Source organism: Flavobacterium croceum DSM 17960 (genome assembly GCF_002917885.1).
Lineage (GTDB): Bacteria > Bacteroidota > Bacteroidia > Flavobacteriales > Flavobacteriaceae > Flavobacterium > Flavobacterium croceum.
Map to the genome: position 1 here is coordinate 1 of NZ_PQNY01000016.1, position 57,671 is coordinate 57,671.

General features: G+C 32.0%; 42 protein-coding genes, 1 tRNA gene and 1 CRISPR repeat array (1 of these 44 running past the window's edge). Of the genes, 23 read left to right on the forward strand and 20 right to left on the reverse strand.

Going from position 1 to position 57,671, the window contains the following annotated elements; translation table 11 throughout:
* Positions 1-186 precede the first annotated feature (186 nt).
* Positions 187-4,608: a type II CRISPR RNA-guided endonuclease Cas9 gene (gene cas9, locus Q361_RS11130; protein WP_103726812.1), complete on the forward strand. Its 4,422-nt coding sequence runs from the start codon at positions 187-189 to the stop codon at positions 4,606-4,608.
* A 222-nt stretch (positions 4,609-4,830) separates the two neighbouring features.
* Positions 4,831-6,313: a CRISPR direct-repeat array (repeat unit 36 nt; unit sequence GTTGTGGTTTGATTAAAGATTTGAAAACACGATATT).
* A gap of 105 nt (positions 6,314-6,418) precedes the next feature.
* On the opposite strand, the gene cas2 is transcribed toward cas9, so the two are convergent.
* On the reverse strand, positions 6,419-6,748 hold the full coding sequence (cas2, locus tag Q361_RS11135; RefSeq protein WP_103726813.1) for a CRISPR-associated endonuclease Cas2: 330 nt from the start codon (positions 6,746-6,748) through the stop codon (positions 6,419-6,421).
* A complete protein-coding gene (gene cas1 / locus Q361_RS11140; protein WP_103726814.1) occupies positions 6,739-7,623 on the reverse strand; it encodes a type II CRISPR-associated endonuclease Cas1 in 885 nt (294 codons plus the stop codon). Before cas1 ends, cas2 begins: the two co-directional genes overlap by 10 nt.
* Positions 7,624-7,702: 79 nt before the next feature.
* Between cas1 and uvrC the strand changes: the two genes are divergently transcribed.
* The 12 genes from uvrC (at position 7,703) to Q361_RS11200 (ending at position 24,763) form a co-directional block, all read left to right on the forward strand.
* On the forward strand, positions 7,703-9,502 hold the full coding sequence (uvrC, locus tag Q361_RS11145; RefSeq protein WP_103726815.1) for an excinuclease ABC subunit UvrC: 1,800 nt from the start codon (positions 7,703-7,705) through the stop codon (positions 9,500-9,502).
* Positions 9,499-11,748, forward strand: a complete 2,250-nt coding sequence (locus tag Q361_RS11150) for a patatin-like phospholipase family protein (protein ID WP_103726816.1) — start codon at positions 9,499-9,501, stop codon at positions 11,746-11,748. The genes uvrC and Q361_RS11150 overlap by 4 nt, the downstream gene beginning before the upstream one ends.
* Before the next feature lie 80 nt (positions 11,749-11,828).
* Complete coding sequence (locus Q361_RS11155) at positions 11,829-13,307, forward strand: amino acid permease (RefSeq protein WP_103726817.1); 1,479 nt, start codon at positions 11,829-11,831, stop codon at positions 13,305-13,307.
* Positions 13,308-13,591: 284 nt separating this feature from the next.
* The gene (locus Q361_RS11160; RefSeq protein ID WP_103726818.1) at positions 13,592-14,746 is read left to right on the forward strand and encodes a homogentisate 1,2-dioxygenase; all 1,155 of its coding nucleotides are present in this window, start codon (positions 13,592-13,594) and stop codon (positions 14,744-14,746) included.
* A gap of 94 nt (positions 14,747-14,840) precedes the next feature.
* Positions 14,841-16,001, forward strand: a complete 1,161-nt coding sequence (gene hppD / locus Q361_RS11165; RefSeq protein ID WP_103726819.1) for a 4-hydroxyphenylpyruvate dioxygenase — start codon at positions 14,841-14,843, stop codon at positions 15,999-16,001.
* 305 nt (positions 16,002-16,306) lie between these two features.
* Positions 16,307-17,077 carry a DUF3108 domain-containing protein gene (locus Q361_RS11170; protein ID WP_103726820.1) on the forward strand — a complete coding sequence of 257 codons (771 nt, stop codon included), beginning with the start codon at positions 16,307-16,309 and terminating at the stop codon, positions 17,075-17,077.
* A gap of 1 nt (position 17,078) precedes the next feature.
* Entirely contained in the window at positions 17,079-18,002 is a 924-nt protein-coding gene (locus tag Q361_RS11175; protein ID WP_103726821.1) for a tryptophan 2,3-dioxygenase family protein, read from the forward strand.
* 15 nt (positions 18,003-18,017) lie between these two features.
* The gene (locus Q361_RS11180) at positions 18,018-19,247 is read left to right on the forward strand and encodes a M23 family metallopeptidase (RefSeq protein WP_103726822.1); all 1,230 of its coding nucleotides are present in this window, start codon (positions 18,018-18,020) and stop codon (positions 19,245-19,247) included.
* A 6-nt stretch (positions 19,248-19,253) separates the two neighbouring features.
* Positions 19,254-20,897, forward strand: coding sequence for a glucose-6-phosphate isomerase (pgi, locus tag Q361_RS11185; RefSeq protein WP_103726823.1), 1,644 nt, complete (start codon positions 19,254-19,256; stop codon positions 20,895-20,897).
* A gap of 82 nt (positions 20,898-20,979) precedes the next feature.
* Positions 20,980-23,730: a TonB-dependent receptor gene (locus Q361_RS11190; protein ID WP_103726824.1), complete on the forward strand. Its 2,751-nt coding sequence runs from the start codon at positions 20,980-20,982 to the stop codon at positions 23,728-23,730.
* A gap of 97 nt (positions 23,731-23,827) precedes the next feature.
* Entirely contained in the window at positions 23,828-24,250 is a 423-nt protein-coding gene (locus Q361_RS11195) for a hypothetical protein (RefSeq protein ID WP_103726825.1), read from the forward strand.
* A gap of 36 nt (positions 24,251-24,286) precedes the next feature.
* Positions 24,287-24,763 (forward strand): septal ring lytic transglycosylase RlpA family protein, encoded by a 477-nt coding sequence (locus Q361_RS11200; protein ID WP_103726826.1) that lies wholly within the window; start codon positions 24,287-24,289, stop codon positions 24,761-24,763.
* Position 24,764: 1 nt separating this feature from the next.
* Here Q361_RS11200 and Q361_RS11205 read toward each other — a convergent pair whose 3' ends face one another.
* Complete coding sequence (locus Q361_RS11205; RefSeq protein WP_103726854.1) at positions 24,765-25,220, reverse strand: CYTH domain-containing protein; 456 nt, start codon at positions 25,218-25,220, stop codon at positions 24,765-24,767.
* Between the two features lie 79 nt (positions 25,221-25,299).
* Between Q361_RS11205 and dinB the strand changes: the two genes are divergently transcribed.
* The 3 genes from dinB (at position 25,300) to Q361_RS11220 (ending at position 29,495) form a co-directional block, all read left to right on the forward strand.
* Positions 25,300-26,382 (forward strand): DNA polymerase IV, encoded by a 1,083-nt coding sequence (gene dinB / locus Q361_RS11210; RefSeq protein ID WP_103726827.1) that lies wholly within the window; start codon positions 25,300-25,302, stop codon positions 26,380-26,382.
* Positions 26,383-26,619: 237 nt separating this feature from the next.
* On the forward strand, positions 26,620-28,020 hold the full coding sequence (locus tag Q361_RS11215; protein WP_103726828.1) for an SGNH/GDSL hydrolase family protein: 1,401 nt from the start codon (positions 26,620-26,622) through the stop codon (positions 28,018-28,020).
* Entirely contained in the window at positions 28,017-29,495 is a 1,479-nt protein-coding gene (locus Q361_RS11220) for an MBOAT family O-acyltransferase (protein ID WP_103726829.1), read from the forward strand. Before Q361_RS11215 ends, Q361_RS11220 begins: the two co-directional genes overlap by 4 nt.
* Here Q361_RS11220 and Q361_RS11225 read toward each other — a convergent pair.
* From Q361_RS11225 to Q361_RS11250, 6 genes are all read right to left on the reverse strand, one after another.
* Positions 29,492-30,697: a GDSL-type esterase/lipase family protein gene (locus tag Q361_RS11225; RefSeq protein WP_103726830.1), complete on the reverse strand. Its 1,206-nt coding sequence runs from the start codon at positions 30,695-30,697 to the stop codon at positions 29,492-29,494. The two genes, Q361_RS11220 and Q361_RS11225, sit on opposite strands and share 4 nt — an antisense overlap.
* A gap of 166 nt (positions 30,698-30,863) precedes the next feature.
* Positions 30,864-32,294, reverse strand: a complete 1,431-nt coding sequence (gene pyk / locus Q361_RS11230) for a pyruvate kinase (RefSeq protein WP_103726831.1) — start codon at positions 32,292-32,294, stop codon at positions 30,864-30,866.
* 5 nt (positions 32,295-32,299) lie between these two features.
* Complete coding sequence (locus Q361_RS11235; RefSeq protein ID WP_103726832.1) at positions 32,300-32,794, reverse strand: IPExxxVDY family protein; 495 nt, start codon at positions 32,792-32,794, stop codon at positions 32,300-32,302.
* Between the two features lie 94 nt (positions 32,795-32,888).
* The gene (gene rnc / locus Q361_RS11240) at positions 32,889-33,641 is read right to left on the reverse strand and encodes a ribonuclease III (RefSeq protein WP_103726833.1); all 753 of its coding nucleotides are present in this window, start codon (positions 33,639-33,641) and stop codon (positions 32,889-32,891) included.
* 7 nt (positions 33,642-33,648) lie between these two features.
* Positions 33,649-34,902, reverse strand: coding sequence for a beta-ketoacyl-ACP synthase II (gene fabF, locus Q361_RS11245; protein ID WP_103726834.1), 1,254 nt, complete (start codon positions 34,900-34,902; stop codon positions 33,649-33,651).
* 171 nt (positions 34,903-35,073) lie between these two features.
* Positions 35,074-35,310 (reverse strand): acyl carrier protein, encoded by a 237-nt coding sequence (locus tag Q361_RS11250; protein WP_007137004.1) that lies wholly within the window; start codon positions 35,308-35,310, stop codon positions 35,074-35,076.
* 195 nt (positions 35,311-35,505) lie between these two features.
* On the opposite strand from Q361_RS11250, the gene purN reads away from it, so the two are divergent.
* The 6 genes from purN (at position 35,506) to Q361_RS11280 (ending at position 39,735) form a co-directional block, all read left to right on the forward strand.
* A complete protein-coding gene (gene purN / locus Q361_RS11255) occupies positions 35,506-36,075 on the forward strand; it encodes a phosphoribosylglycinamide formyltransferase (protein ID WP_103726835.1) in 570 nt (189 codons plus the stop codon).
* Between the two features lie 15 nt (positions 36,076-36,090).
* Complete coding sequence (rnhA, locus tag Q361_RS11260; RefSeq protein WP_103726836.1) at positions 36,091-36,570, forward strand: ribonuclease HI; 480 nt, start codon at positions 36,091-36,093, stop codon at positions 36,568-36,570.
* A gap of 92 nt (positions 36,571-36,662) precedes the next feature.
* A complete protein-coding gene (locus tag Q361_RS11265) occupies positions 36,663-37,790 on the forward strand; it encodes a 1-acyl-sn-glycerol-3-phosphate acyltransferase (RefSeq protein ID WP_103726837.1) in 1,128 nt (375 codons plus the stop codon).
* Entirely contained in the window at positions 37,783-38,814 is a 1,032-nt protein-coding gene (locus tag Q361_RS11270; RefSeq protein ID WP_103726838.1) for an asparaginase, read from the forward strand. The genes Q361_RS11265 and Q361_RS11270 overlap by 8 nt, the downstream gene beginning before the upstream one ends.
* Positions 38,813-38,899, forward strand: a tRNA-Ser gene (locus tag Q361_RS11275). Before Q361_RS11270 ends, Q361_RS11275 begins: the two co-directional genes overlap by 2 nt.
* Before the next feature lie 47 nt (positions 38,900-38,946).
* Positions 38,947-39,735, forward strand: coding sequence for an alpha/beta fold hydrolase (locus Q361_RS11280; protein WP_103726839.1), 789 nt, complete (start codon positions 38,947-38,949; stop codon positions 39,733-39,735).
* A 3-nt stretch (positions 39,736-39,738) separates the two neighbouring features.
* Here Q361_RS11280 and Q361_RS11285 read toward each other — a convergent pair whose 3' ends face one another.
* The 4 genes from Q361_RS11285 to Q361_RS11300 all read right to left on the reverse strand — a co-directional run bounded on the left by Q361_RS11285 (position 39,739) and on the right by Q361_RS11300 (position 48,463).
* Entirely contained in the window at positions 39,739-42,489 is a 2,751-nt protein-coding gene (locus Q361_RS11285; protein WP_103726840.1) for a PD-(D/E)XK nuclease family protein, read from the reverse strand.
* 64 nt (positions 42,490-42,553) lie between these two features.
* On the reverse strand, positions 42,554-43,972 hold the full coding sequence (locus Q361_RS11290; RefSeq protein ID WP_103726841.1) for an OmpA family protein: 1,419 nt from the start codon (positions 43,970-43,972) through the stop codon (positions 42,554-42,556).
* 88 nt (positions 43,973-44,060) lie between these two features.
* Positions 44,061-45,251 carry a glycine C-acetyltransferase gene (gene kbl / locus Q361_RS11295; RefSeq protein WP_103726842.1) on the reverse strand — a complete coding sequence of 397 codons (1,191 nt, stop codon included), beginning with the start codon at positions 45,249-45,251 and terminating at the stop codon, positions 44,061-44,063.
* 62 nt (positions 45,252-45,313) lie between these two features.
* Positions 45,314-48,463 carry a UvrD-helicase domain-containing protein gene (locus tag Q361_RS11300; RefSeq protein WP_317047145.1) on the reverse strand — a complete coding sequence of 1,050 codons (3,150 nt, stop codon included), beginning with the start codon at positions 48,461-48,463 and terminating at the stop codon, positions 45,314-45,316.
* Between the two features lie 95 nt (positions 48,464-48,558).
* On the opposite strand from Q361_RS11300, the gene Q361_RS11305 reads away from it, so the two are divergent.
* On the forward strand, positions 48,559-49,167 hold the full coding sequence (locus Q361_RS11305; protein ID WP_103726855.1) for a superoxide dismutase: 609 nt from the start codon (positions 48,559-48,561) through the stop codon (positions 49,165-49,167).
* 235 nt (positions 49,168-49,402) lie between these two features.
* Here Q361_RS11305 and Q361_RS11310 read toward each other — a convergent pair whose 3' ends face one another.
* The 7 genes from Q361_RS11310 to Q361_RS11335 all read right to left on the reverse strand — a co-directional run.
* Positions 49,403-51,301, reverse strand: coding sequence for an amidophosphoribosyltransferase (locus Q361_RS11310; RefSeq protein ID WP_103726844.1), 1,899 nt, complete (start codon positions 51,299-51,301; stop codon positions 49,403-49,405).
* A gap of 62 nt (positions 51,302-51,363) precedes the next feature.
* Positions 51,364-52,287, reverse strand: a complete 924-nt coding sequence (locus Q361_RS11315; protein ID WP_103726845.1) for a PfkB family carbohydrate kinase — start codon at positions 52,285-52,287, stop codon at positions 51,364-51,366.
* A gap of 57 nt (positions 52,288-52,344) precedes the next feature.
* Positions 52,345-53,013, reverse strand: coding sequence for a response regulator (locus Q361_RS11320; protein WP_103726846.1), 669 nt, complete (start codon positions 53,011-53,013; stop codon positions 52,345-52,347).
* Complete coding sequence (locus Q361_RS11325) at positions 53,000-54,973, reverse strand: ATP-binding protein (protein ID WP_103726847.1); 1,974 nt, start codon at positions 54,971-54,973, stop codon at positions 53,000-53,002. Before Q361_RS11325 ends, Q361_RS11320 begins: the two co-directional genes overlap by 14 nt.
* A gap of 157 nt (positions 54,974-55,130) precedes the next feature.
* Positions 55,131-55,301 (reverse strand): hypothetical protein, encoded by a 171-nt coding sequence (locus tag Q361_RS13745; protein WP_169929297.1) that lies wholly within the window; start codon positions 55,299-55,301, stop codon positions 55,131-55,133.
* A 244-nt stretch (positions 55,302-55,545) separates the two neighbouring features.
* Positions 55,546-56,325, reverse strand: a complete 780-nt coding sequence (locus tag Q361_RS11330; protein WP_103726848.1) for a LytR/AlgR family response regulator transcription factor — start codon at positions 56,323-56,325, stop codon at positions 55,546-55,548.
* A gap of 127 nt (positions 56,326-56,452) precedes the next feature.
* Positions 56,453-57,671, reverse strand: partial view of a glycine--tRNA ligase gene (locus Q361_RS11335; protein WP_103726849.1) — the 3' portion only. It continues 326 nt past the right edge of the window; the window shows 1,219 of its 1,545 coding nt (coding positions 327-1,545); its start codon lies off the right edge, out of view; it ends in the stop codon at positions 56,453-56,455.

Genomic DNA, 57,671 nt, shown 5'->3' on the forward strand with positions numbered 1-57,671 from the left:
CTTCAAGGTTGCTCATTATTGTAATTGTTTGAAAGTCAATACAATTTAATCATTATTAATGATTTGAGCAACTTTTTTTATAATGCACAACGGGTACAAAATATATTTTAGTTGGTTTACGGTTTTCCGTAATGTTATTTATTTTCTTTTTCTTATTTTTAGTAATTGATTTTAAAGCGATACAAAATGGCAAAAATATTAGGTTTAGATTTAGGAACAAACTCGATTGGCTGGGCGATTCGTGATACTGAAAACGAAGGGGTTAAACAAATTATTGATAAAGGAGTAAGAATTTTTTCGGAGGGAGTAAAATCCGAAAAAGGAATAGAAAGTTCTCGTGCTGCTGAGCGAACAGGATACAGGAGTGCTAGAAAAATAAAATACAGAAGAAAGTTAAGAAAATATGAGACTCTAAAAATACTTTCGTTAAATGGAATGTGTCCATTGTCAATTGAAGAAGTTAAAGAATGGAAAAAATCTAGATTCAAGAATTATCCTTTAAATCCTGAATTTTTAAAATGGTTAAGAACTGACGAAGAAGAAAATATCAACCCCTATTATTTTAGAGATAAAGCGAGTAAACAAAAAGTTACGTTGTATGAATTAGGTCGTGCATTCTATCATATTGCTCAAAGAAGAGGTTTCTTGAGTAATCGTTTAGATCAATCAGCCGAAGGAATTTTCGAAGAACACAATCCTCAAATACAAAGTCTTGTTGAAGATTTAGAAGACACAAAATTAATTCTAAATGAGCTAAAAGATTATTATGTCAATCATGGTTTAATTGAAGATATTGAAAAAGGTGTTTTTAAAAAAGATTTAGATGAAGGCGAAAAAAAGCTAAAATCTCTTTATAATTCTTTGGTTGCTATTACTAAAAAATACGAAGATGATCTTGTTAAATGTAAAGAAGAGCTTATTGCAAGATTAAATAAGAAAGAAGATTTAGGAAAAGTAAAAGGTAAAATAAAAGATATTTCACAAGCTATGCTTGATGGAAATTTTAAAACTTTAGGGCAATATTTTTTCAGTTTATACAATAATGCAAAAATTAGAAATCAATATACTTCAAGAGAGGAACATTATCTCGAAGAATTTATAACTATTTGTAAAGTTCAAGGAATTGATTCAATAAATGAAGATGAGAAACTACCCGAAAAAAAGTTTGTTGGTTTAGCTAAAGAATTATACAAAGCCATTTTCTTTCAAAGACCATTAAAATCTCAAAAGGGATTAATTGGAAAATGTTCTTTTGAAACCAGTAAATCTCGTTGTGCCATTTCGCATCCAGATTTTGAAGAATACAGAATGTGGACCTATTTGAACACTATTAAAATTGGTAAACAAAGCGAAAAAACATTGCGGTTTCTTACTCAAGAAGAGAAGTTAAAATTAGTCCCAAAATTCTATAGAAAAAACGATTTCAATTTCGAAGTTTTAGCCAAAGAATTAATTGAAAAAGGAGCAAGTTTTGGTTACTACAAATCATCTAAAAAAAATGACTTTTTTTATTGGTTTAATTATAAACCGACTGATTCAGTAGCTGCTTGCCAAGTTTCTGCATCATTAAAAAATGTTATTGGTGAAGATTGGAAAACTAAAATTTTCACTTATAGAACATTAAATTCTAAAAAAGTAGAAGTAACAAAATCAGTTGATTATAAAGATTTATGGCATTTACTTTCTGTTGCAACATCTGATGTTTATTTGAATGAGTATGCTAAAGAGAAATTAGGTTTTGATGATAAAAATGCAAAAGCATTCGGTAAAATCAAATTAAAAAAGGATTTTGGAAATCTGAGTTTGTCTGCAATCAATAAAATTCTTCCTTATATTAAAGAGGGTTTGTTGTATTCTCATGCGGTTTTTATGGCAAATATTGAAAATATTGTTGATGAAAACATTTGGAAAGATATTGAACAACGAAAATACATTCAAACAAAAATTGCTGAAATAGTTGAGAATTATACGTTTGAGAAAAATCAATTAGAGGTAATTAACGGATTACTTAAAGAATATAAAACTGAAGATAAAGACGGAAATAAAGTTTATTATTCTTTGGAAGCTGAGGCAAATTTTAAAACTGATTTAAAGAAAAAACTCAATACTTTATATAAATCTTTCCAAATAGAAAACGAACAGGAACAAACAAATATTTTTGAAAATTTATTTCCAATTTTTATTGAACAATTAAAAAAGTATGAATACATCAAAATAAAGCGTTTAGATGAAAAAGTTATAGAATTTCTGAAAGGAGAAAACGAAACTGGACAAGTTTTTTGTACAGAAGAAAAAGGAACTGATGAAGAAAAGGAGAAGAAAATAGCAAACAGATTAAAAAAACTATACCACCCATCCGATATTGAAAAATTCAAAAAGAAAATTATAAAAGATGAATTTGGAAATGAAAAAGTAGTTTTAGGTAGTCCTTTAACACCATCAATAAAAAATCCAATGGCAATGCGTGCTTTGCATCAATTACGCAAAGTTTTAAATACTTTAATTTTAGAGGGTCAAGTGGATGAAAATACTAGAATTCATATTGAAATGGCTCGCCAATTAAACGATGCTAATAAAAGAAAAGGAATTCAAGATTATCAGAATGAAAATAAGAAGTTTAGAGAAGAAGCTATCAAAGAAATTAAGAAACTCTATTTTGAAGATTGTAAAAAAGAGGTAGAACCTACAGAAGACGATATTTTAAGGTACCAACTATGGATTGAACAAGGTAAATGTGAAATATACGAACAAGGTAAAAACATAAGTATTTGTGATATTATAGGTAGTAATCCAGCCTATGATATTGAACATACAATTCCAAGAAGTATTTCTCAGGATAATTCTCAAATGAATAAAACGCTGTGTTCTCCGCGTTTTAATAGAGAAATCAAAGGTAATAAAATGCCTTTTGAATTGATTAACCATGAAGATATTAAACAACGTGTTTCACATTGGAAAAAAGAAGCTGAAGAATTAGATAACATGATTCAGGGATTGTCAAAATCAATAAAGTCAGCTTCAACAAAAGAAGATAAAGATAAAAAAATTAGAAAAAGACATTACCTTACTTTAAAAAGAGATTATCTACAAGGCAAATACGATCGATTTATTTGGAAAGAACCCAAAGTTGGTTTTAAAAATAGCCAAATTCCAGATACAGGAATCATTACCAAATATGCTCAAGCGTATTTAAAGTCGTATTTTAAAAGAGTAGAGAGTGTAAAAGGCGGCATGGTTGCCGAGTTCAGAAAACAATGGGGAATTCAAGAAAGTTACATGGATGAAAATGGATTCAAGCAGTACAAAGAAAAAGACCGAAGTAAACACACTCATCATACCATTGACGCTATTACGATTGCTTGCATGACCAAAGATAAATATGATGTTTTGGCAAAAGCATGGACTTCGGAAGATGAGCAAGATAAGCCAAAAGCAAGAGATCTCATGTCGGATGCCAAACCTTGGAAAACTTTTAAAGAAGATTTAGAAAAAATTGAAGAAGAAATTTTGGTTTCGCATTTTACACCTGACAATGTCAAAAAACAATCTAAAAAAATTGTAAGAGTTCGAGGTAAAAAACAATTTATTGCAGAAATTGAAAGAGATGGAAAAGGAAAAGCAATACCCAAAAAAGATGTAAATGGGAAAATTATTTACAAGCTAGATAAAAACGGAAAAAAACTTCCAAGATTTCATCAAGGTGACACCATAAGAGGTTCATTACATCAAGACAGTATTTATGGAGCGATTAAAAACCCATTAAATACAGAAGAGATTAGATATGTTATTCGTAAAGATTTAGAAAGTCTGAAAGCCAATGATATTGAAAATATTGTCGATGAAACTGTAAAAGAAAAAGTAAAACAAGCAATTTCAAATAAAGTCCTATTGCTTTCATCAAACGCACAACAAAAAAATAAAATGGATGGTATTGTTTGGATGAATGAAGAAAAACAAGTGCCAATAAACAAAGTAAGAATTTATGCTAATTCTGTAAAAAATCCATTAGAAATAAAAGAACATAGTTTATTGTCAAAATCAAGACATGAACATAAACAAAAGGTTTATGGGCAGAATGATGAAAACTATGCCATGGCAATTTATGAACTCGATGGCAAAAGAGAATTTGAACTAATAAATAATTTTAACTTAGCTAAACTTATCAAACAAGGACAAGGATTTTACCCTTTATACAAAGAAAAAGAAGTAAAAGGGGAAAAAGTTTTAGTACCAATTGAAAAAAGAAACAATAGAGATGTAGTTTTAAAGCGAGGTCAACAAGTTATTTTTTATGACAAGGAAGTTGAAAGTCCGAAAGATATTTCTGAAATAGTTGATTTTAAAGGAAGAATATACATAATTGAAGGCTTGTCAATTCAAAGGCAAGTTGTATCAGGAAAATTGTATGAGTTTGGAATTATAATGTTAAGATATTTTAAAGAAGCAAGAAAATCAGATGATATTAAAAAAGATAATTTTAAGCCCGATGGGATTTTTAAATTAGGTGAAAATAAACCAACAAGAAAAATGAATCATAATCAATTTACTGCCTTTGTTGAAGGAATTGATTTTAAAGTTTTGCCAACAGGTAAATTTGAAAAAATATAATTATGGATGACTCAAAATTAACAAAAGAACAAATAGAAAAAATCCAAGCTAAAATTGATAGATCTTCAAAAAAGTGGATTTAGTACAAAAACAAAAGAGGAGCTTTTAAGTGAAATTAAAAAGAAGTTAGGATTGCATTAGATTTTTAAAGGTTCTTTGACATAAAGTTTTCAAACTCTTAAACAGCCAAACCACAACGGAGTTTCGGCGACAGTTCACTCAGTTGTGGTTTGATTAAAGATTTGAAAACACGATATTATGTACAACAACAACAATTAGGACTTATAAGTTGTGGTTTGATTAAAGATTTGAAAACACGATATTCAGTTTCCAAAATCATAAAAAGAAACGTTGTTGTGGTTTGATTAAAGATTTGAAAACACGATATTCCAATAAGAAATCAACTGCAACAAAATACGTTGTGGTTTGATTAAAGATTTGAAAACACGATATTTTTTCTGTCTGTCTTTATCTAATCGAGCCAGTTGTGGTTTGATTAAAGATTTGAAAACACGATATTTGAATGCTACATCAGTGTTTGTGCTTATGCGTTGTGGTTTGATTAAAGATTTGAAAACACGATATTTAACTAATTAATTATTTCAATATGCACATTGTTGTGGTTTGATTAAAGATTTGAAAACACGATATTAAAAAGATTGTGATTTAACACTTGAACAAGTTGTGGTTTGATTAAAGATTTGAAAACACGATATTTGAGGTTGATGCCGACAATGCTTATGCTGGTTGTGGTTTGATTAAAGATTTGAAAACACGATATTTTCTGTGGTGTATAATGAGGATTGTGTAGAGTTGTGGTTTGATTAAAGATTTGAAAACACGATATTAATTATTCAGCTATTGTAAGCAACTCTCAAGTTGTGGTTTGATTAAAGATTTGAAAACACGATATTTGCCTTGTCAATATTAAACCCAATTCATAAGTTGTGGTTTGATTAAAGATTTGAAAACACGATATTTATTGGTTTGTCTATTTCTGGTAATACAGAGTTGTGGTTTGATTAAAGATTTGAAAACACGATATTATTTACAAAATTTATTAAAAGCTTAAATGAGTTGTGGTTTGATTAAAGATTTGAAAACACGATATTCATGAACGTATTACTAAAGATGGCTATATAGTTGTGGTTTGATTAAAGATTTGAAAACACGATATTCCATTCTTTTGTTGATGACTGCATTTGCGGGTTGTGGTTTGATTAAAGATTTGAAAACACGATATTTTGTTAACCGCTGTTTATCTTTTTTACATAGTTGTGGTTTGATTAAAGATTTGAAAACACGATATTGAAACCTTTTTTATAAAATAATCTTTGTTCGTTGTGGTTTGATTAAAGATTTGAAAACACGATATTATAACCCTACCCGATTTTTATTTAATCTAGTTGTGGTTTGATTAAAGATTTGAAAACACGATATTCAGTAACAGCATGATACTAGCAAACAATACGTTGTGGTTTGATTAAAGATTTGAAAACACGATATTGCGCTTTCAACAAATGAGGCGTAATTTAAGGTTGTGGTTTGATTAAAGATTTGAAAACACGATATTTAACTATTTGTAATTTTAGAAATATCATCAGTTGTGGTTTGATTAAAGATTTGAAAACACGATATTCGGCGGTGCGTTAGTAATGGGAGCTAACGAGTTGTGGTTTGATTAAAGATTTGAAAACACGATATTAGTTAGCTTTCTATATTTTGATAATCAATTAATTGTGTTGAAATATCGTAATAAAAAATGCTTCTTTTTTGTAGTGATAAGGCAAAATTGAGGCATTTTTTTATTTTAAAATAATTCCAATTGGGTAGGTTGGGGCGTTTTGGGTACTTCGGCTTTGCCCCAAAAATTCAAAATATTACCAAACTGTTTATCTGTAATTCGCAACACACTTACTTTGCCCAATGGTGGTAATAAGGTATGTATTCGTTTTTCGTGTACATCGGCACTTTCACTACTAGCGCAATGGCGTATATACACCGAATATTGCATCATACTAAATCCATCTTTTAGTAAGCTGGTTCTAAAACCCGAAGCATTTTTTCGGTCTTTTTTAGTATCTGTAGGTAAATCAAAAAACACAAATAACCACATAATTCGGTATCCATTTAGTTCCATAATTTTGGATAGTTTATTTTTTTACGTTCACCCAAATAACATTGTTGTAAAGAGCTGGCCGTTTTTTGTAAACCAACCATCAACGGACTTTTTTCTTCTTTAAAATATACCGTTTTAGTAAGAACTTGCAATAATTCGCTTTTTATTTTGGTATTTAATTCTTGTTCAGAATAGTTCTGCATTATTTCAAAAACTTTTTCATCTACCATTGGGCGAAATGGTTCCATAATATCATCGGCTAAAGCAAAAGCATTGTATTTACTTTTATGATGAATACCTAGCGTATTTAATAGCCCGCTTCCAGACAAAGCCCTTGCTGTAGCTGCTCTTAAAATAGCATATCCATAATTTAAAAAATTATTTGGGTAATCACCAAAGCGTTCACGTTTAAAATTTTGTTCAAAAAATGTTTTCCAATAAAAATTTGCAGCAACACCTTCCATATTACTTGTATCGCCACTTAAAACTTTTCGAGATAAAAAATCAAAATTATTTTTCTTTCCAGTTATTTTTTCCAACAAAATACCTTGATTGGTAATTTTTTCAACAATGGTTTGTTGCCAAAGTTGTTTTTTGAGTGGTTCGGAAGCATTTATTTGGTGCTTAAAAATTTCTTGTTGAATATGATGACTGTTTAAATTCATAAACAAACCATTGGGTAAGTGATGGGCATTGCAAATTATCACAGCAGCATTATGCTCTATAAGTAAATTTAAAGCAGGAATACTTATGTAAATTTCGGCATTATCGAGTACTAAATAGCCAATATCTTCTACAGGTATAGTACTTTCTTTTACTTCGGTTTTTATTACAAGCTGTTGATTTTTGGTGGTTACCGAAGCTTTGTTTTCTAGTAGTAAAGTTCTTTTTAACATATTTATTTGATTTTAAGGCGATTATAAATATATTAATTTTCAAGAATAATCGCAAATCAATTATTTTTATCTTTGTTTTATGCACGCTTCATTAGAACTTCAAATACAAACATTACCCGATAACCCTGGTGTATATCAATATTACGACAAAGAGGGTAAAATTTTATATGTAGGTAAAGCAAAAAATCTTAAAAAAAGAGTTTCTTCGTATTTCAATAAACATCACGATAATGCCAAAACCAATGTGCTGGTTCGCAAAATTGTTGAGATAAAACACATTGTAGTGGCTACCGAAGCCGATGCGCTTTTGCTTGAGAACAATCTTATAAAAAAACTACAACCACGCTACAATGTATTACTCAAAGACGATAAGAGTTATCCGTGGATATGTATAAAAAAAGAACCTTTTCCGAGAGTGTTTTCTACCCGCCGTATGGTAAAAGACGGCTCGGAATATTTTGGGCCTTATACCAATTTTAAAGTAGTACATACGATACTCGATTTAATAAAAGAGTTGTACCCTTTGCGAACGTGTAATCTCGATTTAAAGCCATCCAACATTAATTCAGGTAAGTTTAAAGTATGTTTGGAATACCATATTGGTAATTGTAAAGGCCCATGTGAAGGTTATGAAACACAAGAAAACTACGAAAAACATGTAAGAGCTATTCGAGAAATTTTAAAAGGAAATTTTAAAGACAGTTTGCGCGATTTTAAAAAAACGATGCAAGACTATGCCCTAGAAATGCAATTTGAAGAAGCTCAAAAAATTAAAGAAAAAATAGAAGTTCTTGAAAATTATCAAGCTCGTTCTACGGTTTTTAATCCTAAAATAAACAACATAGATGTTTTTTCTATTGTTTCAGATGAGGCTATGGCTTACGTGAATTTTCTACAAATAGCACACGGAGCTATTATTCGTTCGCATACATTAGAATTAAAGAAAAAACTAGACGAAACCGATGAAGAATTATTAGAATTGGCTGTGGTAGAATTGCGAGAGCGGTTTCATTTAACAGCCAAAGAAATCGTTGTGCCTTTTGCTATAAATTTGGGTGAAAATTTAAAAATTACAGTACCACAACTCGGCGACAAAAAGCAAATACTCGATTTATCTACTCGAAACGCAAAATACCATCGATTGGAACAACTCAAACAAATACAAATTGTAGATCCAGAACGGCACACCAACCGTATTATGGCACAAATGATGAAAGACTTGCGTCTTACTGTAGAACCTCGCCATATTGAATGCTTTGACAATTCGAATATACAAGGAACAAACCCTGTTTCGGCATGTGTGGTTTTTAAAGACGGAAAGCCAAGCAAAAAAGATTACCGTCATTTTAACATAAAAACGGTTGAAGGGCCAAACGATTTTGCCAGTATGGAAGAAGTGGTTTACCGTAGATATAAACGTCTACTCGATGAAAACGAACCCTTGCCTCAGCTTATAGTTATCGATGGAGGTAAAGGGCAACTATCATCGGCTTTAAAAAGTTTGGAAGCACTTAATCTTCGTGGTAAAATAGCAATTATAGGTATTGCAAAACGGCTAGAAGAATTGTTTTATCCAGGTGATTCAGTACCCTTGTATCTTGATAAAAAGTCAGAAACATTAAAGGTTATTCAGCATTTGCGTAATGAAGCCCACCGATTTGGTATCACATTTCATAGAGATAAACGCAGTAAGTCTGCCATTCAAACTAGTTTGGAAACCATACCTGGCATTGGCGAAAAAACAATGCAAATCTTAATAAAACACTTTAAAAGTGTTAAAAGAATTAAAGAAGCCTCCGAAAGTGAAATTTCTGAAGTAGTAGGTGTTTCAAAAGCCAAAAAAATTTCCGAATTTTACAAAACAAATTCTCAACTATGAAAGCCTTTATACAAGCCATAAGCCATAAAACAAATATCTCATATTTTTTTAAGTACAGGCTTTGGTTTGTGTTCTTTTTTTTAATTCCTTTTCAATTGGTTTCTCAAAATACAATACAGAAACCCAAAATAGGCGTTGTGCTTTCGGGCGGAGGAGCCAAAGGTTTTGCACATATTGGAGTGCTTAAAGTAATAGACTCATTAGGAATAAAAGTAGATTATATTGGCGGAACAAGTATGGGTAGTGTTGTGGGCGGACTTTACGCTTCTGGCTACACAGCCAAGCAAATAGATTCGCTATTTCATGAAATAAATTTCACAGAACTTCTTCAAGATTATATCCCTAGAAAATCTAAAAGTTTTTATGAAAAAAGAAACGATGAGGTGTATGCCATTACTTTACCGTTTAAAAAATTCAACCTTGGATTACCTTTAGCCTTATCCAAAGGAATGTACAATTACAATTTGCTTACAAGATTGTTGCATCCCGTACATCATACAACCAATTTTAAAGAACTACCCATTCCGTTTGTTTGTGTGGCTACTGATATTGAGAAAGGAAAAGAAATAGTACTCGATAAAGGGTGTTTGCCACAAGCAATATTGGCAAGCTCGGCTTTTCCTAGTTTGTTTTCACCTGTAGAAATAGACGGTAAAATGCTTATTGATGGCGGTGTACTTAATAATTATCCTGTAGAGCTGGTAAAACAAATGGGTGCAGACATTATTATTGGTGTAGATGTGCAAGACAATCTAAAAGACAGAAACGAACTTAAAGACGCTACGAGAATATTGGTTCAAATATCCAATTTACAAATGATAGAGTCGATGAAGAACAAGATTAAACAAACCGACATCTACATCAAACCTGATATTTCTGCCTACAATGTTGTTTCTTTTGATGATGGTGCAAAAATTATTCAAGCAGGAGAATTGGCTGCCTTACAACATATTCAACAACTTAATATTTATTCGAATATAAATTATAAAAAAACGCCTCTTAAAAAAGAGTCTGATAGTATTTGGATAAACAAAGTGTCTATAAATGAACTCCGAAATTATACACGAGCTTATGTTATGGGTAAACTTGGATTTAAAACAAAAAACAAGATATCCTACACTCAATTGGTAGACGGTATAAATAAACTTAATGCAACGCAAAATTTTCGATCTATATATTATCAATTAAATGATAACAACAACAATGATGAACTAAGCATAACACTTCAAGAAAGTAAAATAAGAACTTTTCTTAAGTTTGGATTGCATTATGATGGGCTGTACAAAAGTGGAATACTTACCAATATCACCCAAAAACGATCATTATTTAGAAACGATGTAATAAGTTTAGATGTTATATTGGGAGATAATTTTAGGTACAATCTAGATTATTATATAGACAATGGTTTCTATTTTAGTTTTGGAGTAAAATCTAGATTTAATCAATTCAACCGCAATGTTGCAACCGATTTTAATAACGGCTCTACTTTTTCTCAATTAGGAATAAACACCTTAAATATTGATTTTCAAGATTTTACAAATCAAACCTATGTACAAACCATTTTTGCACAAAAGTTTCTTATTGGAGCAGGTTTAGAGTGGAAACACATTAAATTGAAATCCAATACATTACAAAGTTCAGCACTATTTGAAAATAGCGATTACGGAAGTGTTTTTGGGTATTTAAAATACGACTCGTTCGACAATAAATACTTTCCTAAAAAAGGATGGTACTTAAATGGCGATTTACAATCATACCTTTATTCTACAAATTATACCGAAAAATTCAACCGATTTTCTATCGCGAAAGCAGAAACAGGTATTACAAGAACTTTTTTTAAAAAAATCAATTTAAAATTTCAAACAGAAGCAGGATTGGCTTTTGGAGAATCAAGTGTTCATTTTATGGACTTTATATTAGGAGGTTACGGTTATATGCCAATTAATAATTTTAAACATTTCTATGGTTATGATTTTGTGTCAATTGCATCAGATAGTTATATCAAAACAGCCCTGACTTTTGATTTTGAATTTTACAAAAAAAACCACATAAATTTTAGTGCAAACTTCGCCAATGCCGAAAATGGTTTGTTTCAAACAGGCAACTGGCTATCAATACCAAAATATTCGGGATATGCTTTTGGATATGGCTTAGAAACCTTTATTGGTCCTTTAGAAATTAAGTATAGCTGGTCTCCAGAATTACCCAAAGGATATACTTGGTTTGGAGTAGGTTTTTGGTTTTAATAGTTGTTTTTTTGTAAATAGTTTAAAAAATTAAACAAAAAAGTTATATTTGAACAATTAATCAACTAAAAACATTGTATATGTCTATTTGGAAAAGGAAATCTATAACGCAATTATTAGCAGAAGCCTCAGATTCTGAAAAAGGACTAAAAAGAACATTGACAGCATGGTCATTGGTGGCTTTAGGTATAGGTGCAATTATAGGAGCAGGATTATTTGTTCGAACTGCTACAGCTGCTGCTCAAAATGCAGGCCCATCAGTTACTATAGGATTTATAGTTGCTGCCATAGGGTGTGCACTAGCAGGACTTTGTTATGCAGAACTCTCCTCATCAATTCCAATTTCGGGAAGTGCATACACTTATACCTATGCTACTATGGGAGAATTATTAGCATGGATTATAGGTTGGGATTTAATATTAGAATATGCCGTAGGTGCAGCTACAGTAGGAATTGCTTGGAGTGAATATTTGAATAATCTACTGGTCAATGTTCTCCATGTAAGCCCCATTCCTTATGAATGGTGCCACTCTCCTTTTCAGCATTCGTCAGATGGTGTATCAGGAATTATAAATCTTCCAGCATTATTTATAGTTGCTATTATAAGTTTACTATTAATAAAAGGGACTCAAGAATCTGCCTTTGTAAATGGGCTTATTGTTGTTACAAAAGTAGCTATTGTAATTATGATTATAATTTTTGGATGGCATTTTGTTAATCCAGTAAACCATACTCCTTACATACCAAAACCATCTGTCTACACAGATTCACATGGGGTAGGACATAGTTATGGTGGTATTATGGGGATTTTAGGTGCAGCGGGTACCGTTTTCTTTGCCTTTATAGGTTTTGATGCTGTTTCTACTGCCGCACAAGAAACTAAAAATCCTAAAAAAGATATGCCTATAGGAATATTAGGATCGTTAGTTGTTTGTACTATTCTTTATATACTTTTTGCCCATGTACTGACAGGTGTAGCAACAGTTGAAGATTTTAGAGGAGAAGGTGGCGAAGCATCTGTAGCCTATGCAATTCAGAAATATATGGTGGGTTACAAATGGTTAGCTGATTTTGTAACCGTTGCTATTTTAGCAGGATTTTCTTCTGTGATATTGGTAATGCTTTTAGGACAATCTCGAGTTTTTTATTCTATGGGTAATGATGGTTTGCTGCCAAAAGTATTTAGCGAAGTGCACCCAAAATTTAAAACACCGTACAAAGCTAATTTAATTATTTTAATAATAGTAGGGCTCTTTGCAGCTTTTGTTCCAGGAGACATAGTGGGAGATATGACAAGTATAGGTACTCTATTTGCTTTTATCTTGGTTTGTATTTCAGTTATTGTTCTTAGAAAAAAAGAACCAGATATGCCACGTGAGTTTAGAGCACCATTATCTAATCCTTCCTTTCCTCTCGTTCCTATATTGGGAGTAGGCGTTTGTCTAGCCATGATTTATGGTTTAGGATGGACCAATTGGGCAAGACTTTTAATTTGGCTTGCTATAGGATTAATAATTTATTTCACATATGGCATTAAAAATAGTAAACTAAACAAATAATTTAACAAAAAAATCCCAAATGTATGTTTGGGATTTTTTTGTTTAACAAGCAAACTTTTCCGATATTTGTTTATTAAATATCAGAATTTTTCTAAAAAGTAATGAAAAACTGGATTAATTTACCCATTCTACTAAAATACCTCATAAAACGAAATCCTGAATGAGAATGTTTTATGTGTCTAATTGTTTATGCAAAAATTAGTCAATTTTTTCAATACAATTTCTCAACGACACTTTTCCAATTGGCACATTGACTAATTATTTAATTATTTAATTTTAAAATTATGCCTATTTATCATAAACTTGGTACTATTCCACACAAACGTCATATACAATTTCGTAAACCAAACGGAGATTTGTATTATGAGCAATTGTTTGGTACGGTTGGTTTTGATGGTATGTCTACCAATATGTACCACGAACAAAGACCAACACAAGTAAAAGAAATAAGAAATCAATACTCAGTTGCTCCAAAAATTGCAAAATCCAATAATATTCAATCGTATAGATTAAGAGGGTTTGAAGTTCCTGCGGCAGATGATTTTTTAGAAAGCAGGAAAATTGTTTTAACCAACGCCGATTGTCATATTGTTTTGGCGGCACCTAGACAATCTACAACAGAATATTTCTATAAAAATACAGATTCAGACGAGGTTATTTTTATTCATAAAGGAACAGGTAAACTACGAACCATGCTTGGAAATTTAGATTTCAAATATGGTGATTATCTCGTTATTCCTCGCGGAATGATTTATAAAATAGATTTTGACACCACAGACAACCGTTTGTTTATAGTAGAATCGCACAGGCCTGTATACACTCCTAAACAATACAGAAATTGGTTCGGACAATTATTAGAACATTCACCATTTTGTGAAAGAGATATACGTCGTCCCGAAGAATTAGAAACCTATAATGAAAAGGGAGATTTTTTAATCAAAATTAAAAAGAAAGACGAAATATTTGACATGATTTATGCTACACATCCATTTGATGTTATAGGATATGACGGATACAACTACCCATATGCTTTTTCTATTCACGATTTTGAACCCATTACAGGACGAATTCATTTGCCACCACCCATTCATCAAACATTTGAAACCGATGCTTTTGTAATATGCTCTTTTGTGCCTCGTTTATACGATTATCATCCACAAGCAATACCTGCACCTTATAATCATAGTAATATAGATGCAGATGAGGTTTTGTATTACGTAGACGGTGATTTTATGAGTAGAAACGATATCGAAGCAGGGCATATCTCATTGCATCCTGCAGGTATACCACATGGGCCACACCCAGGAGCAGCCGAGCGCAGTATAGGAAAAAAAGAAACGCTAGAACTTGCTGTAATGGTCGATACTTTTAAACCTCTTATGGTTACAGAAGAGGCTATGAAAATTGCCGATGAAAAGTATTACCAATCGTGGTTATAAAAAACGCAATGTTAGAGATAAATAAAACACACAATAATTAACATAAAATCCTATTGCCCCTAGTAGGATTTCCTCTCAAAGAGGATAGGGGAAGATTATGAAAGAAATAAAATCGGTAGAGTACGGACTCGAAAAAATATTTGAAGGAGCGCAAGATTTTTTGCCTCTTTTAGGAACAGACTATGTAGAATTTTATGTAGGAAATGCTAAACAAGCTGCACATTATTATAAAACAGCATTTGGTTTCCAATCATTTGCTTACAAAGGACTTGAAACAGGCTCACGCAATGAGGTAAGTTATGTAGTAAAACAAGATAAAATAAAACTCGTTTTAACAACCCCCTTAAATAGTAATTCTCCTATAAACGAACATTTAAAAAAGCACGGAGATGGCGTAAAAGTAGTAGCGCTTTGGGTTGAAGATGCTCGTTCGGCTTGGGAAGAAACCACAAAAAGAGGTGCAAAATCGTATATGGAGCCTACCGTAGAAAAAGATGAGCATGGCGAAGTAGTGCGTTCGGGTATTTATACGTATGGAGAAACGGTACATATTTTTGTAGAAAGAAAAAATTACAACGGAGCTTTTCTTCCAGGATATATGGAGTGGAAATCAGATTATAACCCAGAACCATTAGGGCTCAAATATATTGATCACATGGTGGGCAATGTAGGTTGGGGCGAAATGAACCAATGGGTAAAATGGTACGAAGATGTTATGGGATTTGAGAATTTCCTTTCTTTTGATGACACTCAAATACATACAGAATATTCAGCCCTAATGAGTAAAGTAATGAGTAACGGAAATGGCAGAATAAAATTTCCAATAAACGAGCCTGCAGAAGGAAAGAAAAAATCGCAAATTGAAGAATATTTAGATTTTTATGAAGGTTCTGGAGTGCAACATATAGCAGTTGCTACAGACGATATTATAAAAACAGTAGCGGGATTAAAAGCGCGTGGCGTAGAATTTTTACCACCACCACCACAAGCCTATTACGATGATATACCAAGACGGTTAGGTACACACATGAGTATGATGAAAGAAGATATTAAAGAGCTTCAAAAACTATCTATTTTGGTAGATGCAGACGAAGAAGGTTATTTATTACAAATTTTCACAAAACCCGTAGAAGATCGCCCGACTTTATTTTACGAAATCATTCAAAGAATGGGAGCAAAAGGATTTGGCGCAGGTAATTTTAAAGCTCTGTTTGAATCAATAGAAAGAGAACAAGCATTGCGAGGAACATTATAAAAACGCTTTAATTTTTCATTTTATTAAAAAATAGACTTTTTTTAAGCTGTTTTTTGTGTTAAAAATGTTAAAGTTTGATTTTTATTGAATAAAATTTAAAAAACCAACTTAAATTTGCACACTCAAAACAAAAAGGGATACCTTTTTATTTTATATAAGTTTTTCATAATTTATAGTTTTTTGGTTGGTTAATAGCATAAAAACTCCGTCAATATTTGATGGAGTTTTTTTGTTTTAATACATTTGGAACAAAAATTGCAATACAGTTATAGAATATTTAAAAATTAATAACAAAGAGAGTAATTATGAAAAAGATATTATTATTAGCCTTGGTTTTTATAACTGTTAGCTTTGACCAGCAAAGAGAATTACCGTATCAATCAGGAGAATGGTTTAAATTTCGAATTCATTATGGTTTGGTTACAGCGGGTTATGCAACATTAGAACTTAAAGAAGAAAACAAATTTGGAAAAAAAGTATTCCATGCTATAGGTAATGGCTATACTACAGGTATGACAAAATTATTTTTCAAAGTAAAAGACAATTACGAAAGTTATTTTGACAAAGTAACAGGAAAACCATATCAATTTGTTAGAGAAATAGACGAAGGAGGTTATACAAAAAATCAAGAAGGCTTTTTTAATCAAGATAAAAACACTATCTTAGTAAAAGATTATAAAAACAATACCAGCAAAACTTTTTCTACGCCCGAAAACATTCAAGATATAGTTTCTACATTTTACTACTTAAGAAATCATCCAAATGTTGATAAACTTAAAGTAGGAGAATCGATAGCTGTAGATATGTTTTTTGACGATGAAACCTATAAGTTTAAATTAAAATTTATGGGTAGAGAATCAATAGATACTAAGTTTGGAGAAGCAAAAGCTTTAATATTTAGACCTTTGGTACAGTCTGGTAGAGTTTTTAAAGAAGAAGAAAGTTTAACCGTTTGGATTTCTGACGATGATAACAAAATACCTTTGCGTATTAAAGCTAGCTTGGCTGTAGGTTCCTTAAAGGCCGATTTAGAATCGTTTAAAGGATTATCCAATCCGTTTTATGTGAAAAATTAACATGACAGAAACACAAAATTTACTAGAACAATTAAAACAAAAATTTGATGCAATAAATCAAAATACAGATACTCATTTAGAAGGCTTGCTATGGTCTAAACCCATTACTTATTGGGACTATATACAAACCGATGCCTTGTTGAATTTGCAAACACAAAGAACCATTTTGCCCGACGAAATGGTTTTTATTATGTATCATCAAGTCAATGAACTTTTGTTTAAAATGATATTGTGGGAAATAAAGCAAGTGTGCCATACAGCACAGCCTTCTCCAGAATTTTTTACAGAAAAATTACGAAGAATAAGCCGTTATTTTGATATGCTTACCACTTCATTTGATATTATGGGAGATGGAATGGAAGTAGCTCAATACATGAAATTTCGAAATACATTAACGCCTGCCAGCGGTTTTCAAAGTGCACAATATAGATTGATAGAATTTGCATCTACCGATTTAATTAATCTTATCGATTACCGTTTTAGAGCAACTATAGATAGGAATACGCCCTACACCCATGCTTTTGAACACTTGTATTGGCAAGCAGCAGGTAAAGACCATGCTACGGGTAAAAAAAGCTATTTAATTTTAGAATTTGAACGCAAGTATAAAGACCATTTTCTAAATTTTATGGAAGAGTATAACACCATAAATTTATGGAGAAAATTTAAAGAATTACCTCTTGAAAGCCAACAAAATGCTAATTTAGTAGCCGCAATGCGCCATTACGATAAAACAGTAAATATTACTTGGGTAATGGGGCATTACAATGCCGCTGTAAAATATATAGAAAGCGGGCAAGGAAATGGCGAGGCAACTGGAGGTAGTGATTGGAAAAAATATATGCTACCTAAATACCAAAGAAGAATATTTTTCCCAGAATTGTGGAGTGAAGAAGAGTTGAAAACATGGGGAGAGAACGTGTAATTTGATTTTATTTTTTTGAAGAAAACACTATATATATTTTTAATAATACTAACTTTTTTTTCTTGTAAAGAAGAAAAGGAAGACTTTATTATTGAAGATTATGAACCTAAAAAACCAATCGTAGATTTTGGATTGAAATTTGACGATTTCAATGTGCATTATGATACGATAGGACACCAAGATACTTTTGAAAGAATATTAAGAAAACAAAACTTAGCAGGTAAAAAAGCATCAGAAATTATAAAAATAGTAAAAGATTCTTTTCCTACACAAGTTCGTTTTATGCGTCCGTATATCTGCTTTAGATCAAAAGATAAATACAACAAACTACAAGTTCTTATATATCAGCCTGATCGGCTTAACTATTATATGATTGATTTGAGAGACTCTATTGTAGGCTTTAAAAAATCGAGACCTCTTACGTTTAAGGTGAAAACCATAGCAGGTGAGGTTACAGGATCTCTCGGAACCACATTAAAAAGAAATAATATAGATCCATCTTTAACCAAAAAACTATCAGGAGTTTATGCTTGGACTATTGACTTTTTCAAAATGAGAAAAGGCGATAAATTTGCTATAAGTTTTACCGAGCGTTATATAAACGATACTATATACGACGGGATTGATAGTTTAAGAGCAGCTTTTTTTGAATATAAAGGTGAAAAAATTTATGCTTTTCCTTTTCAGCAAGACAGAAATGGGAAGGTAGATTACTACAATCAAGACGGGAAAGCTTTGAAAAATTATTTTCTTAAAGCACCATTAAAATTTGTGAATATTACCTCTAGATTTTCAAAAAATAGATTTCACCCTGTGCAATTGCGCTGGAAAGCTCACAATGGTACCGATTATGCCGCACCTACAGGTACACCAATTATGACTACAGCAAGCGGAGTTGTAGAACAAGCAGGTTATACCGCCGGAAATGGAAATTTTGTAAAGGTAAAACACGATAAAACCTACTCTACACAATATCTACATATGTCAAAAATATTGGTAAGAAGAGGGCAAAAAGTAAAACAAGGGCAAGTTATAGGAAAAGTAGGGAGTACAGGTTTGGCATCGGGGCCACACGTATGTTATCGTTTCTGGAAAAATGGTGTTCAAGTAGATGCACTCAGACTTAAGCTCCCAAATTCTCAACCTATGGAGTCTCGAAATTTACCGAGATTTAAGCGTGAAATAGCGCCTTTAAAAAGGGAATTAGACAGTATAGCACAAGCAAAATTTAAATACTATAAATAATTTATCATGTCATTACAAGCTGTAAATCCAACACAAACACAAGCATGGAAAAAACTTCAAGAGCATTTTAAAAACGGAAAACATTATGCCGTAAAACAATTGTTTGAAGAAGATGCTCTGCGAGCTCAAAAATTTCATATAAATTGGCAAGATTTTATAGTAGACTATTCTAAAAATAGAATTACTTCAGAAACATTAGAATTACTTTTACAATTAGCAGAAGAAGTTCACTTAAAAGATGCAATACAAAAGTATTTTTCTGGAGAAGCTATTAACAAAACAGAAAACAGAGCGGTTTTGCATACTGCATTACGCGCTCCAGAAAACAGTAGTGTTTTTGTAAATGATACAAATGTTATACCTGAAATTTTTAACGTAAAAAATAAAATAAAAACATTTTCAGAAGCTGTTATTTCTGAAAAACTTATAGGTTATACAGGAAAACCTTTTACCGATGTAGTAAATATAGGAATAGGCGGATCTGATTTAGGGCCAGCAATGGTTGTAGAAGCACTGTCATATTATAAAAATCGATTAACAACACATTTTGTTTCCAATGTAGATGGTGATCATGTACAAGAGGTAATTAAAAAATTGAATCCAGAAACGACTCTATTTGTTATTGTTTCCAAAACATTTACCACGCAAGAAACACTATCCAATGCAGAAACAATCCGAACATGGTTTTTACAAAATGCACAGCCACAAGATATTGCTAAACATTTTGTAGCCGTATCAACCAATATTGATAAAGTAACCGAGTTTGGTATAGCAGAGCAAAATATCTTCCCTATGTGGGACTGGGTTGGAGGTAGGTTTTCTCTATGGAGTGCAGTAGGTTTAACCATAGCTTTAGCGGTTGGTTATACTAATTTTGAAGCCCTTTTAGAAGGAGCTTATCAAATGGATGAACATTTTAAAAATACGCCATTCAAAAATAATATTCCTGTAGTTTTAGCATTACTAACTATTTGGTACAATAATTTTTATAATGCCGAAAGTGAAGCCATCATTACATACACTCAATATTTACAAAAACTAGCACCTTATTTGCAACAAGGTATTATGGAAAGTAATGGGAAAAGTGTTGATAGAGCAGGTAATAAAGTAGAGTACCAAACAGGAACTATAATATGGGGAGAACCAGGTACCAACTCGCAACACGCTTTTTTCCAACTTATACATCAAGGAACTAAACTAATTCCTGCAGATTTTATTGGTTTTGCACAACCATTGTACAATAGCAAAGACCATCATAACAAGTTGATGTCTAATTTTTTTGCCCAAACAGAAGCATTATTGCAAGGAAAAACAGAGCAACAGGTACATGACGAATTTAGCAAGCAAGGATTAAATACAGAAACAGCACAATACTTAGCACCTTTTAAAGTATTTGAAGGAAACAAACCAACAACTACTTTTTTAATAGATAAATTAACACCTTCAAGTTTAGGTAAACTCATTGCTATGTATGAACATAAAATATTTGTACAAGGTGTTGTTTGGAATATTTTTAGTTACGATCAATGGGGTGTAGAGTTAGGAAAACAGTTAGCAAACAGTATTTTAGAAGAAATTCAAACAAAAAACATCAAACCTCATGATGGTTCAACGCAATTTTTACTAGAGTCCTTTTTTGCTAAAATGTAAACTAAAAAAACCTTAACTATTTCTTAACATACCAATCGGTTTTTTGAGTCAATTTTGCACAAAATTCTCAAATAACACAAACATGAAAAAAATTACAAATTGGGTTTTCTCTGTTGTTATGCTTTTTGTTGTAAACACAGTATTTGCACAAAGTAAAGTATCTGGAACAGTAGTAGATTCAGAATTAAACACACCATTATCTGGTGTAAATGTTAAAGTAAAAGGGACTTCTACAGGAGTAGCTACAGATGCAAACGGTAAGTTTTCTCTTACAACTACAGCAACATCAGGTCAATTGGTAATCAGTTTTATCGGTTACGAAAACAAAACAGTAAGTTTTAATGGTAAAGATTTAGGTACTATTAAATTATCTTCTGCTTCAAATCAGTTGGAAGATGTAGTTATTATTGGTAAAGGAGTTATAGATTTAGCTAAAGATCGTAAAACTCCAGTAGCAGCTACAACAATTAAATCTGCCGAGATTCAAGCTAAAGTTGGTTCAGCAGATATTACTCAAGCATTTGTAAACACACCTTCAGTTTATGTAGCAGGTCAAGCAGGGGGATTTGGAGATTCACGTATTACAGTTAGAGGATTCCAACAAGATAATACAGCATTTTTATTGAACGGGCAACCTATAAACGGTATGGAAGACGGTAAAATGTATTGGTCAAACTGGTCTGGTATGTCAGACATAGCTAATGCTGTACAAATACAAAGAGGTTTAGGTTCGTCAAAGTTGGCTATATCATCTGTAGGAGGAACAGTAAACTTTGTAACAAAAGCGACAGAAATGAAACAAGGAGGTTTTGCCTCACTTGGCGTTGCAAACGATAACTATTTTAAATCTACAGTAGCTTATAATACAGGTCTTAGTAATAAAGGATGGGGAGCTAGCTTTATGATGTCTCATTGGCAAGGTGATGGATATAATGATGGAACAAGAGGAGAAGGACAAAACTATTTTTTATCTGTAGGATATAAACCAAATAATAAACACAATTTTAATGTTTTAATTACAGGTGCACCACAATACCATGACCAAAATTTTTCAAAAAGAATTTCAGATTATTTAGGTTTTGGAAGAAGATATAATAATAACTATGGGTTTTTAGGAGGAAAATATATATCTGAAAGAACTAATTTTTATCACAAACCAGTAGCAAATATAAACTGGGATTTTAAAATAAATGATAAAACAGATTTATCTACTGTATTATATGCTTCTTGGGGTAGAGGTGGAGGAACTGGAAACTACGGAAGTGGTAAGAAAAACATTAGCCAAGTTAATCCTTATACAGGGCTAGCTCAGTCAACATATATTGATTTTGATCAAATTTATGCAAACAATGTTGCAGATTCAAATGGAATTGGAAGTAATGAATCATCTGATCCTTATAGAACAAAAAACTATGCAATTCGTTCTTCTATGAACAATCATCAATGGTACGGTATAGTAAGTAATTTAAAAAATAAATTATCAGAAAATCTATCTTTTAATGCAGGTATAGATTTAAGAACTTACTACGGTACACATTACCGTCAAGTTGCTAATTATTTAGGATTAAATGGTTGGTACGAAACTAGAAAATTATTTAACCAAAACCATGTTAATAATTTATCTACATCAACAGTAGCTTCAAACACTGTAAATGAATACTACCCGGCAGAGCCTTGGACAGCTATGTTCAACACAATAGGTCAGAGTCAAAGAATTGATTACGATTATAGTGAAAGAATTTCTTATGGTGGAATATTTGGTCAGTTAGAATATGCTAAAGATAATTTCACTGCTTTTTTCCAAGGAGCATTATCACAACAAAAGCATCAAAGATTTGACAGATATGATTACGAACTAGCACACCAAGATTCTGAAAAAGTATCAAATTTAGGTTATAATGTAAAAGCTGGGGCTAGTTACTCTATTGATAAAACACATTCATTATATGCTAATGCAGGTTTCTATTCTCGTCAGCCTTATCACGATAATGTATATTTAAATTATACAAATAGAGTTAATCCGTTGGCATCAAATGAGGATGTATTGGGTTTTGAAGCAGGGTATAATTTTAAATCTAAAATTTTTAATGCTAGCTTAAATGCTTATAGAACGTCATGGAAAAATAGAGTTATAGGTACATCTTTCAATGTAACCGCAGTTGCAGGTCAAACAATTGGGGGCGTTCTATTACCTCAAGGGGCTTTAGTATATACTACAAGTCAAAATGATGAGCAACTACATACAGGTCTTGAACTAGATTTTACATTAAAACCAGTAAGAAAGCTCGATTTAAAAGGCTTTGCTTCTGTAGGAAATTGGGAGTATAAAGGAAATTCTGTACAAAGAAGATATGATGAAAACCAAAATATTTTAGATGAAACTAAAGTTGATGTAGATGGAGGTAAAGTAGGAGATGCTGCACAAACAACTTTTGGACTAGGTGCTAAATATGAACTTTTCGAAAGATTTTCTATAGATGCAGATTGGAGAAATTATGATAAATTATATGCTACTGTTGCCGCTACAAAAGATAATTTAATGTTGCCAACATACGATTTAGTAGATGCTGGAATTAGCTATAAAATGTTATTGGGCATGGACAAAAAAGATTCTTTATTATTTAGAATTAATATTAGTAATGTTTTTGATGAAGTTTATCTTTCTGAATTAACAAGTAATGTGAAAAATACAGACAGAATCAACCCAACAAGCATGACAGATTTTTCCACTTACCAATCAACAGGTAAAGAATATAAAGGAATTGCAGATGCTAACCAAGGTTATTTCGGTTTAGGTAGAACTTGGTCTGTAACTTTGAAATATAATTTCTAAAAAATATTTTTCATATTTTAAAGCCTCATTCTTTAATTAGAATGAGGTTTTTTTATGCAATATTCTTATATTTGTTTCAACTAAACTAATATCTCATATGTATTCATTGGTACAAAAATTTCATTCAGGCTGGGCCTATCTAGTATTATTATTATTGTTTGTTGCAGCTATAAATGCTTTTATAGGGTACACTTCAAAAAAAGAATTTACCCAAAAAGATAGAAAAATAGCATTGTTTGCTCTTATTGCTACACATTTACAATTGGTGATTGGATTGATTTTATATTTTGTTTCTCCAGTTGGGTCATCTTCATTAGGTCAAATGAAAGACGCTTCATTGCGATTAACTTCTTTAGAACATCCGTTGGTAAATATTATTGCAATAGTTCTTATTACAATAGGTTGGTCGAAACATAAGAAAGCAGCTACTAGTGAAGCAAAATTCAAATCTATTTCGTGGTTTTATGCTATAGGGCTTGTGTTGGTTCTAAGCAGGATACCTTGGAATTTATGGTTATAATCTAAAAGCCCGAAAGGGCTTTTTAAAACTTTACTTATGAAAAAGTTTTCAGTAACAGTATTTATTTTAATCGCTTTAGTTTCTTTATTTGGTTTGCAAATGTTTGCCAAGCAAGACCCTAAAGTACAAAAAAAAGATACCCTTAAAAAAGAAGTCAAAGTAATAGAAACATTACAAGAAGACTCTTTAATAATACCTAAAGGTAAATACAAAATATTCAAAAAAACGGCTCACGCATCTTACTATGCCGATAAGTTTCATGGGCGTCGTACTGCAAGCGGTAAAAAGTATGATAAAAACGGCTTAACAGCAGCCCACAAAACATTACCTTTTGGAACAAAAGTAAAAGTTACCAACCTAACAAATGGTAAAGTAGTAGTTGTAGAAATTACAGACAGAGGCCCTTTTGTAAAAGGTAGAGAAATAGACTTGTCTAGAAAAGCATTTATGTCGATTACACATAATAGAGCTACCGGACAAATGAATGTTTCTTTAGAAATATTGCAAAAATAAATTACGCTTTTTTACTTAAATAAGAGTTGTAGTATTCTATATTGCCTGTAACTTCTTGCCCCAACCACGATGGTTTTTCAAAAACTTCATCTTCATCAGCAAGTTCAATCTCAGCAATGGTTAAGCCTTTGTGAGCACCTTCAAACACATCAACTTCAAAAACATGAGAGCCAATGGGCACTTCATACCTTGTTTTTTCAATAACAGTAGGTTCGCATAGTACTAGTAACTTTTTAGCATCGTCAATACTAATTTCTTTTTCCCACTCAAACCTGCGTACCCCGCTATCATTACCCAAACCTTTTACGGTTAAAAAACCTTTATCTCCTTTTATTCTTACTCGTACATTTCTTTCGGGAGCAGTATTTAGGTAGCCTTGAGCAATTGCATAACAATGACTCGATTGTTTTACAAAATCGGTGTTTTTAACTAAAAATTTTCTTTCAATTTCTTCCATTAATTTCACAAAATTTAATGTGGGATTTACCATTACATTATGGGTAGATAATCTACCAAATATACATTATTTTTGTAGTATGAACAATCCAAAGCCACTACGAAAGATTATTCATGTAGATATGGATGCTTTTTATGCCTCTGTAGAACAGCTCGATAATCCAGAGCTCCGAGGTAAACCTATAGCTGTAGGTGGTAGCGAAGCTCGCGGTGTAGTTTCGGCGGCAAGCTATGAGGCTCGAAAATTTGGAGTACGTAGTGCTATGAGTGGAGTTCAGGCGAAACGAAATTGCCCTGAGTTAATTTTTGTAAAACCACGATTTGATCGATACAAACAAATTTCAAAAAAAATTAGAGCTATTTTTCATGAGTATACCGATTTGGTAGAACCACTTTCGCTAGACGAGGCATATCTTGATGTTACTCAAAATAAAAAAGGAAATCCAAGCGCTACTCTCATTGCACAAGAAATACGGCAACGCATTTTTACAGAATTAGGTCTTACTGCTTCTGCGGGTATTTCTGTAAATAAATTTGTTGCAAAAGTAGCGAGTGATTACAATAAACCAAACGGACAAAAAACGGTAAATCCAGAAGAAGTCGAATCGTTTTTGGAACAACTTGATATTCGAAAATTTTATGGTGTAGGAAAAGTTACCGCCGAGCGTATGTTTCATTTGGGAATTTTTACGGGTAAAGATTTAAAAAGTAAATCGTTAGATTTTTTGGAAACACATTTCAATAAAAGCGGAAATTATTATTACCATATTGCTAGAGGTATTCATTATAGTGAAGTAAAACCATATCGAGCAGCAAAATCGGTTGCAGCAGAACATACATTTAGAGAAAATCTTACTTCCGAAATTTTTATGGAACAAAAACTTTCTCGTATTGCCGAAGAGCTTGAACAACGGATGAAAAAACCAAATGTTTCTGGAAAAACAGTTACTTTGAAAATAAAATACAGCGATTTCTCTACCCAAACTCGCAGTAAAACGTTGCCCTATTTTGTTGCAGACAAAGGAATTATTTTTGAAACAGCCAAAGAACTATTGTATCAAGAAAGGCTTAAAGAATCTGTACGACTATTAGGTATTTCGATGAATAACTTAAATACAGAATCTAAAAAAACTGTGGTAGTACAGTTAAAGTTTGAGTTTTAACTTGCTATACATCAATTCAAGTATTTTAACTATTATATAATATAAGATTTTGAATACCAATTTAGACTAAAATATTGTGTAAGTGCAAAAAGCGAATCTTTTTAGATATAAAATAAAAGAGTTTTAAAAAACAACGGTACACACTTTTTATTATTTTTGCGCACTAATTTTGCCGAATTGTAAATATATGCCAGTCAAAATTATTAAAACCCTATTAAATTATGTTATTGCGCTTTAATGAATCAAAGTAAAAAAGTAGTTACAGTTACCACTATTGTTATGGTAGTGTATATTTCGATTTCCTTTTTTTCAAGCGAAATTGAATTGTTTTTTCCAAAATTTAAGAATATCAATTTATTGGCAGATATTGCCTATCACCCAAGAAAAGAAGCTAATAAGCAGCTTCAAAATTTTATCCCAAATACGTTTTCGGCAACAAATACATTTGAGTCTTATCAAAAAAAAGGAACTATTATAGGCTTTAATCAAGATTCTATAGAACCAGCTTTACCCAATGTAACACAAAAATTATTGCAATTGGAGGCAGGAAAACCAGTAAAATTAAGAATAGCTTGGTTTGGAGATAGTCAAATAGAGGGCGATTATATGACTCAAGATTTGCGCAAAATGCTTAATAATCAGTTTAATCTTACGGGTAGCGTAGGTTTTATTCCGGTAAATTCGGTTTCACAAGATTTTAGAGCAACAGCTATTGTAAATACTTCGGGTTATATAAAGTCGAACAATTTTAAACAACATACTTCTAACTCTCATTTATTTCTTTCTGGATATTCTTTTTTTGGAGGAGATTTTAGAATGAATATGCTCGATAAAGTAAAACGAGATCCACAAGTTCCTTTGCAAAAATGGTTACTTTTTGGAAAAGGAGACACGTTACGAATAGCTTATAATGATTCTGTTTTTAAAGCATATCCTGCCACAAAGTATTTCAACAAAATATTACTCAATAGCAGTACAAACCAGTCGGTTAGTGTTCGGGTTTCTAGCTCGAGAACGCCTGTTTATGGTATAAGTTCTGAAACTAGTTCGGGTATAATTATAGATAATTATTCTTTTCGGGGAATTACAGGAATTGAGCTAAAGCAAATTTCTAATGCATTATTAACCGAGTTAAGCAAAGAAAATTATTACGATTTAATTGTGTTTCAATATGGCGTTAATTTAATGTTTAAACCCGAAGAAACACATTTTACGCCGTATTACAAGCAAATGAAATCGGTTGTAAATAAGTTTAAAACGGCTATGCCTACTACAGATTTTTTAATGTTAAGTTGTTCAGATAGAGCATTTAACTATGGTGGAGAATGGAAAACAGCCGTAGGAATAGACTCTTTGGTTTACAACCAAGCAAAAATAGCCTTTGATACTAAAATTCCTTTTTACAATCTATATCAAAGTATGGGTGGTAACGGAACTATGGTGAAATATGTAGATAGTTTGCAGTATGCAGGTAAAGATTATATTCATTTCAATGTAAAAGGGTCTAAAAAGGTAGCCTATTATATTTTTAAAGCCATGATGAATGACTATAATAAAACAAAAATTAAGCATAAAAAAGAGCAAGCCAAAGCCAAAGCAGACTCAATAGCCAAAGCGAAACAAAAATCTAAAGCATGATACAAATAGATTGGAGTAATGTAGCGCAACAATTGTTGTATAATCCTAAAAATCCTTTGCTGTTCAACAATGGGTTTTTTGTGTTTTTCTTTTTCTTTTTTATACTATTTTATTATTTATTTAGAAATAATTATAGGCATAGAGCTATTATACTTACGCTGTTTTCGCTATATTTTTTTTATAAAGCGAGTGGAGGTTTTGTAGTTATTGTAATATTATCTGCACTTTTTAATTACGGTATTTCTAAGTTTATTTATAAAGCTCCAAGTAAAACGGTAAAAAAGGTAGGGCTATGGATAAGCGTATTAGCCAATTTGGGAGTTTTGTTTTATTTTAAGTACACAGACTTTTTTATACAAACTATCAACGATATTGGACATTTTAAGTTTCATTTGTTGCATATTTTATTACCTATTGGTATTTCTTTTTTTACGTTTGAAAACCTAAGTTATTGTATAGATATTTACCGAGAAGAAATTGAGCCCGAAGATAACGTGATAAATTATATGCTGTTTTTGGCTTTCTTTCCAAAATTGGTGATGGGGCCAATAGTAAGAGCAAAAGATTTTATTCCGCAATTAAAACAACCTTATGTAGTATCTCAAACCGATTTTTCAAAAGGATTTTATTTAATTGTATCTGGTTTAATAAAAAAGCTAATTATCTCTGATTATATTACTTTAAATCTAGTTAATTATGTATTTGATGGCCCCGCTTTGCACAACGGATTTGAGTGCTTAATGGCGCTGTATGGCTATGCAATTGTTATTTATTGTGATTTTTCGGGTTATAGTGATGTTGCTATTGGAATATCAAAATGGTTAGGCATTACAATACCCACCAACTTTTTATCGCCTTATCAAAGTAAATCTATTACAGAGTTTTGGCGTAGATGGCATATTTCGTTATCAAGTTGGCTTCGCGATTACTTGTACATATCGTTGGGAGGAAACAGAAAAGGGAAGTTAAGAACCCAAGTAAATTTGTTTTTAACGATGTTTTTGGGTGGTTTTTGGCATGGTGCAAGTTGGAATTTTATTATTTGGGGAAGCTTGCATGGCGTAGCATTAATTTTCAACAAATATTGGTCTCAATTTTTTGGAAAAATAGTTATATTACCTAAAATTGTATCGAATATCTTATACGGTATTATTACTTTTCATTTTGTAATATTTTGTTGGATATTTTTTAAATCGGCAAATTTGGTTATTGCTCAGCAGTATATACATCAAATAGTTTATCAATTTACGCTACAAGGCGCTGAAACGTTTCTTGCAAATTATAAATATCCTTTGTTAATGATGCTACTGGGTTATGTATTGCATCTTATTCCAGATCGTATAGCAGACAAATGGATAGCCATACAAACTCGATTTTCTATAGTCTATTATGTTGTTGTTTTGATGCTATTTATTGTTTTGTATGCTTTTTTTAAAAGTGCAGAAACAGTTTTTCCTATTTATTTACAGTTTTAATTTTTCTCTAAAAAAGCATTCCATGAATTTGCAAAAGCGAGCAATAATAATTTTGCTTGTAAATCGTATCCTTTGTTTGTAAAATGAACCAAGTCTGTGTTGAGCCAATTGTTACCTTTCCATATAGATGCCCCATCAAGACCTTTTGAGGTATTAAACAAATCCCAATAAGCATAATTGTTGTTATTGCAAAATTTAATAAGTGTATTAGCAATCGATTGTACAGTAAAATTAGGTTGTGTTTTTCGATAATATGAAACAGGAGGTGTAGCAATAATAATAACAGCCTCTGGAGAAATAAACTTTAATTTAGTACAAACTTCGGTAACATTTTTTATGAATGTTTCCAAATTAACATTGGGGTCTTGTGCTTCATTTGTTCCTAATGAAATAATGTAACAATCAGCTTTTAAAGCAGGAAGTTGCTCCCAAAACAAATTGGTTCTATTGTAATCTAAATAACGAGCACTATTGGCACCAATTGCATCATAGATAATTCCGCCGTTGTTTTTTTCAAGTGAAGTGCCATAATATCGAATAGAATCGTTGGCAGAAAGTTTTATAGTAATACTGCTGGTTTCTCTATGCAAATTAAATGAATTAACACCTGTATTTTGTTTATAACAATGCAAATCATTTTCCATGATATTGTAACTCAAATCTATTTCATTTACAGCTTTGTTGGTAAATACAGTTATTTTGTCAAAAGTATCTTCATTGCGAAGTTTTAAATTAAAACCTGCAATTAAATCGTTGGTTTGCATTACAAATGCTGCTACACCACACGGATTTAAAGTGTCTTTTTTTGTAATTCTATGGCCTGTCCAATAATTTTTTGATGTATAAATAGCATCTCCCGTACCATTACTTCTTACTAAAGGCAGAGGAAAAAGTAAACCTCTACCTGCATTTCCAAATTGTTTTTGAAATTCTTTACGCACCACAGATGTCATTAAATCGGCTTGAATATGCGAATCTCCAATATGAACAATTCTTATTTTTTCGTTGCTTTTAAACTTTTTTTGTAACAAAAGCTTCGCAAAAAGAGGATCTAGAGTTGTAGCGTTATTAAAGTTGTTGTTTTCTAAATTAAGTTGTTTAACCACATCGTTGTCTAGTGCAGGTAAAACCCATACAAGATTTTCTTGAGCTTTTATATTTTGAAAAAGCAAACAAAAAAGAACAACGATATATTTATACATTTATAATTTATTGAAGTGCCAAAAATAAGCATTATTGCAAACTAAAGAAACCAATAGCGTTTGTAAAGTTTTGTTAATTTGTAGGTGTTAAAGCTATTGCAAATAGTTTAAAACAAAAAAACCGTAATAGTGTTACATTACGGTTTGATGACGTGTTCGTTATATTTTATTCTACTTCAGAAACTCGGAGAGTATTTACCATTCCTTTATCTGAAACAGGCATTGCGGCAAGGTTGATAATCATATCGCCTTTTTTCACATAGCCTTTTGCTTTTGCAATTTCATTAATTTGAATAATAGTATCATCTGTACTTACAAGCTCGTCATAATAAAACGCATTTACACCCCAAAGTAAATTGAGTTGAGTAAGGATTCTTTTATTTGATGTGTATACTAGTATGTGCGCTTTTGGTCTCCAAGCCGAAATTTGAAAAGCAGTATAGCCACTATTGGTTAGAGTAGAAATGGTTTTTGCATGAATTTCATTAGCCATTATCGCCGCATGATAGCAAATAGATTTTGTTATAAATCTTTTGGTACGTACTTGTGGAGGGTCTTGTGGTACATGAATTAGTGGAGAATCTTCTACGGCTTCAATAATTTGAGTCATTTTTTCAATAACTTGTACTGGATAATTACCTACAGAGGTTTCTCCAGATAGCATTACAGCATCGGCGCCATCCATAACCGAGTTGGCAACATCATTTACTTCTGCTCGAGTTGGAGTAAGACTTGTAATCATGGTTTCCATCATTTGTGTTGCCACAATTACAGGTATACGTGCTGTTTTGGCTCTTTGTATGAGTTTTTTCTGAATTAAAGGCACTTCGTGTGCTGGAATTTCAACACCCAAATCACCACGTGCTACCATTAATCCGTCACAAAAAGCTACAATTTTATCAATGTTTTCTACAGCTTCTGGTTTTTCTATTTTAGCTACAATTGGAATTTTATGGTCTGAATTTTTAGCTATTAAATCTTGTAATTCTTCTAAGTCTACAGGTGTTCTTACAAACGAAAGAGCTATCCAATCTACTTTATTTTCTATAGCAAAAAGAGCATCTTTGATGTCTTTTTTAGTCAGTGCAGGCAAAGACACTTTGGTATTAGGTAAATTAACTCCTTTTTTTGATTTTAAAGGCCCGCCTTGAATAACCTTTGCTTTTACTTCGTTGGTTTTGTCTGTTTCAATTACTTCAAATATAAGTTTTCCATCGTCTAGCAAGATGCGTTCTCCTGCGTTTACATCGTTTGGAAAAGCTTTATAGTTCATATACACACGGTCTTTGGTGCCGGGTATATCTTCTGCGGTTTGAAACGTAATTACATCGCCTGGGTTTACAATTACATCTTCTTTCATAACCCCTACACGAAGTTTAGGCCCTTGTAAGTCGGCTAATATAGCAGTAGTGTAACCATATTGATTATTTAATTCTCTTATAATATCAATGCGCTCTTTAACATCGGTATAATCTGCATGAGAAAAATTTATTCTAAACACATTTACACCAGCATCTATCATATCTTTAATTACTTCTTTGGTGCTACATGCCGGCCCCAGTGTGGCTACAATTTTTGTTTTCTTTCTAGTAGGCATTGTTTTTAAAATATTAAATTGTTTTTATTTTTTATACTATTGGTATCTATGTTGTAAACCAAGCTTATTTTTTCTATGGTTTTGAGTTTTTTTAGGGTTTCTATAAATAAATTCTCTTGTTCTGTAAGATTTTCTATTTTTAAAAAATAATCTACTTTTTTCAATTCTGGCAATAAATAGATGGTTGTTTCAATGGCTTGTAGGTTTTCTGAAAAAAGGTTATTCAACGGTTTTTCTTCTGGTTGAATAACAATTTCATTTTTATTTTGTACCAAATTCCAAGTTACATATTGCTCTTTGTCGTGAAAACTATACAACGAAAAAGAACTTTGATTTTCTTTTACTTGTATATGTATATCTTCTTCTTGTTTTTGTAATTGTACACCAAGATATTTATTTAAAAAATACGCTAACCTATAGTCTTCCAATGTAGTGTGAATGGCAATTAATAGATAGTCATTTTCTTCAAAGTCATCAATATGTAATTTTATGGTACCCATAATTAAAAACGGCTGTAAAGATAAGACTTATAGCAGTACTTTTTTGAAGTTGGTTTTAGTTTAACGATAATTTATTAACTAAAACGTTGTAGCTTTATGAATTGTTTTTTGAATTAATTTTTTCCTGAAAAACAAAATAAGCTCTTTTTGAAGCAATTTCTTCGGCCTTCTTTTTTGAAGTGGCTCTTGCTTTTGCTACAGTTTTGCCATCAATGTTGAGTTTTACACCAAAATATTTTTGACCATCGTTTCCATTATCATCAAAAACATCGTAGTTAAAGTGTTTTTTTTCTTTTTGACACCATTCTATCAATAGACTTTTATAACTTATTACTTTGCCTTCGAGTCTTTCAATATCTACATAAGGTTCAATTACTTTTTGATGTATAAATTGCTCGCAAAATCCGTAGCCTCGATCTAAGTAGATAGCACCTACTAGTGCTTCAAAAATATTGCCATGTATATTTTCTCCAAAATGTTGAGTGGGTACTTTACTTTCTACCAATTTTACCAAATTCAAATCTTTTCCCAACTCGTTTAAGTGTTCTCTACTCACAATTTTAGAACGCATTTTGGTTAAATATCCTTCGTCTCCATTGGGCACTTCTTTGTACAAATGTGAAGCAATTACAGAACCTAGCATGGCATCTCCTAAAAACTCCAATCTCTCGTAGTTTAAAGCATAACCTAAATTGTCTACTTTATTTGAAGATCTATGTGTAAAAGCTTTTTTGTAGTTTTCTATATTGATAGGTTCAAAACCTAAAATTTTTTTAACTTCTATAAAAAAATTCCCGCCTTCTTGAGGACGGGAATTTTTTGTAAATATTTTCTTAAATAAATTCATTATACGATTATGAATCTAATTTTTTAAATAATACACAAGCGTTATGACCACCAAAACCAAAAGTGTTGCTCATGGCTACTTTAATATCTCTTTTTTGTGCTTGGTTTAGGGTAAGGTTTAAGCTTGGGTCTATGTTTTCGTCTACTACACTATGATTAATAGTAGGAGGAACTATTCCGTGTTTCATAGCCAAGATAACAGCTATAGATTCTATAGCTCCTGCCGCACCAAGTAAATGACCTGTCATAGATTTGGTCGAATTTATGTTGATATTCTTAGCATGATTTCCAAAAACATGGCTAATGGCTTTTAGCTCTGCAACATCACCAAGAGGCGTAGAAGTACCATGGGTATTGATGTGGTCTACCGCATCTGGAGCCAATCCAGCGTCGCGAAGCGTGTTTTCCATTACAGCAATAACCCCAATTCCCTCTGGATGTGGTGCTGTAAGATGGTAAGCATCAGAAGATAATCCGCCACCGCCTATTTCACAATATATTTTTGCTCCTCTAGCTTTAGCATGTTCATACTCTTCCAATACAATAGCACCAGCACCTTCACCTAATACAAAACCATCGCGAGTAGCATCAAATGGGCGAGAGGCTGTTTCTGGACTTTCATTTCTAGTAGATAAAGCATGCATAGAGTTAAAACCTCCCATACCTGCAATGGTTACTGCAGCTTCAGAACCTCCAGTAATAATTACATCACACATTCCTAAACGGATATAATTGAAAGCATCAATCATCGCATTGGCAGAAGATGCACAAGCAGAAACGGTGGTATAATTAGGTCCCATATACCCATTGCGCATAGAAATATGAGCTGGGGCAATATCGGCTATCATTTTTGGTATAAAAAAAGGATTAAATTTTGGAGTACCATCACCTTTTGCATAGTACATTACTTCTTCTTGAAAGGTTTCCAATCCGCCAATTCCTGCACCCCAAATAACACCAACTCTGTTTTTATTTACATTTTCTAATGTTATTTCTGCATCTTTTATGGCTTCATCGCTGGCTACTATAGCGTAACGTGCAAATTTATCAAGCCTACGAACTTCTTTTTTATCTATAAAATCTTCTGCATTGAAGTTTTTAAGTTCACATGCAAATTTAGTTTTATGTTTTTCAGTATCATAGTAAGTAATAGGAGCCGCACCACTTTTTCCGTTTACCAGAGCATTCCAATATTCTTCAACAGTGTTTCCTATGGGAGTTAGCGCTCCTAAACCTGTTACAACAACACGTTTTAATTGCATAAATAGTTCTTTTAGTTTGTTTTATATAAATAATACCCAAGCATCTTTAAACAAAAAAGAAACAAGGGTATTTTCAATATAGTGTGATTGAAAATTCAATCAAAAATAGACAATTTTTTTAGAATAATAAAAAACCCGCATGCAAAGTATGCACACGGGATAATCTTTTTATTATTTTTTTGCTTCTTCGATGTAAGAAATTGCTTGACCTACAGTAGCAATGTTTTCTGCTTGATCATCTGGAATTTGAATATCAAATTCTTTTTCGAACTCCATAATAAGCTCAACAGTGTCTAATGAATCAGCTCCTAAATCGTTAGTGAAGCTTGCTTCTGTTACAACTTCGTTTTCGTCAACGCCTAGTTTGTCTACGATAATCGCTTTAACTCTTGATGCAATGTCTGACATAATTTCTAAATTTTAATTTTTAATTTGTTGGCAAAAATAAAAAACTTTATTTTATTTCAACATTTTGGTTAATAAATGTTAGTACGAAAATAGAAAATTATTTTTAGAATAGATTCAAATATGTATAAATTATGTCATTTATTATTCTTTTTTTTGTGACTGATATTGATTAGTGTAATACGAATTACGGTTGAAATGAATAATCTTGTACTATTTGCCTCTGGCTCTGGAAGTAATGCCGAAAAAATTATGCAATACTTTAAAAATAATGAACATACTCGCGTAGCTGCGGTATGCTCTAACAATCCTAATGCCAAAGTATTGGAAAGAGCACAAAAATTTAATATTCCGACATTTGTTTTTTCTAAAAAACAGTTGGAAGAAGGAGAAGTTTTAAATTTACTAGCTCCTTTTTCTCCAAATTTACTAGTGTTAGCAGGTTTTTTGCTTAAAATTCCTGATAATATTATACAGCACTATCCGAATAAAATTATTAACATTCATCCAGCTTTGTTGCCAAAATATGGGGGTAAAGGTATGTATGGAACTAATGTACACAAAGCCGTTTGGGATAATAAAGAGCCTGAAACAGGCATTACTATACATTATGTAAATGAAAATTATGATGAGGGCAATATTATTTTTCAAAAATCGGTAGCAATACAAAATTGTACAAGTGCAGAAATGATTGCCCATAAAGTTCTAGAATTGGAACATCAGTATTTTTCAACGGTTATAGAACAACTATTAAAAAACCAAGAATAATTTATTTTTATTTTAATGGCCTACGAAATTTGTATATATACCGATGGTGCTTGTTCTGGAAATCCTGGAAAGGGCGGATACGGTGTGGTTATGGAGCTAGTAGGTACAAATTACAGAAAAGAATTTTACGAAGGATTTAAACTCACAACCAACAACCGAATGGAGTTGCTTGCTGTTATTGTTGGTTTAGAAAAAATAAATCAGCACAATAAAAAAGTTTTAATCGTTTCAGATTCTAAATATGTGGTAGATGCTGTTGAAAAAAAATGGGTTTTTGGTTGGGAAAAAATTGGTTTCAAGAACAAAAAAAACCCAGATTTATGGCTTAGATTTTTAAAAGTGTACCGCAAACATCAGGTAGATTTTAAATGGATAAAAGGGCATAATAACCACCCACAAAACGAGAGATGTGATGCTTTGGCGGTAATGGCATCACAATTGCCCAACCTATCTTTGGACGCGTTTTATGAACAAGAAAGCCAAACAATATTGTAAAAATCCCTTTTTAATATGAAAAGCTTTACTTAATCATTCGTTTATTGGTGTTTTTTTTGTTTTTTTGTTCTTGAAAACAAACCAAACTAAAAATGTCAAAATTTGATGCTATTCGTCCTTTTTATGATGCAGAAGTAAACGATGCTATTCTTTCCTCCATTCATCACCCTATGATGAAGGCTTTGATGGATTTTGCATTTCCTGACACAGACGAATCTGTTTGGAAAGAACAACTTAATAGAACTCATTCGATACGAGATTTTCAAATTAATTTTGCATACCGTGCCGTAAAAAAAGTATTAGAAAAAACTTCAGATGGCGTTACTACTTCTGGCTTTGAAAAACTTGAGCCTAATACTGCCTATTTGTTTATATCCAACCATAGAGATATCATTTTAGATACTTCTATACTCAATGTTTGTTTGCACGATTATAAGCAAATACTTACAGCATCGGCAATAGGAGATAATTTAGTGAAAAAAGATTTTTTGTTGTGTTTGTCAAGACTTAACAGAAATTTCATTGTACAAAGAGGTCTTCCGCCAAGAGAGCTTCTCGAAAGCTCAAAATTAATGTCAGAATACATTAAGCATCTTATTTGTAGAGAGAACCGTTCGGTTTGGATAGCACAACGTGAAGGCAGAACCAAAGACGGTAATGATGCCACACATACAGGTGTTTTGAAAATGCTAGCAATGGCAAATGACGAGTCGAACTTGATGGATTATTTTAAAAAAGTAAAACTTTTACCTGTTTCTATTTCTTATGAATACGACCCTACCGATGTTTTAAAAATGCCTCAACTAATGGCAGAGGCAAATGATGAAATTTATGTAAAACAAAAGAATGAAGATTTTAAAACACTGTTAAGCGGTATTATAGGTCAGAAAAAAAGAATTCACCTTCATGTGGGCGATTTTCTAGACAATGAATTGGATACTATTGCAAAAGAAACAACCAATAACAATAAACAAATTCAATTATTGGCACAAGCATTAGACAAATCAATTCATCAGTCGTACAAACTTTGGCCAACCAATTATATAGCATACGATTTGCTTTACAATACGCAAAAATACAAGGATTTTTATACCGAAAATGAAAAATTGTTGTTTGAACGTAGGCTAGAAATGCGTATTGACACACACAATGAAGTAATGCGTGAAGGATTTTTGGCAATGTATGCCAATCCAGTAATTAATAAATACAAATATGCCTAAAAGACCTAGTATTTTACTTATTTATACTGGCGGTACCATTGGTATGGTAAAAGATTTTAAATCGGGAGCATTAAGAGCTTTTAATTTTGATAAATTATTACAAAAAATCCCCGAAATAAAACAGCTCGATTGCCATATACAAACGTTCTCTTTTAGTAAACCTATTGATTCTTCGAATATGAGTCCAGAAAAATGGGTTCAAATAGCCGAAGTAATTGAAAAATACTACCATACTGTTGATGGTTTTGTAATTCTTCATGGTTCCGACACGATGTCTTATTCTGCTTCTGCTTTGAGTTTTATGCTCGAAAATTTGAGTAAACCTGTAATTTTTACGGGTTCTCAGTTGCCTATTGGCGATTTAAGAACAGATGCCAAAGAAAACTTAATTACAGCAATTCAAGTTGCGAGTTTGCAACAAAACGATGAGCCTATTGTGCAAGAAGTAGGATTGTATTTTGAATATAAACTATATAGAGCTAATAGAACTACAAAAATAAATGCCGAGCATTTTAATGCTTTTGCTTCTCCAAACTACGAACCATTGGCAGAGTCTGGAGTACACTTAAATATCAATACAAAAGCATTACGCTACCCAGAAAAAGGAACTTCTTTAATTGTAAGAAAAAATCTAGACAGTAATGTGTTGATAATTAAATTATTTCCAGGGATTAATCAAGAAACAATTCAAACGCTTTTTGCCATACCCAATTTAAAAGGAATCGTTTTGGAAACCTATGGTTCTGGAAATGCACCTAACGAAGAGTGGTTTATCAAACTATTAGATGATGCCATAAAACGTGGTTTGCAAATTGTAAATGTTACGCAATGTTCGGGAGGTAGTGTAAGCATGGGACACTATGAAACCAGTACTTTGTTGAAAAAAATTGGAATAATTTCGGGTAAAGACATCACAACCGAAGCTGCTATTACCAAGTTGATGTATTTGTTGGGGCAATCCATAGAAAATAAAAATTTTAAATCTATATTTGAAACCTCTTTGCGAGGCGAAATAGATAACTAGAGAGGTGCCCGAGTGGTTGAAGGGGCCAGCCTGGAAAGTTGGTATGTGGGTAACTGCATCGAGGGTTCGAATCCCTTCCTCTCTGCTAAAAGCTTTACTAAAAGTAAGGCTTTTTTGTTTACAATTTACAATATGATTACAAAACAAACACAATATAAAAACACCACGATTTCGTATTCACATAGCGGTAAAGGTACGGCTCTCGTTTTTTTGCATGGATTTTTAGAAAATAGCACAATGTGGAAAGAAATTGTTCCATTTTTTGACAAATTTCATGTAATATGTATTGATTTATTAGGACATGGAAGTACACAATGTATGGGTTATGTTCATACTATGGAAGATATGGCAGATGCTGTTCATTATGTATTAACTCATGAATTAAAGGTGAAAAAAGCTGTTTTTGTAGGGCATTCTATGGGAGGTTATGTTGCTTTAGCTTTTGCCGAGCTGTATTCTGATATGATGCAGGGCTTAGTATTGCTTAACTCAACCTCTAGAGCCGATAGCCAAGAGCGTAAAGACAACAGAGATCGAGCTATAAAGGCCGTTAAGCAAAATTATGTTGCAGCAGTACGTATGTCTATAGCAAATTTATTTAGTGAAGAAAATAGAGAAAAACTTATCGAAGAAATAGAATGGGTACGTAGTGAAGCTCTTAAAACACCATTGCAAGGCATAATTGCTGCGCAAGAAGGTATGAAAATACGAAAAGACAGAGAAGTGATTTTGCACTTTGCAAGCTATCCAATACTTCTTATTTTGGGTAAAAAAGATCCTGTTTTACAGTATGAAAAAAGTTTAGATCAAATTAAAAATACTCGTGTAGGATTAGTTTCTTTTGAAGACGGACACATGAGTCATATTGAGAATAAAAACGAATTAATTCAAAGTCTAAAATTATTTTTTCAAACATTGTAATCGTCAATTTTCTTTTTCTGTAAATGGTATATTCAAATCAAATAACTCGTTGATTAGGATTGCAATTTGATCGAGGTAACTATCCATAATCTCATCAGAAATAATAGTAGTACTTATTTTATCTTCTTTGAAAGTAAAAGGTAAAAATCCCGATTTTAAATTTTTAAAAGAAATAATTCCTGCCTCAATAGGCAATCCTTTTGTATGGGTAGAATACATAAACGCATAGGCTAAAATCTGAATAATTTTGTCGTATTTACTATCTTTTAAAAGATTTTCCCATTGTGTTAGGGTTACATCTTTTTGCTCTACTTTTCCTGTTTTGTAATCTATAATTCGTATAGTGCCGTTTCTATTTTCTATACGGTCTACATTTCCTTTTATAATTATTTTTTCTGATATGTTTTTGTGTTCAAACACACGCTCAAAGGTTTCTTCTAATGCGATAATTTGTATCTGATCACCGTTTTTTATTTGTTCAATTTCATATTTTAAAAAATTAATTACATTTCTTTTAGCAACTTCAAAGGCTAGTAAATTTTTTCCTTTTTTTATTTCCCCTTCTTTATAAATTTCTTTAAATTTTTGAAAAACAACTTGTTCTACAAGAAGTAAAGCATCTGTTACATCTTTTTCGATTAAAATTTTACCTATATATGGTGTGTACAGCACCTCCAAAGCGCCATGAATAATGGTTCCAAGTGTGTTTACAGCAATGTTTTCTTCTACTTCGTCTACTTCTTTTATGCGTAGTATTCTTTGAAAATAAAACTGTATAGGATTTCTTAGATACGTTGTTAGAGTAGATGGCGAAAAGCCTGCTTGAGCCATTTCTTGTAATCGAGCTAGTATGCTTTCTGTTTTTTCAACAAGCATAGTATTGCTTACTTTGGCAGGCACCATAGCATTATACAAATGATGTGTAATGGTGTGTTTGCTCTTTTTTTCTACTTCGAGTTGGGTGATAAAACGGCTTTTTTCTCCCGACTCAAATCCGTCGCTATCCACATTGTAAATCAAATAGATATTTTTTGCACGTTGTAATAAATGATAAAAATGGTAGGTGTATATCGCGTCTTTTTCTTTGTAAGTAGGTAAGCCATATTCGCGTTTTACATCATAAGGAATAAATGAGTTATTACTTTTACCCGATGGAAATTTGCCTTCGTTTACAGATGTAATGATTACCGTTTCAAAATCTAATGTTCTACTTTCCAACACACCCATAATTTGCAAGCCTTCTAAAGGTTCTCCTTCAAATGAAACTTCGGCAATGTCTACAACTTGTTTGTACACTTGATATAGTGTTTCTATTTTTTCGCTAAATATGTTTTTAGTATAATAATTTATGAGTTTATTAATTACTAAGTATATAGAATAGACAAAAGCATTTGTTATTTTTTCATCTTCTTTAGAATAGTCTAATGCACTTTTAATTTTCAGTAATATAGTATTTATTCTTTCTAATATGTCTAGGCTAGAGTTGTCCCATTTTGCAAATACTAATTCAAAAAAATCGTTTCTATCTTGAAATAAATCGAATAGTATTTGGTGAGAAAAATAGGTAAAATTGTTTCTTTTAATTAATGAGCTAAGTTTTTCTGCGTCAAATAAATTGGTTGTCAAAGGATTATGCAATACATCAAGTACGTCTTTGTAGTAAAACACATATTGTTTTCCTTGACGTGAAACGGCATTGGTGTGCATTTTAAACAACCTATCTACAAATAATTGTATCGGATTATTTTTGGAAGAATAACCCATAGTAATATTCACATTTCCAATAGCCTCTGGTAGAGAATACAATATAGGTAGAAGTAGATTTTCATCACCCAAAACAACCGCTGTGTTTTCAAGTTTAACATTACTTATTGAGATATCATTAATAATGCTGCCAACAAGTTTTGTTTGTCCAATATTTTTTGGAGTAGCAATAATTTGTATATTTTTTTCTTCAGAAAAAGTATTGTTAATCCATTCAAATGGATGGTTTTTATAGTATTTCCATTCCGATTTTATTTTTCTAGCAAATAGGCCAGCATCATGAAAAGGATCGTTTAAAAAAGCCTCATCGATATCCCAAAATACTCTTGCTTTATCCTGTAAAAGCATTTGTTGAAAAATATGTTCTTCGGCTTTGTTCAATGCGTTAAAACCCGCAAACAGGTATGTTTTTGTGGTGTTTTTTGCAAATGATTCTATGTTTTTCTTTGCTTCTCTATAGATTAATCCTTGGTAGCCCTTTTTGCTTTTTAAGAGATGGGCATATAGTGTGTGATAATAGTGAGGTAGTTTTTTCCAAAACAGTAAATGTTTTTCTATCATTTCTGTTCTTTTATCTACATCAACAGCCCAATGTTCAATTTCTTTAATATTCTCTAAATACTTTAATATTTTGTCTGGATCTAGAAGATAACGATCAATTTCGTTAAAATCTTGAAGTAGTATTTTTCCCCAATTGGCAAACAATTCAAATTCCTCCGGACTTTTTTCGATTTGTGTATAAACTTCATAAAACTGAAATAGCACTTCTATGGCATCTAGACTTCTTATTTGCGAAACTTCTTGAATAAAATCTTCAATACTAATTATTTCTGGAGCAATAATAGTTTTGGTAATGGTGTTTTTTAAAGCCTCTGTTAAGAATATTTTTGCTCTTTTGCTGGGTAATATTATAGTAACATTATCTGTGCTTACAGATAGGTTATAAATAATATGATGAGAAAGTTTGTAAAGAAAAGAATTTGTATTCATACTATAAAAATAAAAAAAACGCTCCGATTTTCGGAGCGTTTTAAAGTATTATTTGTTGTAAAAATTATCTTACTAATTTTACTTCAACTCTTCTGTTTTGAGCTTTTCCAGCTTTAGTTTTGTTTGTAGCAACTGGCATAGTTTCACCGAAACCTTTAGAAGACAATCTAGAAGCATCGATGCCACGCTCTACTAAGTAAGCCTTAACAGCAGCAGCTCTTTCTTCAGAAAGTTTTTGGTTTGCAGCATCTTTACCATCGCTATCAGTGTGACCTTCTATAGAGAAGCTAGAGTTTGGATACTCTTTAAAGATAGCCGTCATAGCTTCTAATACTGGGTAAGTTTGTTTTTGGAAAGTTGATTTAGCAGTATCAAACAATATAGTTTTACCATAATCGTTTAATTTTTTCATTACCTCGTCAGTAACTTCTGGACAACCTTGATTAGCAGCAGTACCTTTTACATCTGGACATTTGTCATCTTTGTCATAAACACCATCACCATCTCTATCTGGCCATGGACAACCACCATTTTCTTTTGGACCTTTTACTTCAGGACATTTGTCGTTTTTGTCAGCAACACCGTCACCATCTTTATCAGGACATCCGCCTAAAGATTTTAAACCAGCTACATCTGGACAAGCATCATCTTTATCAGCAATACCGTCACCGTCTGTATCAGGACAACCATTAAATTCAGCTAAACCTGGTACATCTGGACAAGAATCTTTAGAATCTTGGATACCATCTTTATCAGAATCTGGACAACCTTGGAATTCTACTAAACCTGCTTCTGTTGGACAAGCATCGTCTTTGTCATAGATACCATCACCATCTGTGTCTTTAGCTCCAAATTTGAAAGTAAGACCAGCAAAGTGTTGTAAATGAGTAGCTACATCAACATTTGGTGTTCTTGTATCATCAAATGAATGTTTGTAAGTAGATTGTAAAGATAAACCTACGTTTTTAGAAAACCATAAAGTTAATCCTAAACCTCCGTTTAATGTACCTGCAGACGCATCACCCAACCAAGTGTAACCACCTCCAATGTGAGCAGAAGGCTCTAACCATTTAGATTTTAATAAATCTTGGAAGCTATATTTAATTACAGCATCAGCAGCATAATAAGTTAAATCTCCAGGATTTGATACTTGATATTCGTTGGTGTTTGTAGTAGCATCATAAATTCTTCCAGAAACGAATTTGTTCATTTTGTTAACAGAACCTGTTACACCAAAAGAGAAATTGTCACCAACGTATCTTGATACGTTTACATAAGAAACAGACGGAATAATATTCCAATATTTCTTAGCATCAAAATATTGAGAGAACTGATCTTCAAATTTTGAAGCAGCGCTAACTCTAGCTCCGTCTACAGCATTTGCTCCAAACGAAACAGCCCATTTGTTGTTGCTGTCTTGTGCTTGAGTTGCTAGACCAGCAAACATCACTATAGCAGCAAATAATTTGTTAAGATTTTTCATACTTAATTTTGTTAGATTATAAAGATATAATGGTGCAAAAGTACAATCTATTACTGAATAATCAAAATGTTGTAGAAAAAATTCTACTCTATATGATTTCTAAGGCTTTACCTACTTCTATAAATGCATTTATAGCATGGTCTAAATGCTCTTGATTGTGTGCTGCTGATAGTTGTACTCTTATGCGTGCTTTTTCTTTTGGAACTACCGGAAAAAAGAAACCTATTACATAAATTCCTTTTTCTAGTAATGCGTCTGCCATTTGTTGAGATAGCTTGGCATCATAGAGCATAACTGGAACTATGGCAGAGTCTCCGTCTATAATATCAAAGCCCGCTTTTTTCATTCCTTCTTTAAAATAATTGGTATTCCACTCAAGTTTATCGCGTAGGGAAGTATCTTTTTCAAGAAGTTCGAATACTTTTATAGAGGCACCTACTATGGCTGGCGATAATGAGTTTGAAAACAAATAAGGTCTAGATCTTTGTCTTAATATTTCTATGATTTCTTTTTTTGCAGTAGTGTATCCTCCCATAGCTCCTCCTAGAGCCTTACCAAGTGTTCCGGTAATAATGTCTACTCTACCCATAACGCCTTTTGCTTCCAAAGTTCCTTTGCCTGTTTTACCAATAAATCCTGCGGCATGGCATTCGTCTACCATTACCATAGCGTCGTATTTATCGGCTAAATCGCATATTTTATCTAATGGAGCTACTATACCGTCCATAGAGAATACTCCATCTGTAACAATCAACTTAAAGCGATGTCCTGCTTGGTTTGCTTGGATAAGTTGTTGTTCTAAATCTTCCATATTTGCATTTTCATAACGGTATCGTGCAGCTTTACATAAACGAACACCGTCTATAATAGAAGCATGGTTTAGGCTATCAGAGATAATGCAATCTTCTTCTCCAAGCAAGGGTTCAAATACACCTCCGTTCGCATCAAAAGCAGCGGCGTAAAGTATGGTGTCTTCGGTTCCATAAAATTGGGCAATTTTTTCTTCTAGTGTTTTGTGAATATCTTGAGTACCACAAATAAAACGCACTGACGACATTCCGAAACCGTGCGAATCTAATGCGTCTTTTGCAGCTTGAATTACTTCGGGGTGCGATGAAAGTCCTAAATAATTGTTTGCACAAAAATTAAGTACCTTTTTGCCGTTTACCATGATTTCGGCACCTTGTGTAGAGGTAATAATACGCTCTTTTTTATACAAACCATTTGATGTAATGTTTTGTAACTCGTTTTGTAGGTGTTGTTGTATTTTTCCGTACATAACTTTAAATATAATGTTTAATTTGTTTATTGTTTGTAAATATGTTGTTCTAAAGTAAGTGTTTACAAAGCTACAATTTCTACACTATCTCCAATATATACTAATAGTTTTTTTACAACCTTTAGGTTCATAGATTCTATAGTATTTACATAATGAAACATTTGTTGTTTGTGTTTGTCGAGTTTTTGCCCTGTTTTATAGTCTAAGAGTAACACATCATTATTTTTTGTAACTACCATTTTATCGGGTTTAGAAACGGGTTTTGATTGCTCTATCAATGTGCGTTCGTTGTATACTTTATTTTCGGCTTCAAAAAAACATTGCAATTGCGTATTTGTTACTATATCTATAATTTTTTGATAAATAATTTCTCGTTGAGTCTGATTGATAAGTCCTGTTTCTATAGCGTATTCTATGGCATGTTGAATATCTTTTTTGGTATTTATTTTTGATAGTATTTCGTGTAATGTATTTCCAAAAGCAATAGCATCTTGTTGTGGAGTATTCCACATAAGGCTTTCTCTTTGTGCTATTTTAATATTTTCTGGACTTAATATTTTGTCTAGTTGCGGAATTACTTGCACCTCTTTTTTTAAAGTTACAGTTTTAGAAACACGCTCGGCATTACCATATTCAAAAACATTATTTGCAAGAGAATATTTTTTTTCTTCAATAAATTTTATAAAAAACGATGCCATATTGTTTGGGTAATTACCCTCTTTGTTTTGGGTAACAAGTTGCGAAATTATATGCAATTGTTCTTCGGCTCTGGTAAGCGCCACGTACAAAATATTAATATTGTCGAGTAATTCTTCTTGAGATTTTTCTAAGTATTTTTCGGCACTTTTACTGTCAAAATTTAAAATGCCTTTGTTTTTGGCTACCAATATTTTTGACAGTCCCAATTCTTGTTCATTAGCATCGAGCCAAATTTTATCTTGAGGCTTTAAGGCATAGTTTTCATTAGCAAAAGGGAATATCACTACAGGGAATTCCAAACCTTTTGACTTGTGAATCGTCATGATTTTTATAGCATCTATACCTTCGGGCAATGGTAAACTTAGCTTGGAACTTTTTTGTTCCCAATAGTATAAAAAGTCAGAAAGCCCAGATTGTTTTTTATTTTGAAATTCTAATACAGTATCCAAAAAATACTGAATGTAAGCATTGTAATCAGTAGGATTAATAATGCTATTAATAATAAGTTGTACAGTTTCTAAAAGAGATTTTCTTCGTAGTTTTTCAAAAGAAAACGAATAGCCAAACTTCAAAAGATAGTTTTCAAAATCGTGCTCTTTTTCCAAAGCCATTCCTTGTGAAATAAAACTGTGTGTAGGTATTTTTTCTTTATTTTTTTGAGAAAGAAAATACAACAGTTGTGCTTTGGCTTCTAGATTTTGCACATTGTCCAAATAGTACAAAATTTGCACAATTGCTTGCACATCTGATGATGCGGCAATAAGCAAACTTTCAGATGAAATAACAGGAATTCCATTTTCGGTTAAAAAATTTGCGAGTAAAACGCCTTGTTCGTTTTTGCGTGTTAAAATAACAATTTCATGATTTTGAAATCCATTTTGTTTTACACGATAGATGGTTTGTAAAGTTTCAGCCAAAAAAACATCGTGAGTTTCTACCTCTTCGTCAATTTCTTTTTTTTCTGGGATAAACTTTATAGAAACATAACCGCCTTTTTTAGTGTTAATTTCTTGATTGGAATCGTTTTTGTAAAGATTTTTATAATCTGTATTTGTGAATTCTTCTGCAATAAATTCAAAAAATTGATTGTTAAATTGTATAATGTTTTCATGGCTTCTAAAATTTTGCTTTAAGCTATCAACTACTTTTTCTGGGTTTGAAAACGGATTGTTGTTTTTTGACAATTCAATAAATTGTTCAGCCTTACCGCCGCGCCAACGGTATATAGATTGTTTTGGGTCGCCTACAAGCATAAGACTTCCTTTTTCGCCGTCAATTTCTCCCGAAAGCGCATTGTCTATAAGCGGAATGAGGTTTTCCCACTGCATTATCGAAGTGTCTTGAAATTCATCGATAAAAAAATGGCGGTAGCGTTCGCCCATTCGTTCGTAAATAAAAGGTGCCGGTTGGTGCTGAATTTCTTTGTGAATAAGCTTGTTAAATTCTGCTATAGAAAGTAGGTTTTGTTCTTTTTGAATTTCGCTGTAATTTTTGCTAATAATTTGCAATAATGAAAGCGGATTAATATTTTTTTGAAAGGCTTCGTAAAAGTGTTTTTTTTCAAACAATTTATAAATGTAATCAAGCTGTTGTAGTAGCTCGGGTTTTAACGATTCAATTAAATCTTTATCGGGAGCTTTGGCATTAACTTTTATATCTTCAATATTTTTGTATGTTTTGTTGTTTGGATTAAATTTATTTTGTGCAATACTTTGTATATGTTTTGGAAAATAACTACCAGAAAAAGAACTAAGTATAACAGATTTTTCTTCTAAAAAATGCAATATTTGGTTTGCTCGAACTTGGGTGTCTTCTTCTATATTTGTGCAAACTGTTTTTAGGTTTTCTTTTATTTTAGAAAATTCAGAAAGGGTTTTGTTTTCAAAATGTGTTAGTTCTTCTCGGTTATTTTCGTTCAATATGAGTCTGCCAACATCAAAAATTTCTTTAGAAATATCCCACGATTTGTCATCGTCTGTTTTTTCCATTGTATAATCGACAAGCAAGTTGGTTAATTCGGCATCTTTTCCAGCTTCAGCAATAATACGGTCTATGGTTTCTGTAAGCAAAGCTTCGGTTTCCAACGAAACTTCAAATGTAATAGGCAAGCCCAAATCGTGCGCAAAACTTCGTATCACTCTATGTGTAAATTTATCGATAGTAGAAATATCAAAAGCAGCATAGTTGTGTATGATAGATTTGATAATATCTTTAGATTTACTTTGAATATCTACAGGCGATAGTTTGGTTTCTTCGGCGATTTTATTTCGTAATACTTGAGCTTTTTCATCTGGAAAATCTTTGGCAAATTCGTACAAACTTTCAACCACTCTGGTTTTCATTTCGTGTACCGCTTTGTTGGTAAAAGTAATAGCCAAAATATTTCTGTAGGCATCGTTTTTGGGCGATAATAAAATAATTTTCAGGTATTCTTTTACCAACGTAAATGTTTTACCAGATCCTGCGGAGGCGTTGTAAATTGTAAAAGCTTTTTTATGCATTACAAAGAGTATCGATTTTAATTATTTGTTAATTGAAAAATAGTATTTTCTTTTACAAAGTTAAATGTATAACTTTGAATTTATTTATTAATTTAAAAAAAGATACTATGGCATTCGAATTACCACAATTACCCTATGCTTATGATGCTTTGGAGCCTCATATAGACGCTAGAACCATGGAAATACACCATACAAAACACCACCAAGCCTATACTACCAATTTAAATAATGCTATTGCAGGTACAGATTTGGAAGGAAAAACGATAGAAGTAATTTTAGAAAACTTAGATTCATCTAATGCTGCAGTACGCAACAATGGCGGCGGTTTTTACAATCACAATTTATTTTGGAAAGTTATGTCGCCAAACGGTGGAGGGCAACCAAGTGGTGAGCTAGCTGCTGCTATTGAAAGAGATTTGGGTGGTTTTGAAGCTTTTAAAACATCATTTTCAAAAGCAGGAGCTACTCAGTTTGGAAGTGGATGGGCTTGGCTTTGTGTACACAAAGGCGGAAAAGTAGAAGTGTGTTCTACTCCAAATCAAGATAACCCATTAATGCCGAATGTAAGTTGTGGTGGTTTTCCTATTTTAGGTATGGACGTTTGGGAACATGCTTATTATTTACATTATCAAAATAGAAGACCCGATTATATTGAAGCCTTTTTTAATGTAATTAATTGGGCAGAAGTAGAAAAACTATATGCCGAGAATAAATAATTTTTAGCATGATTATACAAAAAAAGCAAACCATATGGTTTGCTTTTTTTTATGTTTTTTAATGAAATATAAACAAAATAAAAAAGGTGAATTTCTTCACCTTTTTTGCCCCAAATCTACCATAAACTTAACCTACTAATGCTATGGTGATGTAAATGTATAGCAATGATTATTTGCTTCAAAAAAAATTAGATAAACTACATTAAAAGTCGTTAAACTGAATAAAAAACAAGGTTTAGTATGCTCTAGAGTTAATTCCTTCATAAAAATTGATAAATGCCTTGTTTACCACTCTATTACCGCCAGCTGTTGGATAGTTTCCTGTAAAATACCAATCGCCTAAATTTTTGGGACATGCTTTGTGCAAATTCTCTACAGACTGATATACAATCTTTACTTCTGCTTGGATATCATTAGTAACTAACATTTCGGCAATTTTATGTGCTATTTCTTCATCAGAAAATGAAGCATAAATATCTTTTACATGATTTTTAATTTCTGTATCGGGTAATGTTTCTTGCTTTTTACATTTTAAATAAACAGACTCAATGATGCTTTGTTTGTTTTGCTCTTGTAATAGTGCAATAGCAGCTCTAAAAGCTACAAACCCTTCTAGTGTAGACATGTCGATACCATAACAATCGGGATACCTTATTTGTGGAGCCGATGATACAATCAGTATTTTTTTTGGTTTTAACCTATCTAGCATTTTTAAAATACTTTGTTTTAATGTGGTTCCTCGCACAATACTGTCGTCTATAATAACCAAATTGTCTGTAGGTTTGATAACACCATAAGTTACATCATATACATGAGCTACCATATCATCTCGGTTGCTATCATCGGTAATAAAAGTGCGTAATTTGGCGTCTTTTATAGCTATTTTTTCGGTTCGTATTTTTACCGAAAGTATTTCTTCTAGTTTTTCTTTTGTTAGTGTTTTTCTATGGTCTAGTATAAATTGATTTTTTCGTTGGTTAAGAAAATCATTTGCTTGCTCTACCATTCCAAAAAAAGAGGTTTCTGCCGTATTGGGTATGTACGAAAAAACAGTGTTATCTGTATCAAAATCTATAGCTTCTAGTACTTTTGGCATTATAAGTTTGCCTAAATCTTTTCGCTCCTGATAAATTTCTGCATCGCTTCCTCTAGAAAAATAAATGCGTTCAAAAGAACAGGCTTTGTTTTCAGTTGGAGGTATAATCTCAGCGATTGAAACTTCTGTGTTTTTTTTAATAATAATTGCATTTCCTGGGGTTAATTCTTTAACATCTTCAAAATTTACATTAAATACAGTTTGAATTACAGGACGTTCAGAAGCTACTACTACAATTTCTTCATCTTCATAATAGTAAGCTGGGCGTATTCCTGCAGGATCTCTAAAAACAAAAGCATCACCATGACCCAATAATCCTGCTATAGCATAACCACCATCCCAATTTTTGGAAGCTCGTTTTAATATTCGTTGTATGTTTAATTTTTCAATAATTACTCCAGAAGCTTCTTTTTTATTAAGTCCTTTGTTTTTGCAATCGAAATATAAATCGGTAACTTCTTCGTCTAGAAAATGACCTATTTTTTCCATTACGGTAACAGTGTCTGCCATTTCTTTTGGATGTTGCCCTATAGCAACCAAACTGTCAAAGAGTTGTTTAACGTTGGTCATGTTAAAGTTTCCAGCCACAATAAGGTTTCTGTGCATCCAATTGTTTTGTCGTAAAAAGGGATGTACGCTTTCAATGTTATTTTTCCCAAAAGTACCATACCGAACGTGTCCTAAAAAGAGTTCTCCAATATAAGGAATGTGTTTTTTTTGCAACGGAACGTTATCGATATATTCTGGGTGTTGCTGTAGTTCTTGTTCTACTCGTGTATTAATTTGATGAAAAACATCTTGTATAGGCTGAGAATCGTTAGAACGAATACGGCTTATATAGCGTTGTCCTGGTTCTACATCAAGTTTTATAGAAGCTAACCCTGCACCGTCTTGCCCACGGTTGTGTTGTTTTTCCATGAGTAGATACATTTTTTGTATGCCATAAAATGCAGAGCCGTATTTTTGTTTATAATAGTTTAATGGTTTTTTGAGTCTTAATAATGCTATGCCGCATTCGTGTTTAATAGCCTCGCTCATAGTAGTTGTGTTGTTGTGTGTTGTAGAAAAAAACGCCACAAAATTTGTGGCGTAGTATTGTATTAAAGTTCTATTTCAAATTGAGTAAGAGATTTAAACTGTTTTAGTCTTTCTTTTACTTCTTGTTCGTTTAGCGTTAGCATACGTTCTGTTCCAAATTTTTCTACACAAAAAGAAGCTAAATTAGAACCTTGAATAATTGCATTTTTCATGTTGCTGAACGAAATGTTTTCGCTTTGTGCAATATATCCTGAAAAACCTCCAGCAAATGTATCGCCTGCACCTGTTGGGTCGAATACTTCTTCAAGAGGTAGGGCAGGAGCAAAAAAAACTTCTTTATTGTGAAATAATAGAGCCCCGTGTTCACCTTTTTTGATAACTACATATTTTGGACCCATGTTGTGAATTTTTGCAGCAGCTTTTACTAGAGAGTATTCGCCAGAAAGTTGGCGTGCTTCCTCATCATTTATAGTAATAACATCTACACGTTTTATTACTTCAAGAAGTTCTGTAAGTGCGCAGTCCATCCAAAAGTTCATAGTATCTAATACAACAAGTTTTGGAGTACTAGTAAGTTGATCAAGTACAGAACTTTGCACCAATGGATGTAAGTTTCCTAGCATTACTACATCGGAATCTGTAAAATTTTGTGGAACAACAGGTTTAAAATCTGCTAATACGTTAAGCTCTGTAACCAAAGTATCACGAGAGTTTAAATCGTTGTGGTAACGTCCGCTCCAGAAAAAAGTTTTTCCTCCTTTTACTATTTCTATACCAGAAATATCAATACCTCTGGAGGTTAGTAAATCTAGATATTCTTGCGGAAAATCGTCTCCAACAACCGATACAATGGCAGATTTTACATTAAAATGAGATGCAGATAGCCCAATAAATGTTCCTGCACCACCCAAAATTTTATCGGTTTTTCCAAAAGGGGTTTCTATAGCATCAAAAGCTACAGTTCCTACTATTAATAATTTATTCATGCTATGAAATTGTAAATAAGCTGCAAAGATACTTTTTTGCAATGAAAGATAAAAAATTTAAAGCATCATTCCTTTTTGTTTGGCTAGAACAACAAGTTCTTCGTTGGTAGCTTGGGGTATTTCGAGTAATTCTTTCATTTCTGCAATGCGCTCGTGTACATATTGAGATGATAGTATAGGAATGTATAAAGCTATATCGTCTGCATCAATTCCTTTGTTTAAATAAAACAAAATTTGTTTATTAATTACATCTGTATACACTATTTCCGATTGCATTAAATTGAGATAGTTGTTTACCGCATCGCTGTAATAAAATTGGTTTTGTAAAACAGATTGTATTGCCAATTTCATTGTTTCAAACGTTAAATCGCTTTTTATTATGAGTCCAATAGGATTTATTTCGTCAATTACTTTTTCTACTTTAAGCCTTTCATCGTGCATGGTTAGCAGAATAATTTTGCATAAAGGCATTTTTTCTTTTAAAAGTTTTGCCAAATCTTCTCCAGATAAAATGTTTTTTTCTGGGTATGCAGGCATACTTATATCTAAAAAAGCAATATCAAATTCTACGGGAGGGTTTGTAATTATTTTGTAGCCTGTTTTACAGTCTGTAGCTTCAAATGTGGTAAATTCAAACTTCTTTTTTGGGTATAATTTCAACCCGTTTTTATACCCTAAAATAATAAAGGGATGATCATCTACGATAAGAACATTAATGTTTTTCATCTTTATTGTTTGCTTTTTTAAACGGAACAACCAAAACACTCACCGTTCCTTTGCCTTTTTCCGATTTTATTTCAAAAATTCCTCCGCTTTCTTTGGCTCTAGAATTCATGTTTTTTATGCCAATACCTTTACTTTTTTTATTGCTGTTAAAGCCAATACCGTTATCAGATATTTTGAGTACTAAGTTACTGTTTTTGTCTTTAAAAAATTCAATTTTAATCAGGGTAGCTTGTGCATATTTGTTTATGTTTTGTAAGCTTTCTTGTAAAATCCTATAAATGTTGATTTTTGAAACATTGGAAATATTGTCCCAATTTATTTCTTTATCTATATTTACTGTAAGTTTAGCTGTGTTAATTTTTTTCTGATCTTGTAAAAGATTGTTTACAATGGCCAAAAAATTGTTTATTAACGATTCGTTTTCTCTACTTAATTCGTGCGATATTTCTCTTAAATCGTTTTCAATAATTTTTAGTTCATTAATATATTGAAGCCTGTGTTGTATAGCCTCTGGAGTGTTATCGTAATTTAAGCTATCCAAATTAAAGCGTAGACCAAAAATGCGACCAAGTAATCCGTCGTGAATTTCTTTAGCAATTCGTTTTCGTTCTACATCTTTTCCTTCATCAATTTTTGATTGTTGAGATATGATAAGTTTGTAAATGTCTTCGTTTGCTTTTTGTTGTGCTTGTTTGTATTCGAGTTCTTTCGTCTTTGCTATTTGATTTTTAATAATATAAACACCAATACCAAACAGTACACTTATAAAAAGATATACTAAAATGTAGTTCTTTTCTTTTTCAATAACACCTTTCTCTTGAATAATTTCATCAGTTTCTAGCTGTATTCTAGCAAAGTGGTCTTTGTTTTTTCGTTCGAGTATTTGTAAACTGTCATTTAATGCAATATACTCTTCGCTATACTTAAAAGCATTTTTAACATCTACTTCACTAGCTTGTTGTAACGCTCCCATAATGTCTCGCACTACACCTGTTTTTTTAGAAGTAGAAAGAGCCAGAAAAGCATATTTTTTGGCTTCTTTAATTTGATTTATTTTTAAATAATATTTCGACAAATTCATATAACTGTTAGTAACAGCAAACATGTTTTTGTTGGTTTCTCTTATTTGTAGCGCCTCATAAAATAAATCTGGGAGTTGTGTAAAATCTTTAATTTGAAGTTTACAAAAAGCCATGTTATCAACAACGTTTGAATAAAGTACTGGATTGTTGTTTATTAATTTATTGTCAGGATAAAGAGCTTTTTTGTAGTAATTAATAGCTTCATTATATTTTCGCATATCTTGATATACTACACCAATGTTACTTAAACAAATACTCGAAAAAGATTCTTCTTTTTCGTTAGGTATTTTTTTTGCGTTTTCGAGAGCTTTATTAAAGTATTCCAGTGCTCTGTCATATTCTCTCAAATCTCGAGCAACTCGCCCTTGTTCATTATAAATAAGTTGCAGGTTTTGATAGTCATTAACCGATTTATAATAATTAGCCGCTAGTGATAGGTTTAATTCGGCACCATTGAATTCGCCTATTAAGTGTTGTGCATAAGCTTTACTATATAATACATAAGCGTAGTTCTCTTTATCATTAATAGCTTTGTAAAATTTTTCAGCTTTTACATAATGGTAAAAAGCACTATCATAAATTTCTCTTTCTCTATAATCTGAAGCTAAATATCTATTAGCATGTGCTAAATATAAAGTATCTTTAGTTTCTGTAGCCTCTCTAAGTAATTGTATAGAAGTTTTTCTTACATCTTTTTGATTGTAATTTGCAAAATAATAATTTGCTAGTTTTGACAAATTTTCTTTTCGAAGTTTTGGGTTTTGAAGTTCTTTTGTAAGTGTGAAAAGGCTATCAAGTATTTCTTTTTTTTGTTGAGTAGATAGTTTTGGGTTTTCTATTTTTTTATACCCTTTGGTAATACTATCTGAGATTTTCATTTGCTGTAATTTTGTGTTTTGTTGCGTACAAGAAACAAAATAGAAAAGCAGAAGGAGGAGAGCTCGTATGAATAAAGGTTTTTTCAAATAAAAAAGGATATTTTGTAACAAAAATATCCTTTTTTATTTGAAAAACAAGTATTGTAAATTCTGAAAATTAGAATGGTCTTACACCTGTAGTTAATCCTCTACCTCCTGTATCAGCAGTTCTTGTAGAAAGAGCAACTTTGTTGTTTGATTTTTTTGTTGCTTTTGCTGGAGTAGCAAATGAAGTTAAACCAACTGTTAAAGTAGCAACTAAAGCGAAAGTAGCGATTAAATTTTTCATAATTTTTTGTATTTTTATAAGTTTAATTAAATAATTTCTTTACTTTTGTGAAAGACTTTGTTAATTTTTTGTGCTTTCAACGATGTAAAAGTATAACAGAAATATTAGTTGTAAACTAAATATTATGCGTTTTAAGTAGATACGCTACAACCTTTAGTGTATTGATAGGGTAATCGAGTAAATGTAAAATTTATTCGACGAAAATGTATTTTAACTAAAAATTGTGGGTTTTTTCGTATTAGTACTACACTTCTATGTAGTTTTCACGAGAAATTTGAGATAAGAGAGACAGTATGTTATTTCGATGCGATCGAGAATAAGGAATTTTTGTATTTATATCTTTAATATAGCAAATGTTTTTTCCTGTATGTATTCTTACTATATGTTCAGAATTGATAATATAACTATTATGTATCCTTACAAAAGGGTAGGGTAAAAGTTGTTCAAAGTGTTTTAAAGTTTTAAAAGCCGATATTTTTTCGCCAGTACTTAAATAGATATCTGTAGAGTTGTTGTCTGCTTTTAAGTATAAAATTTCTTTAGAAAGCATATACTTATAATCGCCATAAGATTTTAAACAAATTACCGTATTTTGATGCGTGTTATTACTGTTTGATATTGAAGTTTTTAATTTGTGTTTATCCGTAAATTGTTCTTCATATCTTTTTACGGCTTGTTGAATTTCTTTTTTTACCAAAGGTGTTATAAAGTAGTCAAATACATTATTGCGTAACGCTTGTTGTAAATATTCTCCTGAGTTGGCTGTAATCATAATAGCGCTGTGTGCGGCAATAGTAGCTTTTAATTCGTTTAAAAAATTAAAATTAAAGTTTACATTTTCTAACGATTTGGCTAAACTATAAAAAATAATATCGGGAGATTCTGATGCGATAAGTTCTACAGCATCTTTAGGCTTACTCGCTATAGCAATACATTCTAAAGAAGTTATAGACGTAATAATTTTATGAATTCGATTGGCGTTTTTTATATCTTCGTCTAGGATAACGCAGGTATATTTTTTCAAATTACTAAGTTTTTATAGAGGTTAATTGGCTAGGTACTAAAATACAAAACTTAATTGTAATATGTATATAGTTTTATATATTGATATAAATAGTTAAAAAAACCCTGAATATTCAGGGTTTTTTTAACTATTTAGCTTTTAATAACCAATTTTTTACCGAAACATTTTCGTTTATAATGTCTCTCAAAGCATCTATTTTTACTCTATCTTGCATCATAGAATCGCGGTGTCTTAATGTTACAGTTTGATCTTCTATGGTTTGATGGTCTACAGTAATACAAAAAGGAGTTCCAAGAGCATCTTGACGACGGTATCTTCTACCAACAGCGTCTTTTTCATCATAAGTAACATTAAATTCCCATTTTAAATCATCTATAATTTGTTTGGCAATTTCTGGTAAACCATCTTTTTTTACAAGAGGCAATACGGCTGCTTTTGTAGGAGCTAAAACACTTGGTAGTCTTAACACTGTTCTAGTTGTGCCATCTTCAAGAGTTTCTTCTACAAGAGATTTAGAAAAAACAGCCAAAAACATTCTGTCAAGTCCTACAGATGTTTCAACTACATAAGGAACATAGTTTTTGTTTTCTTCGGTATCAAAATACTGAAGTTTTTTACCAGAATATTGTTCGTGTGCTTTTAAATCAAAATCGGTTCTAGAGTGAATACCTTCTAGTTCTTTAAATCCAAATGGAAAATTAAATTCAATATCAGCGGCAGCATTTGCATAGTGAGCTAGTTTTTCATGATCGTGAAAACGATAGTTCTCGTTACCCAACCCTAAAGATTGATGCCATTTTAAACGAGTTTCTTTCCAATACTCATACCATTTTATTTCTTCGCCTGGTTTTACAAAAAATTGCATTTCCATTTGTTCAAACTCACGCATACGGAAAATAAATTGACGAGCTACAATTTCGTTTCTAAATGCTTTTCCTGTTTGGGCAATACCAAAAGGAATTTTCATACGTCCCGTTTTTTGAACATTTAAAAAGTTTACAAAAATACCTTGAGCAGTTTCTGGACGTAGGTATAAGTCCATAGCGTTTTCGGCAGAAGCCCCAAGTTTGGTACCAAACATCAAGTTAAATTGACGTACTTCTGTCCAGTTTTTAGAACCACTTTCTGGGCAAGCAATTTCTAGCTCTTCAATCAAAGCTTTTACATCGTCTAAATCGCCAGAGTCTAATGATTTTGCCATTCTCTCTAAGATTTCTTTTTTCTTAGAAAGATATTCCATAACCCTTGGATTTGTAGTGCGGTATTGTTGTTCATCAAAAGCTTCTCCAAAGCGAGCACGAGCTTTTTCTATTTCTTTTTCGGCTTTTTGATTTAATTTTTCGGCA

Excerpts from the sequence above, each read along its gene's own strand:
- Q361_RS11215 (WP_103726828.1), top strand. The coding sequence starts at position 26,620 with ATGAATCAAAGTAAAAAAGTAGTTACAGTTACCACTATTGTTATGGTA.
- cas1 (WP_103726814.1), bottom strand. The coding sequence starts at position 7,623 with ATGTTAAAAAGAACTTTACTACTAGAAAACAAAGCTTCGGTAACCACC.
- Q361_RS11155 (WP_103726817.1), top strand. The coding sequence starts at position 11,829 with ATGTCTATTTGGAAAAGGAAATCTATAACGCAATTATTAGCAGAAGCC.
- Q361_RS11175 (WP_103726821.1), top strand. The coding sequence starts at position 17,079 with ATGACAGAAACACAAAATTTACTAGAACAATTAAAACAAAAATTTGAT.
- dinB (WP_103726827.1), top strand. The coding sequence starts at position 25,300 with ATGAACAATCCAAAGCCACTACGAAAGATTATTCATGTAGATATGGAT.
- kbl (WP_103726842.1), bottom strand. The coding sequence starts at position 45,251 with ATGTACGGAAAAATACAACAACACCTACAAAACGAGTTACAAAACATT.
- Q361_RS11170 (WP_103726820.1), top strand. The coding sequence starts at position 16,307 with ATGAAAAAGATATTATTATTAGCCTTGGTTTTTATAACTGTTAGCTTT.
- rnc (WP_103726833.1), bottom strand. The coding sequence starts at position 33,641 with ATGAATTTATTTAAGAAAATATTTACAAAAAATTCCCGTCCTCAAGAA.
- Q361_RS11150 (WP_103726816.1), top strand. The coding sequence starts at position 9,499 with ATGAAAGCCTTTATACAAGCCATAAGCCATAAAACAAATATCTCATAT.
- cas2 (WP_103726813.1), bottom strand. The coding sequence starts at position 6,748 with ATGGAACTAAATGGATACCGAATTATGTGGTTATTTGTGTTTTTTGAT.
- Q361_RS11320 (WP_103726846.1), bottom strand. The coding sequence starts at position 53,013 with ATGAAAAACATTAATGTTCTTATCGTAGATGATCATCCCTTTATTATT.
- fabF (WP_103726834.1), bottom strand. The coding sequence starts at position 34,902 with ATGCAATTAAAACGTGTTGTTGTAACAGGTTTAGGAGCGCTAACTCCC.
- Q361_RS11265 (WP_103726837.1), top strand. The coding sequence starts at position 36,663 with ATGTCAAAATTTGATGCTATTCGTCCTTTTTATGATGCAGAAGTAAAC.
- purN (WP_103726835.1), top strand. The coding sequence starts at position 35,506 with ATGAATAATCTTGTACTATTTGCCTCTGGCTCTGGAAGTAATGCCGAA.
- Q361_RS11250 (WP_007137004.1), bottom strand. The coding sequence starts at position 35,310 with ATGTCAGACATTGCATCAAGAGTTAAAGCGATTATCGTAGACAAACTA.
- Q361_RS11270 (WP_103726838.1), top strand. The coding sequence starts at position 37,783 with ATGCCTAAAAGACCTAGTATTTTACTTATTTATACTGGCGGTACCATT.
- rnhA (WP_103726836.1), top strand. The coding sequence starts at position 36,091 with ATGGCCTACGAAATTTGTATATATACCGATGGTGCTTGTTCTGGAAAT.
- Q361_RS11205 (WP_103726854.1), bottom strand. The coding sequence starts at position 25,220 with ATGGAAGAAATTGAAAGAAAATTTTTAGTTAAAAACACCGATTTTGTA.
- Q361_RS11190 (WP_103726824.1), top strand. The coding sequence starts at position 20,980 with ATGAAAAAAATTACAAATTGGGTTTTCTCTGTTGTTATGCTTTTTGTT.
- uvrC (WP_103726815.1), top strand. The coding sequence starts at position 7,703 with ATGCACGCTTCATTAGAACTTCAAATACAAACATTACCCGATAACCCT.
- Q361_RS11325 (WP_103726847.1), bottom strand. The coding sequence starts at position 54,973 with ATGAAAATCTCAGATAGTATTACCAAAGGGTATAAAAAAATAGAAAAC.
- Q361_RS11285 (WP_103726840.1), bottom strand. The coding sequence starts at position 42,489 with ATGAATACAAATTCTTTTCTTTACAAACTTTCTCATCATATTATTTAT.
- Q361_RS11290 (WP_103726841.1), bottom strand. The coding sequence starts at position 43,972 with ATGAAAAATCTTAACAAATTATTTGCTGCTATAGTGATGTTTGCTGGT.
- Q361_RS11160 (WP_103726818.1), top strand. The coding sequence starts at position 13,592 with ATGCCTATTTATCATAAACTTGGTACTATTCCACACAAACGTCATATA.
- Q361_RS11280 (WP_103726839.1), top strand. The coding sequence starts at position 38,947 with ATGATTACAAAACAAACACAATATAAAAACACCACGATTTCGTATTCA.
- Q361_RS11225 (WP_103726830.1), bottom strand. The coding sequence starts at position 30,697 with ATGTATAAATATATCGTTGTTCTTTTTTGTTTGCTTTTTCAAAATATA.
- Q361_RS11200 (WP_103726826.1), top strand. The coding sequence starts at position 24,287 with ATGAAAAAGTTTTCAGTAACAGTATTTATTTTAATCGCTTTAGTTTCT.
- Q361_RS13745 (WP_169929297.1), bottom strand. The coding sequence starts at position 55,301 with ATGAAAAATTTAATCGCTACTTTCGCTTTAGTTGCTACTTTAACAGTT.
- Q361_RS11310 (WP_103726844.1), bottom strand. The coding sequence starts at position 51,301 with ATGAGCGAGGCTATTAAACACGAATGCGGCATAGCATTATTAAGACTC.
- cas9 (WP_103726812.1), top strand. The coding sequence starts at position 187 with ATGGCAAAAATATTAGGTTTAGATTTAGGAACAAACTCGATTGGCTGG.
- pyk (WP_103726831.1), bottom strand. The coding sequence starts at position 32,294 with ATGCCTACTAGAAAGAAAACAAAAATTGTAGCCACACTGGGGCCGGCA.
- pgi (WP_103726823.1), top strand. The coding sequence starts at position 19,254 with ATGTCATTACAAGCTGTAAATCCAACACAAACACAAGCATGGAAAAAA.
- Q361_RS11235 (WP_103726832.1), bottom strand. The coding sequence starts at position 32,794 with ATGGGTACCATAAAATTACATATTGATGACTTTGAAGAAAATGACTAT.
- Q361_RS11305 (WP_103726855.1), top strand. The coding sequence starts at position 48,559 with ATGGCATTCGAATTACCACAATTACCCTATGCTTATGATGCTTTGGAG.
- Q361_RS11195 (WP_103726825.1), top strand. The coding sequence starts at position 23,828 with ATGTATTCATTGGTACAAAAATTTCATTCAGGCTGGGCCTATCTAGTA.
- Q361_RS11220 (WP_103726829.1), top strand. The coding sequence starts at position 28,017 with ATGATACAAATAGATTGGAGTAATGTAGCGCAACAATTGTTGTATAAT.
- Q361_RS11315 (WP_103726845.1), bottom strand. The coding sequence starts at position 52,287 with ATGAATAAATTATTAATAGTAGGAACTGTAGCTTTTGATGCTATAGAA.